We start from the raw sequence: 55705 nt of genomic DNA on the forward strand, positions 1-55705 counted from the left end.
CGAAATCGCTGCGGCATAATCAAACCCAGCTGACCGCACGGTGTCGAGAAACTCCACCACTCAGCGGGACGTCACCGCTCGTGATGCAGATGATCGGCAGATTGTCTCGTGGGAGACTCAACGGCTCGCATCACTTAGGTGCGTTCGTCGCAGCCACACGGCGATGTTAGAGCCCATCACCGGCGCCGTCTCCCATAAACCCGATCGGCTGCGGTATCTCAGCAGAGCCTCTACGTTCGTGTTGTGAGCACAGCTGAAACTGGCGATGGCCACACGACCGCACTTGATGCGTGGCCGGTAGGCAGCGCCCCTAAAGGTTCTCTTCCGTGTCGGGCTTGTTCGTTGACGCTGTGATCGTCGAGCTGGCGGTAACCGTCCAACTGAGCCCGTAATCCGTCGGTGGTGGGGGCTGACATGGGTGGGTGCAGGCTTGCTGGCAGCGGGTCTCCTTCCCGTCCTCGCGGTGTCACATCGTCGCCCTCAGCGCGGGTCGGTGAAGGCCGAGTAACAAACGAGGAGAGAGGTGGCGCCGCGCCGCCCCTCTCCTCGTTCGCTGGGTTAGTGCGAGGTAGTCGCGGTCATCTGTCCTGGTACTCAATGCAGTAGTCGGCGCCAAGCTCGTCTCGTAGAGACTGTGCTAGAGCCCGACCGCGAGCCTCCCACTGTTGCCGCTCGTGCGATGTGGCGAACGCGTACTTCGTCCGAGCGATGTCCTGGAAGTCCTCGTTCCAGGATCGCAACCCCTCAACAAGTTCATCCGACAGCGGAAGCGACGCAGGGTCCACATCGGTTGGTGCCTCACCTGGTGTTCTTTCCCAGAGCGGGTGGGCGAAGTACTCGGCAGCGAGCCGCAACGTTCGAGTCACTTGTCCAGCTCTCCTTCGCCTAGTAATTCGCCATCGTCACAGCACATTCGTGCCGGGGCACTGCGAGGAGCTCGGAAAAGCGGTGATAATCCGTTGTGCTGTCGTTCCGAGGGCTGTGCGAGGCGTGGAGATGTAGGTGAGGTTGCCGTTCCGGTACAGGTAGACCTCGCGGGAGTAGCAGTAGGTCTGGCGCCCGCTGTCGTAGCTCACCTTGTCGGGGTCGTAGAGGTTCCACGAGATGGACCACGAAGCCATATCACGCCAGTTGATGCCAGTCGGTGCTGCCATCGTCTCCCAGTCCGTGATGTGGTTCTTCAGGATGTGTCGATAGCCGTAGCCCTCGGTGCCGCAACGAATTGCGGCCACACTTCCGGTCATCTGCGGTTGGGCACGGAGCCGTGTGTACTCCTTGACCAGCTTGCTTTCTCCGTCGAAGAGCCCACACGGAGCCCAGTTGGATGCCGGAGGGCTATTCGGCGGGACTGCTAGAGGCAGTACCTGACCATCCTGCGACGGTGCTGCCAATGCTGCCTCCTCTTCTGGAGAGAGACGCTCGGCGCTGAAGGTCCACACGTCGCCGTTCTCATCTACAGGGAGCGTCACGACGGGCGGAGGTGTTTCAGCGACGGCAGCGCCCTGAGGCGTGTCTGCGCTGTCATCTGCGACGTCTGCCGCCACTGCGGCAGGTGCGGCCAGGAACGATGCGGTTAGCGCGAAGGCTCCGATCACGATCGCGAGTGAGCGGGTACGGGATATCGAGCGAGCGACGGTTTGCATTGAAGCATCCTTCGAAGAGTTCGGTGTCCGGTTTCGTTCCATGAAACGGCGACAGGAGAGATCGATCAAGCGTTGTGAGAGAGACCTCATTGATCAGAGGCGCCGGTGGTGGACGATCTACGGGGTCGTTGACAGCATCACTTCATCCACCGCGACACCATCCGCGACTCGATCGCACAGTCCTCATCAACCCGCTGACACGCCGCTCGCAGCATGGCCAGATTGTCGCCAGCGCACAAGCACAGTCCGGCCTGCGGTAGCAGGTGGCCGGTTCCCTAATGCTGCAACACGTAGAAAGTGTCGCGTGGCTTTTCAGGGGCCGGAGGAGGTGCGCGAAGCCGTGGACATGTTCAACGCAGAGATGGTCCGTCTTTCACTTGATCCGTCATACCTGGAAGGACATCAGGCGAGTCACTCGAACGGCAGGCGCTCGCACGGACGGCTGCGCTGACGACGCGTACGGCGAGATGTCCACTCTCCTCGGAAACGCCAGTCGAGGTCATCGATCTCAGCGACGCGCTCCCGGATGGCGGCATCGACTAGTGCTTCCGTGAGTGGTTGTGGCCCCACTCCGAGGGCTCTGTGGATGGCCGTGAACGTCATGCGGCAAGGCTACGGGTCGTTTTGGCGCCGTCGTGCGCGACTACGGGTGTAACTCCACAGGAGTTCTCGATTGCTGACAAGGATGGCTTCGAACGACTCGCTTCCCCCGAGATATCGAGTCCATGGCCAGTCGCTTCTCCTACCACCGTCGTGCCTCAATGACTCCTCTGCGAAGGGCGCGTGCGGACCGCCCCTTCCAGCGACGCTCGCCAACGTATTCGCCCTCTGCTGAGGGATAGCCCTGGCCGTTCGCGCGCAGTTGGCGTTGGACGAGACCGATCCGATACTCCTGGCCGTGAGAGGCGGCAGCAAAGTCGGCGTCTAGACGGATGTAGTCGTTGAAAAAGGGGCGCAGGTCCGCCAGCAGGAGATGGCTCATTGGGTTGAGCCATCGCTGCTCCTGCCATCTCGGCATGGCATTGACCTAGTCTTTGTCCAGCACCCGAAATGCGTGGAGGAGATGGCCGGCGGGCGTCGGATCTCCAGTGCCCATATGTGGGCGTCCTTCAACCTCCGTGGCGAGTCGCAGAAAGAGCGTCTAACTACCGCGCGCTGCGGCGACGGTCGCAATGGCCGACAGCATGAAAAATGCAGGGATCAACCGCCTGATGGGCAGCCAGCTGCGTGAGTCGGCCTAGCGGGGGTGGTACGAGTGTCGATTCATTCGAGTACCCGTGTACAGGGCCTACAGATGAAACCCCTGGCGGTTCCCAGGGGTTTTGTCGTATTCGATGTGATGGCCGGCGCGGCGCGGGGAGGGCTGTGTCGGTCAATGTGTCGCAGGGTCATCGCATTGGCCGGTCACAGACCCGCCGAGGTGCACTTTTGAGACGGCGGGCAGTAGCCCTCGGAGCCTGGCAGTCTTCCGGGCGGCATGACGAGCCAGGTTCGCGTGTTTCTACAGCCGGGTGACTCGGGACTCGACGATCGCGTCTACGCGTCGGATCCAGTCGCCGCCGTTCGAGTGACACCACGCGACGGCATCACTCGCCCACAGCAGCGGATGCTCGTGCGGCGCGACATGTCGATACTGCTCCTCAACGAGTGCGCCAAGGGGCAGTGGTCGCGCCTCCTTGCGGAAGGTCACTCATCCACCGTAAGCGGGGCAACGGACCGACTCCGGAAGGATCGTGGAGTGCACGCCGTGATGCGTAGTCGACGGCGGCTCGTCGGGACGAAGTGGCGCCCGGGGCCCCTCCAGAGCCCCGGGCGCAGGTCGGGCGCGAGACGAGGACCTAGCTCGCGGCCGAGGTGTCGAGCAGGCCCGCCCTGCTCCCCACCAGCGCTGGATCGCACCCGACGTGATGATCATGCCGCCCGTGGCAGCAGGCGGATGTCGGTCGGATCCTGGTCGCCGGCGACGAAAACAGCCGGTCTGCCGCTGAAAGAGCCGCCCGATCCCGATGTGCGAGAGGTCGCTGCGTGCCGATTTTGCCCACTCGATTTCATCCGATCGGATGAAGCGCGAGGATGCCGCCGGCGACGGAGGCGCCACCAGCGACAGCGAAAGCGCCCCGGCATCCGAGGATGCGGGGCGCTTCACGATCCGGGGGAGACCGTCGACCTGCTGACTCCGACGCTACGGGGCCTCGGCTGGTCCGTCGAGTCGGCACTTCGGGGGACAAGACCCCCCGGGCGGGGCGGCGGCGGGGTCAGCGACGGTGGAACGGGCAGCCTCGGCCGGAACCCTCCGCGCGGACCCGGCCGCCGGAATCCTCGGCGCGGACCCGGCCGCCGGAACCCTCGGCGCGGACCCGGCCGCCGGACGCGGGCTTGGTCGGGAGGCGGCGCAGGTCCACCTCGAGCCCTTCTCCGAGGATGGTGACTTCCGGGTGGCTGAGCGCCGTGACCGCGGTGGCGAGACCGGCGATGGCGAGCTTCTCGCCCGGGCACCGGTGGCCCGTCGCGACATCCGCGCCGCCGTGGGGGATGAAGGCGGGCAGAGCCTCGTAGTCATCGACGCCGACGAATCGCTCGGGATCGAACGCGGTCGCGCGTTCCCACGAGCTCTCGTCGAGGTTGGTGCCGAGGATGTCGAGCACGACACGGCCGCCGGCTGCGACGCGCTGCCCGTCGAGCTCGATGTCGGCGATGGCGCGCCCCGGCAGCACGGGGACGAAAGGTGCGGTGCGCCGGATCTCCTGCGCGAAGGCGACGGCGAGGGGTCCGCCATCGAGCGTGCCGCGCTCCGACGCCTCTGCCGCGATGCGCCCACGCCACTCCGGGCGGTCGTGCAGCTCCTTCGCGGCGAACGCGACGAAGCGTGCGACCGCGATCATCGGGCGCATGCTGTTCTGCAGCTCGATGCCGGCGAGGCGGGCGGACAGCAGCACCCCGGCGCGATCGCGATGCCAGGCCCATTCGTGCAAGGCCGTCCCCGGTTCCGGACCGAGATCGCCGTCACGCACCGCCTCGATGAGGTGCTGGGCGTGGCGGTCCGACCACCGGCGGTTCAGCCAGGCGAGCGCGTACTCCGGCGAGTAGGGCACGCCGAAGCCGTCCACGATCTGGGCCAGACGCGCCGCCCAGCGAGTCTTGGCGTCCGGCGTTCCGGGCAGGCCGGCCCACTGCATGATGGCCCGCCCGAACGCGCCGACCGCTGCGTCGTAGGCGGATCGCGTGCCTCCCGCGAGCCATTCGTCGAGCTCGCTCTGCCACTGCGCGGCGAGGAGCGGGCGCAGCCGCTCGACCTGCTCGTCTTCGTAGGCGACGTCGAGGAACGTGGCCTTGCGGTGCCGGTGGTCGTCGCCGTCGAGACTGTGCACCGAGCCGTGTCCGAAAAGCGTCTCCTGCACGATTCCCGGCATCGCACCGTGGCGGCGCACCCGGTCCTCGTCGTAGAAGACCTCGACGCCTTCGGCTCCGCGTACGAGGATGGTCGGGTCTCCGAGCAGGCCCATCGGCGCCGAACGCGCGCCGGCGCGGACGCGCCTCCAGATGCGTTCCCCGAAGCCGTATCCGCGCAGCAACAGCTGGGGCGAGTCGTCGGTCAGCGTGCGGGCAGCGGCGGTGAGCGACGACGTCATGCGACAACGCTCGCACGTCGCCACGGGCGCGCGCAGGGGGAGGCGGATGCGGATGACGTGTGCTAGCCGGCAGCTCCGCCAGGGGCGCTGCGAAGCGGCCCGACCGTGGCCCGTAAGGGTGTCCGATACCTCCCACTCGAGCCTGTCGCAAGTGCCTCGACGGATCGATCGACGGCACGCATCGTGTAGGCATGTCCAACGCATTCAACGACGACCTCGCCCGCCCCGCCGCTGCCGAGGATGCCGGCATCCAGCCGTTGCGCGACGGCGATGCGACCAGCGTGGCCGACCCCGACCTCGACCCGGCCCAGCGCGAATGGGATCGCACCGACGCCGTCGATGAGGCACTCGACGCCGGCGTCGATCCGGCAGAGATCGACATCGCGACCGCGACGAGCGACGACCCCGCGCACATCCCCTCGGACGACGACCAGATCCCCGCCGAGGACCTGCCGACGGACTCCGCGCAGCCCGAGACCCAGGGAGACGACCCCCTCATCGCCGAGCTCGGCGAGGACGGCGAGGGCGACATCAGCGACGAGGGCATGTGACCGCTGGTATCGAGTCGTATGCCCCGATCGGAGACGGCCGCACTGTCGCGCTGATCGGACTCGACGGAAGCGTCGACTGGCTGCCACTGCCCGACCTCACCTCGACCCCCGTCTTCGCGCGGCTGCTCGATCGCGACGCGGGCGGATGCCTGGAGCTGGCGCCCACCGACGAGTTCGAGACGACGCGCCGCTACATCCCCGACACGAACGTCCTCGAGACGACCTTCACCACGGCGGACGGATCGGTGAAGGTGACCGATGCGATGGTGTCGGGAGTCGCCGGACGGATGCCGTGGGCTGAGCTCGCGCGCCGCATCGACGGACTCGAGGGCACCGTGCCGATGGCGTGGCGCATCCACCCGGGGACGTCGCTCAACACGGCCGCCCCGTGGATCGAACGGACTCAGCACGGCGACATCATCCGCAGCGGCAAGACGGCGCTCGTCGTCGTCGGCTTCGAGCACGGACCGAACGAACCCGACCCCGACGGCACGAGCGGCCCGCGGCTGACCGGATCGTTCACCACTGCGCCGGGATCGCGTCACCTCATCGCGCTGGCCGCCACCCACGACGAGCCTCTGCATCTTCCCGACCCGCGCAACGTCGACGTCGGCATCGACCGCACGATCGAGAACTGGCGGCACTGGTCGGAGGTGTTCTCCTACGAGGGTCCCTGGGAGGAGCGCATCCAGCGCAGCGCCCTCGCCCTCAAGCTCCTGATCTTCAGCCCGACCGGCGCGATCGCCGCCGCAGCGACGACGTCGCTGCCGGAGAACCCCGAGGGCGGGAAGAACTGGGATTACCGCTACGCCTGGGTGCGCGATCTCGCGTACACGGCTCACGCCCTCGTCCGTTTCGGCCTGCGGGAAGAGACGCACGCGGCGCTGTCATGGATGCTGCGGACGATCCGTGAGCACGGCCCCGAGCTTCACGTCATGTACACGCTCGATGGCGAGCTCGTGCCCGACGCGCGTGAGTACCCCGTGCCCGGCTGGCAGGGCATCGGACCCGTCGTCACCGGCAACCCGGCGCGCGAACAGCTGCAGCTCGGTGTCTACGGCGACCTCATGGCGATCTGCCGCACCTACGTCGACGCCGGGAACGTCCTCGACATCGGAACCGCGCGTCTGCTCGCAGGCATGGCCGACCGGACGTGCGATCTGTGGCGCAACCCCGATTCGGGGATGTGGGAGCTGCCCGAGCAGCGGCACTACACGTCGTCGAAGATGGGCTGCTGGAAGGCCCTCGACGACGCCGTCGCGCTCGCCGAGAGCGGCGCGATACCGGGCAGTTCCGATCGGTGGAAGGCCGAGCGCGAGCGCATCCGGCTCTGGATCGACGAGAACTGCTGGTCGGAGGAGCGCTCGGCGTTCGTCTTCTACGCGGGAAGCGACGAGCTCGACGCGTCCGTGCTGCTGCACGCGCCCACCGGCTTCGACCGCGGCGAGCGGATGTCGACCACGATCGACGCTCTGACCGCCGAGCTGGGCGCCGGCCCGCTGATGTACCGCTACAGCGGTGTCTCCGATGAGGAGAAGACCTTCGTCGCCTGCGCGTTCTGGCGCGCCGAGGCGCTCGCCTGCGTCGGGCGGCACGACGAGGCGCTCGACCTCGTCGACCAGCTGGTCGCCCACGCGAACGACGTCGGCATCTACGCCGAGATGATCGACGCGACCGACGGCACCGCCTGGGGCAACACTCCGCAGGCGCTCAGCCACCTCGCGTTCCTCGCGACGGTGCTGACCATCCGCGACGTCGTCCCCGAGGAGGCCCTCCGTGGCAGGTGAGGTCGGAGTCTTCCGCGACACCGGAGCGGTGCTCGTGGAGAGCATCTGGTGGGATGAGCGCACCGACGAGGTCGTGTGGGTCGACATCAGCGCGGGCCTGCTGCACCGCGGGCCACTCGACGGGGCCGCCGACGGCAGCGACGACCGCGTCGTCGAGCTGCCGCCGCCGCTGTCTGCCGTGCAGCCCGCTCCGGGCGGCGGGTACGTCGCGGCATTGAAGGACCGGGTCGTGCTGCTCGACGCCGACGGCCGCATCGAGCGCGAGCTCGCGACGCTCCGCCACCGTCATGACGGGATGCGCCTGAACGAAGGCAAGGTCGACCCGTTCGGCCGCTTCATCGTCGGGGCTATGGAGCTGACGAGCGACGATCCGGACGCGACCGTGTGGTCGGTGGGCCTCGACGGCGAGGTCCGGGTGCTCGGCGGTGGGTACGGCGTCGTGAACGGCATGGAATGGTCCGGCGACGGTCGCATCATGTACATCACCGACACCGCCACCTCGACGGTGTACCGCGCCTCGTACGGCCCCGCGGGAGAGCTCGGCGAGCTCGAACCGTTCCTCGTCGGCCGCTCGAGCGACGGCCTCGTCCTCGCCTCCGACGGCTCGTTCTTCAACGGTATGTACGGCGAGGGGGCGGTCGTCCGCTGGGATGCCGACGGCGACATCACCGACGAGTTCGCGACGCCGGTCCCGAACATCACGTCCGTGGCCTTCGTCGGCCCCGACCTCGACATCCTGCTCGTCGGATCGGCGAGAGAGAACCTCACGGAGGAACAGCTGCAGCGGCATCCGCTGTCGGGCGGCATCCTCCGGCTCGAGCCGGGATCCACCGGCCGCGGCATCCACACGTTCGGGTCCCCGTCGATCCCCTGATCGAAGGACCCGTCCGACGACCACCCCCAGGAAGACCGATGGAAGGAGACACCATGTCCCGCGACCAATACACCTTCGTCAACCCCGCCGAGCTCTACTCGGCCATCGAGCCCGAGAAGCAGCACATGGACGAGCCCGGCCTCGACGCCGACCTCACGCCCAAGGCAGATCTCGGCGAGGAGAGCTACCGCGGCTCCGGTCGCCTCACCGGCCGGAAGGCGCTCATCACCGGTGGCGACTCCGGTATCGGCGCGGCCACCGCGATCGCCTTCGCCCGGGAGGGCGCCGACGTCGCGATCTCGTACCTGCCCGAGGAGGAGGAGGACGCGCAGCGCATCGCCGGCATCCTCAAGGATGCGGGTGTGACCGTGGCCCAGCTGCCGGGCGACCTGCGCGACCCGGAGTACTGCCGTTCGCTCGTCGCCGACGCCGTGTCGGCCCTCGGCGGCATCGACATCCTCGTCAACAACGGCGGGAAGCAGATCTTCCAGGAGTCCCTGGCCGACGTGACCGACGAGCAATTCGACGACACCTTCAAGACGAACGTCTACGCGATGTTCTGGATCACCAAGGCCGCGCTGCCCCACCTTCCGGCCGGTGCCTCGATCATCAACACGACCTCGATCCAGGCGTACTCGCCGTCGGAGACCCTCGTGGATTACGCCTCGACGAAGGCGACGATCAACACCTTCACGAAGGCTCTCGCGCAGCAGCTCGCACCGCAGGGCATCCGCGTGAACGCCGTGGCACCCGGCCCGATCTGGACGCCGCTGCAGCCCAGCGACGGCCAGCCGCAGGAGAAGATCGACAGCTTCGGCGAGGAGACCCCGCTCGGACGCATGGGACAGCCCGCCGAGCTCGCTCCGGCCTACGTCTTCCTGGCGTCGGCCGAGTCGAGCTACGTGGCGGGGGAGACCCTCAACGTCAACGGTGGCATGCCCACGCCGTGACGCGTGACGCGTGACAGCGAAAGCGCCGGCGGTCTCGATCGTCGGCGCTTTCGTCGGGGGTACTGGTTGTGCACAACTGAGTTGTGTACAGTCGAACCATGGAACCGACGCAGCACATGGTGTGCTTCTCGCTGTACGCGGCGTCCCGCGCGACGACGAAGGCGTACGCGGCTCTGCTCGAGCCGCACGGCCTGACGTATCCGCAGTACCTCGTGCTCGTCCTGCTCTGGAACCGGGACGAGCGGAGCGTCCGCGACCTCGGCGAAGCCCTCGACCTCGACTCCGGCACCCTGTCGCCGCTGCTTCGGCGGATGACCCGAGACGGTCTCGTCGAGCGAACTCGTGACAGTGCCGACGAGCGACTGGTGACCGTCTCGCTCACTGCCCGCGGCCGCGAGCTGCGATCGGAGCTCGCGCACGTTCCCGCCTGCATCGCAGAGGGGATGGGCGTCACCGTCGACGGTGCGCGCCAGCTGATCACCGCTCTCACCGACCTCGCCGACGGGATGCGCGACACCGCCGCCGACGTGCGCGCGGCCTCCCGCGTCCCCGGGACCACCCCTGAGAAGACCACCCCCGAGAAGAAGGAGGAGCACGCATGAGCGCTCTCTACACCGCTGAAGCACTCTCGACCGGCGCCGGCCGCAACGGCCACGTCCGCAGCACGGACGGCCGCGTCGACCTCGACATGGCCATTCCGAAGGAGATGGGCGGGTCGGGCAACGGCTCGAACCCCGAGCAGCTGTTCGCGGCCGGATACGCCGCCTGCTTCCACTCCGCGCTCCAGATGGTGGCGCGGTCGAAGAAGGTCGACGTGACCGACTCCGCCGTCGGCGGCCAGGTGCAGATCCACCCGACGGAGGCCGGCGGCTTCTCGCTCTCGGTCGTGCTCGAGGTCGTGCTGCCCGGCGTCGAGCGCGAGGTCGCGCAGGAGCTCGCCGACGCCGCGCACCAGGTGTGCCCCTACTCGAACGCCACGCGCGGCAACATCCCCGTCGAGATCACGGTCTCGGAGGACTGAACCGTCGTCCCCGCGTCGTGTGCTCAGATGCGCACGACGCGGGGACGGTGGCGCACCTCCCGGTGCAGCCGCTCCATCTTCGCGTCGAGCTCGGATGCCGTCTGCGCGGCGTCCTTGAGCTCCACCAGCAGCTCAGCCGGAACGTTCGCGGCGTACTTGTAATAGATCTTGTGCTCGAGGCTCGCCCAGAAATCCATCGCGATGGTGCGGAACTGCACCTCGACGGGAACGGTGATGCGTCCCGTCGACAGGAAGACGGGCACCTCGACGATCGCGTGCAGGCTCTTGTACCCGTTGGGCTTGGGCTCGGCGATGTAGTCCTTGACGGTACGCACCTCGATGTCGTCCTGAGCCGTCAGCAGGTCGAACAGGCGGTAGGCGTCCTGCGTGAAGCTGCACGTGACCCGAACGCCGGCGATATCGGTGATGTGCTCGCGTATCGAGGGGAAATCGGGTTCCACGCCCTTTCGGACGACCTTCTCCACGATGCCGTCGGGTGACTTCAGCCGGCTCGACAGGTGCTCGATCGGGTTGTAGTCGTGCAGCTGCTGGAACTCGTCTCGCAGGATCTGCAGCTTCGTCTCGATCTCCTGCATCCCGAAGCGGTACTCGAGCAGGAAGTGCTGGAACTCGTCGCGCAGGCTGCGCAGCTCGTGCGGTGAGAAGTTCTGCAGACCGTCGGTGATCGAGAGCGGGGGCACGGAGCTGCCGGGCGTCATGGAATCGACGGTACCGAGGCGGCATCGGCGCGGGCTGTGAGGATCGACGGTCGTTCGCCGGAGGCGCAACCCCCGAACCGGTGCGTGTCGGAGCCCGGCGCTACCATGAACCGTCCGATCGACTCGCTCAGGGAGACCCATGCTCGGCAAGCTCCTGGTCCGCTATCTGCGCACCTATCGATGGCTGCTTCTGGGCGTGCTGGTCTTCCAGTTCGGCTCGGCGATGGCCTCGCTCTACCTGCCTCGCCTCAACGCCGACATCATCGACAACGGCGTCGCGCGCGGTGACACCGCCTACATCTGGTCACGCGGCGCGATCATGCTGATGATCGCGCTCGGGCAGATCATCGCCTCGGTCATCGCGACGCTGTGCGCGGCCCGCGCGGCGATGGCGGCGGGCCGCGACATCCGACGCGACGTCTTCGAGAAGGTGAGCGGGTTCTCCGAGCGGGAGGTCTCGCGCTTCGGACCGGGCACACTCATCACCCGCAACACGAACGACGTGCAGCAGGTGCAGATGCTCGCCATGATGGGCGCGACGATGCTGGTCACCGCGCCGATGCTCGCCATCGGCGGCGTCATCATGGCGCTCCAGCAGGATGTCGGTCTGAGCTGGCTCATCGGCGTCGCCGTGCCCCTGCTGCTCGTCGTGGCCGGCCTCATCATCGGCCGCATGGTGCCGCTGTTCCGTCAGTTCCAGACACGGCTCGACAACGTCAACCGCATCATGCGGGAGCAGCTCACGGGCGTCCGCGTCGTTCGGGCCTTCGTGCGCGAGCGCATCGAAGAGCAGCGGTTCCGTGGCGCGAACACCGACATCATGATCGTCGGCCGCAAGGTGGGCTCGCTCTTCGTGCTCATGTTCCCCCTGGCCATGCTCGTGCTGAACGTCACGGTCGTCGGCGTCATCTGGTTCGGCGGCATCCAGGTCGATCAGGGCAACGTGCAGATCGGCACGCTCTTCGCCTTCATGCAGTACGTCGGTCAGATCCTCATGGGCGTGCTCATGGCGACGTTCATGACGATCATGATCCCGCGGGCCGCCGTCTCGGCCGACCGCATCGGCGAGGTGCTCTCCTCGCACGACGCCCTCGAGCGCCCTGCCTCGCCGGTGCGCGAGTTCCCCGAGCCCGGAGCGGTCGTCTTCGACGACGTTTCGTTCACCTACCCGGGTGCTGATTCGCCGGTGCTCGAAGGCATCTCGTTCCGCGCCGAGCCCGGTGAAACCGTCGCGGTGGTGGGCTCGACGGGGTCGGGCAAGACGACGCTGGTCTCGCTCATCCCTCGGCTGTTCGACGTGACGGGCGGATCGGTCGAGGTCGCGGGCGTCGATGTGCGGCGAGCCGACCTCGATCTGCTCTGGAGCGGCATCGGATACGTGCCGCAGCGTGCCTTCCTCTTCACCGGCACGGTCGCGTCGAACCTGCGATTCGGGCGCGAGGACGCGACCGACGACGAACTGTGGAAGGCGCTCGAGATCGCGCAGGGACGTGACTTCGTCGAAGAGATGGAGGGCGGCCTCGACGCCCGCATCGCGCAGGGGGGCACCAACGTGTCGGGCGGCCAGCGGCAGCGGCTCGCCATCGCGCGCGCGATCGTGCGGCGGCCCGACGTCCTCGTCTTCGACGACTCGTTCTCGGCGCTCGACCTCACCACCGACGCTCGTCTGCGCGAGGCGCTGTGGCGTGAGCTTCCCGAGGTCACCAAGATCGTCGTGGCGCAGCGGATCTCGACGGTGACGGGCGCCGACCGCATCCTCGTGCTCGACGACGGCCGCATGGCGGGCCTGGGCACCCACGCAGAACTGCTCGCCGACAACGAGACGTATCGCGAGATCGTCGAATCGCAGCTGGGAGTGGATGCATGAGCACCGCCGACAACCTCACCGAAGACGAGCGGCGCGAGCTCGAGCTGGCCGAACAGGCCCGGCAGACCTCGGGCGATTGGGACAGCGTCGCCCCCGGCAAGGCGGCCAAGTTCGGTCCGAGCTTCCTGCGGATGGTCGGGCTGCTGCGCCCGTACGCGGCGGTGTTCGCACTGATGACGGTGCTCGGTGCGATCGGGGTTCTGCTGGCCGTTCTCGCCCCGCGGGTCCTCGGCGACGCGACCAACCTGATCTTCGAGGGCGTCGTCTCGGCGAACCTCGGTTCGCAGTTCCCTTCGGGCACGAGCCAGGAGGATGTCGTCGCCGCGCTCAACGCGGCCGGGCAGACCGACGTCGCGAACATCGTCGGCGCGATGCAGAACTTCCAGGTCGGGGCGGGCGTCGACTTCGACCGGCTGAAATGGGTCGTCGTCACCGTGCTCGCGATCTACGTCGGCTCGGCGCTGCTGACCTGGCTGCAGGGCTTCGTGATCAACATCATCATGGTGCGCACGATGTGGCGCCTGCGCGAGTCGGTCGAGGCGAAGATCAACCGCTTGCCGCTGTCGTACTTCGACCGCGTCCAGCGCGGCGAGCTCATCTCGCGCGTGACGAACGACATCGATAACATCACCCAGACGATGCAGCAGTCGCTCTCGACGGCGCTCACCAGCGTGCTGACGGTGGTCGGCGTGCTGTTCATGATGTTCTCCATCTCGTGGCAGCTCGCTCTCGTCGCTCTGGTGTCGCTGCCGCTCATGGCAGTGATCTTCGGGGTCATCGGTCCGCGGTCGCAGAAGGCGTTCGCGGTGCAGTGGCGCAGGGTCGGCCGGTTGAACGCCCGTGTCGAGGAGTCGTTCTCGGGGCACGCGCTCGTGCGCGTCTACGGACGCGAGCGGGATGCGCGCGAGAAGTTCGAGGCCGAGAACGACGAACTGTTCGAAGCGGCGTTCAAGGCGCAGTTCCTGTCGGGCCTGATCATGCCGGGCATGACCTTCATCGGAAACCTCACGTACGTCGGCATCGCCGTGCTCGGCGGACTGATGGTCGCGTCCGGTCAGCTTCGACTCGGCGACGTGCAGGCGTTCATCCAGTACTCGCAGCAGTTCACCCAGCCGTTGTCGGAGCTCGGCGGAATGGCGGCGGTCGTGCAGTCGGGGACGGCGTCGGCCGAGCGCGTGTTCGAGCTCCTCGACGAGGACGAGCAGGACCCGGATGCCCCCGAGGTCGAGGCGGCCCGCACCGGGCGCGGCGTGATCGAGTTCGAGCACGTGCGCTTCGCCTACTCGCCCGACAAACCGCTCATCCGCGACCTGACCTTCCGGGTCGAGCCGGGGCAGACCGTCGCCATCGTCGGTCCGACGGGAGCGGGCAAGACGACACTCGTGAACCTGCTGATGCGCTTCTACGAGCTCGACGGCGGCCGCATCCTGCTCGACGGCCAGGACATCTCCGAGCTCTCGCGCGACGACGTGCGCTCACGCACCGGCATGGTGCTGCAGGACCCGTGGCTGTTCGCCGGCACCATCCGCGAGAACATCCGCTACGGACGCGAGGACGCGACCGACGACGAGATCGTGCAGGCGGCGATCGCGACGCGAGTCGACCGCTTCGTGCACTCGCTGCCGGACGGGTACGACACCGTCCTCGACGAGGATGCGGCGAACGTGTCCGCCGGCGAGAAGCAGCTCATCACGATCGCGCGCGCCTTCGTCGCCCAGCCCGCGGTGCTCATCCTCGACGAGGCGACGAGCTCGGTCGACACGCGCACCGAGCTGCTGCTGCAGCAGGCGATGTCGGCCCTGCGCGAAGGCCGCACCTCGTTCGTCATCGCGCACCGGCTGTCGACGATCCGCGACGCCGATCTGATCCTGGTCATGGAGCACGGCGACATCGTCGAGAAGGGCTCGCACGACGAGCTCATCGCGGCGCAGGGTGCGTACTGGCGTCTGTACCGGTCGCAGTTCGAGCAGGCCCCGTCGGATGCCGTCGCCGAGGGCGGCGTGCCGGACGCGCTCGACGAGGAGGGCGCAGACCGGTCGATCTCAGCCGATCGGTAGTCTGATCGAGGCGCGTTCGCGCCCGACGCGAGAGAAGGCAGAGTTGAGCGGTTCGACGCCTCCGGGCTGGTACGACGACGGCCACGGCGCGCTGCGGTGGTGGGACGGTGCGCAGTGGACCGAGCACACCCACAGCCCGGCCGAGCCGGCGCAGCCGGTCGCGACCGAGGCGTCCGTCTCCGCGCCAGGGTCGCCTTCCGCGCCCGCGTCACCGCCCGCGCCCGCGCGCCGATCGAAGCTCTGGATCGTCTTCGTCGCCCTCGGCGTCGTCCTCGTCGGCCTGATCGTGCTGGCGGCAGTGTTCATCCCGCGCTTCATCGTCGGCATCCTCGATCCGACCGCTGACCGCCCGACCGCCGGCACGGCCCAGAGCGCGGACCTCCGCGCCGCCGAAGACGTCGTGGACGCCTACGACGACGCGTGGGACGAGAAGGACTGCGCCGCCTATCAGGCCATCCTCACCCCCGAGTTCCTCACGAGCGGCGGACTCTCGGACTGCGCCGACTTCGCGCAGGCGGCCGACGAGTTCAACAACTCCGTCGAGGACTACGAGATCACCTTCATCTCCACGAGCCGGGAGGGCGACACCATCTACATCGAGACGGTCGAGACCTTCACCCAGACGGCGGATGCCGCCGGTGTCCCGCTCGAGAACCCGGTTCCGGCGACCTTCTCGGCGCTGTACACGCTGGTGTCGGACGGCTCCGGTTGGCTCATCGACGATTACGTCGAGCAGTGATGGTCGAGCGGGGCGCGCGCCGCAGCGCGCGGTTCTACGTGGCATGCGCGGGCGTCGGGCTCGCGGCGGGACTCCTCTCGGGGCTCTTCGGTGTGGGTGGCGGGACGGTCATCGTGCCGCTCCTCGTGCTGCTCCTCGGCTTCGATCAGCGTCTGGCCGCGGGAACCTCGCTCGCCGCGATCGTCCCGACGGCTTCGGTCGGGGTCATCTCGTATGCGCTGACCGGTTCCGTGGCCTGGATCCCGGCGATCATCCTCGCCGCCGGCGCGGTCATCGGGGCGCAGATCGGCAGCTGGCTGCTCGCAAAGATCCCGCAGAACGCCCTGCGCTGGGGGTTCGTGGCCTTCCTCGTCGTCGTCATCGTGACGCTCTTCATCGTCGTGCCCTCGCGTGACGCGGTGCTCGAGCTGAGCTGGCCCGTCGGCATCGGGCTCGCCGGGCTCGGACTGTTCACGGGCATCATGGCCGGCCTGCTCGGCGTGGGCGGGGGCGTGATCGTCGTGCCGGCGCTGATGTTCCTCTTCGGCACGAGCGACCTGGTCGCCAAGGGCACCTCGCTCCTGATGATGATCCCGACGGCGATCTCGGGCACCGTGGGCAACGCCCGACGGCGCAACGTCGACCTGGTGGCGGCCGTGGTCGTCGGGCTGGCCGCGTGCGCCACGACCGCCGTGGGCGCGTTGATCGCGACGCTGCTGAACCCGCTCACCTCGAACATGCTGTTCGCCGCATTCCTGACGTTCATCGCGTCGCAGATGGCGCTGCGAGCCGTCAAGGCGCACCGGACTGCGCGCGCGGCGAAGCGCGCTGCGCTGCCGTCGGAGGGCCGACGGTAGAATCGGACGGTGTCCGTGAACCCCGCTCTGGTCGAACGCGCCTTCCCGCCGACCGCCCCGTACCTCGTGGGTCGAGAGAAGGTGCGCGAATTCGCCCGCGCCGTCTTCGCCACTGATCCGCAGCACACCGACCCCGAGGCGGCCCGCGCCCTGGGGTACGCCGACGTCGTCGCGCCGCCGACCTTCGCCATGGTGATCCAGGACCTCACGCTGCAGCAGCTGCTGGGCGAGCCCGACTCGGGCATCGCCCTCGAGCGGACGGTTCACGCCGAGCAGCGTTTCCGCTACACCCGCCCGATCGTCGCGGGCGATGAGCTCACGGCGCAGCTCTCGGTCACCGGCATCCGCGCGTTCGGCGCCGGCGCGATGGTCACCAGCGAAGCGCAGATCCTCGATGCATCCGGTGACCACGTCGTGACCGCCGTCTCGGTGCTGCTGATCGGGGGCGAGGACGCATGAACGATCTCACTGTCGGAACGGTCGTCGCCGAGCGCACCGTCGAACTCTCGCGCGAGTCGCTCGTGCGGTACGCGGGCGCCTCGGGCGACTTCAACCCGATCCATTACCGCGACGACGTCGCGACCCGCGTCGGCCTTCCGGGCGTGCTCGCCCACGGGATGCTGACGATGGGGCTCGCGGTCGAGACGATCGTCGAGTGGCTCGGCGACAGCGGCCGCATCATCGAGTACGGCGTGCGGTTCACCCGCCCGGTCGTGGTCGACGCCGAGACCGGCGCGACGCTCACCGTGGTCGCGAAGGTCGGAGCCGTCGATGAGGATGCTGCGCGCATCGACCTGACCGTGAGCCACGGAGAGACCGTCGTGCTCGGCAAGGCGCAGGTGCGCGTGCGCACCGGCGAGTGACCGTGGCCGAGATCGAGCCGCGGCCTCTCGCGGAGCTGACGACGCTGCGCGCGGGCGCCGTCCCGGAGCGCATGATCGAGGCGTACTCCGCCGATGAACTGGTCGCGGCGATGCGCGAGCTGTGGGCGGCGGGCGAGCCCTGGCTCGTCGTCGGCGGCGGATCGAACCTCCTCGTGGGCGACGAGCCGTTCGACGGCACCGTCGTCGCCGTGCGCACGAGCGGCATCGAGGAGCTGGCCTCGCCGCACCCCGGACACACGCGGCTGAAGGTGCAGGCGGGACACTCCTGGGACGACCTCGTCGAGTACGCCGTCGCCGCGGGCCTCGGCGGGATCGCGGCGATGTCGGGCATCCCCGGCACGGCCGGCGCCGCCCCTGTCCAGAACATCGGCGCCTACGGTCAGGAGGTCGTGCAGACCCTCGTCGAGGTGGAGCTGCTCGACGAATCGACCGGCGATGTCAGCGTCGTGCCGGCATCCGATCTCGGACTCGGGTTCCGCACGTCCGTGCTCAAGCATCACCATGGATCGGTGGCCGTCCGTTCGGCCGTCATCCTCTCGATCACGCTCGAACTCGCGCAGGTCGGGCACGGCGAGTTCGTGATCCAGGGCCCGCAGCTGCGGGGCGCGCTCGGACTCGATCCTGCCGCCGCGGTCTCGCTGCGCTGGGTGCGCGAGACCGTCCTGGCCGTGCGAGCGAGTAAGGGGATGGTGCTCGACGACGCCGACCCCGACACGTGGAGCGCCGGATCGTTCTTCCAGAACGCGGTCGTGACCGCCGCCTTCGCGCGGACGCTGCCGGACGCGTGCCCGCGCTGGCCGGTCGCGCCCGACCCGGTGGCCGATCGGGTGATCCCGCTCAGCGAGTACTACGGCGTCTCGCCGACGGGCGAGGCCGCCGAGCCCGACGTCAAGGTCAGTGCTGCCTGGCTCATCGAGCATGCCGGCATCGGCAAGGGATTCGCATTGCCGGGGTCGCGTGCCGGCCTGTCGACCAAGCACGCGCTCGCTCTCACCAACCGCGGCGGTGCGACGGCCGACGAGCTCGCCGCGCTCGCGCGGTTCATCCAGCAGCGCGTGCAGTCGGAGTTCGGTCTCATCCTCCAGCCCGAGCCGGTCCTGGTCGGCGTCGAGCTCTGACCCCGCCCTCCTTCTCCACCGGTGAGGAATCCCGCCCGGAGGAGAAGGGGCGAGCTCGTCAGGAGAACAGGCGCTGGAGGCGCTGGATGCCCTCGAGGAGCTGCTCGTCGCCGAGGGCGTACGACAGGCGCAGGTATCCCGACGGACCGAAGGCCTCGCCGGGGACGACGGCGACCTCGGCCTGGTCGAGGATCAGGTCGGCGAGCTCGAGCGTCGTGTTCGCCTGCGTGCCGCCCCAGGCGCGTCCCAACAGGCCGGTGACGTCGGGGTAGACGTAGAACGCGCCGAGCGGGTTCGGTACCTCGACGCCGGGGATCTTCGCCAGTTCGCTGACGATGAGCCGGCGGCGACGGTCGAACGCGAGGCGCATCTGCTCGGCTTCGTCTTGCGGGCCGGTGAGCGCTGCGAGGGCGGCACGCTGCGCGACGTTGTTGACGTTCGAGCTCAGGTGCGACTGCAGGTTGGCGGCCAGCTTCATGGCGTCGGCCGGGCCGACCATCCAGCCCACGCGCCACCCGGTCATGGCGTAGGTCTTGGCGACGCCGTTGACGAGGATCGTCTGCCCGGCGAGCTCCGGGACGGCCTCGACGATCGAGACGGCGCGGATGCCCTCGTAGACGAGGTTCTGGTAGATCTCGTCGGTGATCACCCAGATGCCGTGCTCGAGCGCCCACTCGCCGATGGCCGCCGTCTCCTCGGGCGTGTACACCGCACCGGTCGGGTTGGACGGCGAGACGAACACGAGCACGGTGGTGCGTTCGGTGCGGGCCGCTTCGAGCTGCTCGACGGTGACCTTGTACTCCTGGTCGGCGCCGGCGAAGACCTCGACCGGGATGCCGTCGGCAAGGGCGATCGCCTCGGGGTAGGTGGTCCAGTACGGTGCGGGCAGCAGCACCTCGTCGCCCGGGTTCACGACGGTCTGGAAGGCCTGGTAGACCGCCTGCTTGCCGCCGTTGGTCACGATCACCTGTGACGGTTGCACCTCGAGGCCCGAGTCGCGGAACGTCTTGGCGGCGATCGCCTCGCGAAGCACCGGGAGACCGGCCGCCGGGGTGTAGCGGTAGTTGGCGGGGTCGGCCAGGGCGTGCTGCGCGGCATCGACGATGAACTGCGGCGTCGCGAAGTCGGGCTCACCCGCGGCATACGAGATCACAGGCCGACCGGAGGCCTGGAGGGCCTTCGCCTTCGCGTCGACCTTGAGGGTCGCCGACTCGGCGATGGCGGAGAGCTTGCGGGACAGCGGTGCGCGTTCGGTCACCCTTCGAGAGTAGCGCCGGGGTCCACCGATCGGTGGACGAGGATCGACCGGATGACCTCTGCCGGCGCGACGGCGGGAGCGGCAACCTGGAAGCATGACCACGAGAGCGAGCGCACCGACCGTCGTGCGCGGCCTGACCAAGAGGTACGGCGGCCTCACCGCCGTCGATGACGTGAGCTTCGACGTGCCCGCGGGCGGGGTGTTCGCCTTCCTCGGGACGAACGGGGCCGGGAAGTCGACCACGATCGGCGCGCTCACCACGGTGATCGAACCGGATGCCGGTTCTCTCGAGGTCGCCGGTCGCGACGTGCGGACGGACGGCGACGCGGTACGCCGGGCGATCGGCGTGGTCTTCCAGGACTCGCTGCTCGATGCCGCGCTCACCGTGCGCGAGAACCTCTTCGTGCGGGCTCGGCCATACCTCGGCTCCGCGGCGGCTATCCGCGACCGCATCGCGCGGCTCACCGACGTCATCGACCTCGGCGAGTTCATCGACCGACGCTACGGCCGCCTGTCGGGCGGACAGCGTCGCCGGGCCGACATCGCCCGAGCGCTGCTGCACGACCCCGAGATCGTCTTCCTCGACGAGCCGACCACGGGCCTCGATCCCGCGAGTCGGCAGATGGTGTGGCGGACGATCCACGATCTGCGCGAGCGCGCCGGCCTGACGGTGTTCCTCACCACCCACTACCTCGAAGAGACGGAGGAGGCCGACCAGGTGTGCATCATCGACCGCGGCCGCATCGTGGCGGACGGCACTCCGGCGCAGCTGCGGGCGCGCTACAGCTCCAGCATCCTGTCGCTCGTCGCCGCCGTCGGCGAGGAGCGGATCACCGTCGCGGATGCCGCGGAGGCGCGTCGCATCCTCGCCGAGCGGGGCGACGCGGTGCTCGACTTCGAGTTCCGCCACGGCCGCATGGACGACGTGTTCCTGGCTCTGACCGGGCACGCCGGCACGGGGGAGGGATCGCGATGAGAACCCTCCAGGCGTATGTCGGGCGCAACCTCCGGCTGTTCTATCGCGACCCGCTCGGGGTCTTCTTCTCGCTCACCGGGGCGCTCGTCGTGTTCCTGCTGTACGCGCTGTTCCTCGGCCAGATGCAGGTTGACGCGCTCGCGGCCACGCCGGGGTTCGACGCCGACGCGGCGCGCGACTTCGTGGACTCGTGGATGTTCGCCGGCGTCGTCGCGGTGGCGGCGGTCACGACACCGCTCGGGGCGCTGTCGACGTTCGTGGAGGATGCCGCCAGCGGTCGCTTCCGCGACTTCCTCGTCTCGCCGGTGCGCCGGGCGCAGCTCGTGCTGGGCTACCTCGGTTCGGCGTTCATCATCGGCCTGCTCACGACCCTGATCGTGCTCGCCGTGGCGCTGGCCTACCTCGGTGTGACGGGCGGGACGCTGCCCGATGCCGGGCAGATCTCCCGCATCGTGCTGTGGACCGCCCTGTCGGTGGCCGCGTACACGGCCCTGTGGGCGTTCGTCGTCTCGTTCCTGCGCACGAGCGGTTCGTACTCGGGGCTCTCGACGCTCGTGGGAACCCTGACGGGCTTCGTCGCGGGTGCGTACATCCCGGTGGGGTCGTTCCCCGACGCCGTGCGGGATGCCGTCGGGCTGCTGCCGTTCGCCCAGTCGGCCATGCTCGTCCGACGCGAGTTCGCCGTCGACCCGCTCGATCGCCTCGCGAGCGGAGCGCCGGGAGCGGTCGACGAGCTCAGCCGCGTCTACGGCCTCGACCTGCAGGTCGGCGGCGCTCTCGTGCCCGTCTGGGTCGCCGCCGTCGTCCTGGTCGTGGTGGCCGTCGCGTTCACCGTGCTCGCGGCCACGCGCATCCGCTCCCGCATCCGCTGAGGGCAGGATGGTGTCGTGATCAGTCGCAGATGGGTGGACGTCGCGGTGGGGGCGGTCGTCGCGCTCGGCATTGCCATCCTCGTCGCCGGAGGCTCGGCGGAACGGCTGCCCTGGGCGGTCGCGGGGCTGGTGCTGCTGCTGGCGGCTTACCTCATCGCCCGGCCCTCCGCCGGAGCCGAGGATCCGCGGCGGTTCGCGGTCTTCCTCGTGGTCGCGACGCTCGCGATCGCCGTGATGACCTTCGGTGAGGTCTCTCTCGCGACGATGCAGGTGATCGTGTATCCGCTGGTGTGGATCTTCGCGCCGCTTCGCCGCGACGGCATCGTGGGGTCGGTCGTCGTCGGCGCGGGGATGTTCCTCGGGTACGCGGCCGGCTTCGCGTTCGAGCCGGATGCGGTCCTCGAGGCGAGCGCGGTGGCGACGGTGTCGGTGGCGTTCTCGATCGCGATGGGGTGGTGGATCACGGCGATCGCCGAGTACGGGCAGGAGCGCGGGAGACTGCTGGCCGAACTGTCGGAAGCGCACCAGCAGGTCGAGGCGCTCAGCCGCGACAAGGGCGCCGCCGACGAGCGGGAACATCTGGCGCGCGAGATCCACGACACCCTCGCGCAGACGCTCGCCGGGATCGTCATGCTCGCCGAGCAGGCCGGACGGCGCTCGCGCGCGGGCGACACCGACGGTGCGGCGGCAGCCGTCGAGCGGCTGGAGGTGGCCGCCCGCGATGCTCTCGACGAGGCCCGGGCCATCGTCGCGCGGACGGCGGCCGTTCCGGGCGACCCCGTTCTCGGGGCGGCGGTCGAGCGGCTCGCGGACCGCTTCCGTGCCGACACCGGCCTGGCGATCTCGGTCGTCGACACGGCCTCCGGGACGGTGCCGGACGTCGGTGCAGGACCCGCGCCCGACGAGGGCGTCGACCGTGAGACGCAGGTGGTGGCGCTGCGTTGCCTGCAGGAGGCGCTGTCGAACGTGCGCAAGCACGCTGCGGCCGCACGTGTCTCGGTGTCGCTCTCGCGTGACGACGACGGCGCGCTGCGACTGGCCGTCGAAGACGACGGTCGCGGGTTCGACGCATCGTCGACGCGCACCGGCTACGGCCTCGACGGGATGCGTGAGCGTGTGGCGCTCGCCGGCGGAACACTGGAGGTGACCGCCATCGCGGGGGCGGGAACCACGCTCGTCGTCCGGCTGCCTGCGCCGGCCGCTCGCGAGGCTGCCCGGGCGGCGATGGTGCGCGCATGATCCGTCTGCTGATCGCCGACGATCACCCGATCGTCCGGTCGGGTCTGGTGGGGCTGCTCGCCGACGAGCCCGGCTTCGAGGTCGTCGCCGAAGCCGCCGACGGCGACGAGGCCGTGCGCCTGGCCGCCGAGACCCAGCCCGACGTCATCCTGATGGACCTGCGGATGCCCGTGGTCGACGGCGTCGCGGCAACCGCGCGCATCGTGAACGCGCGCGCCGGGGCGGAGCGCACCGGCGGCGCGGGACCGCGCGTGCTGATCCTCACCACCTACGAGAGCGACGACCAGATCCTCGCGGCGATCGAGGCAGGAGCCAGCGGCTACCTGCTGAAAGCGGCTCCGCGCGAGGAGATCGTGGCCGGCATCCGGTCGGTCGCCGCCGGGCAGTCGGCGCTCTCGCCGGCCGTCGCGGTGCGGCTGGTGGAACGGATGCGGCAGCCGGAGGCGCCGGCATCCGCGCTCACTCCGCGCGAGACCGGCGTGCTGCGTCTCGTCGCGGCCGGGCTCGGCAACAAGCAGATCGCCGCGCAGCTCGGGATCGGCGAGTCGACCGTCAAGACGCACCTGCTGCGCGTCTACGACAAGCTCGGCGTCGACAGCCGCACGCGCGCCGTGACGCTCGCCCTGGAGCGCGGTCTCCTTCCCTGATCAGGGGGACAGGCGCAGGGCCGTCCAGATGGCGGCGCGGTCGGCGAAGGCCGACAGGTCGCGTCCGAGCAGGCGCTGAGCGAGGGCGATGCGGGTGCGGACGGTGTGCCGGTGCACGCCGAGCACGCGCGCCGTCGCCTCATGGGCGCCGTCGTTGTCGAGCCACGCGACGAGCGTCGCCTCGAGGGCGGTGCCGTGACGCGCGTCGTGGCTGCGCAACGGGGTCAGCTCGGCACCGGCGCGGGCGCGTGCGGATGCCGTCGCGAGATCGTCGAGCAGGTCTCCGGGCGCCTCGGCGACATCCGTCACCGAACCCGGTCGACCGCGGTCCCGCGCGAGCCGCGCCCGGTCTCTCCCCGTCGGCACGTCGTCATCGGCTGCGGCCGCGGCGGTGCCGAGCCGCCACGACAGGCGCGCGGCGATGTCGACGAGCATGGGCCGGTCGGCGGCGGCGACGAGGAGGAACACGCCGTCGTCGTCGCGGCCGTAGAACAGTCGTCCCGCCGCGGCGTGGTGGTCGAGCACCTCGCGGGCACCGGTCGGGGCGAGGGCGTCGGCGACGGCGACGACATACGGGGCGGCGGGGAAACCGCCCCACGCGTCGGTGGCCACCTGGCGCGCCAGCTCCGGATGCCCGCTCGCGATGAGGTCGACGAGCGCGGCCCGCAGCCGGCTCCATGCGCCCGCGGTCATCCGGCGCTGCTCGAGGGCGAGGCCGGTGGTCGCGACGACGGCGTTGACGACAGCCCGGGCGTCCTGGTCGAGCTCCGCGCCGGCGGTCGCCAGCACGCCCCGCTGCCCGCCCGAACCGAGCGTCTGCAGCGTGACGGGGCGGCCGACGAGCCGCAGCGCGGCACCGGTTCCGCCGCCGCGCCGGAGCAGTGCCGCGGCCTCGGCGTCGACGGCTGAGCGCAGCTCATCGTCCGCCGAGAACCCGGCCGCGGCGTGCGCGTGGGTGAGCGTGCCCGAAGCGTCGTACAGGCCGACCCACGCGCCGAGCTGGCGTGCGAGCTCGGCGAGCGTCGCGTCGAACCCGTCAGGGCGCAACGCCGCGATCGCGAGTGCCCGCTGCGCATCGAGGGCCCAGCTGCGACGCGCGTACGCCTGCGCGGCGATCGCCTCGGCGGCGGCCCGGGCGACGGCGATGAACGGCGTCCGATAGGGCACCTCGAACAAGGGCATGCCCGCGGCTTCGCACGCGAGCCGCAGCGAGTCGGGGATGCCGTCGCGCACGACCTCGGTGCCGAACCCGAGCCCGCGAACGCCGCGCGCCCGGAGCCGGTGCACGTACGCGTGCGCGTCGGCGTCGGACTCCGCGTCGTTTTCGGCGTCGGCGTCGGCATTCGCAGTGAACTGGGTGCCCGTCGTGAGGAGCACGACGTCTTCGGAGAGGAAGGGAGTCGGATCGGCGAGGTCGGAGCTGTGCACCCAGCGCACGGGGGCATCGAGGCTCGCGTCGTCGATGGGTGTGGCGAGGCGCAGGTCGAGCTCCCGTCGTGCCAGCAGAGCACGGACGGTCGGTGACGGAGGAGTGGCGGCGGGCATCGGCATCCTGTACGGCGCGTCGAAAACAGGTCGGCTCACTGTACATCCCGGCGAATGCGGGGTGCACGACGCGAGTCCTACTGTCGCGGGATGAGCACCTCGACCTCGACGCCGACCATCCCCCTCGGCGGCCCGACCCTCCCGCAGGAGCGCCGCCTCGTCACCTCGATCCCCGGACCTCGTTCGGAGGAGCTGCTGGCACGCAAGGCCGCCGCGGTTCCGGCGGGCGTCGGTCACACCGCTCCGATCCACGCGGTCGCCGCGGGCGGGGGAGTCGTCGTCGATGCCGACGGGAACTCCCTCATCGACCTGGGCTCGGGCATCGCGGTGACGTCGGTCGGTAACGCTCACCCCGCGGTCGTGGCCGCCGTGCAGGCGCAGGTGGCGCAGTTCACCCACACCTGCTTCATGATCTCGCCCTACGAGTCGTACGTCGCGGTCGCGGAGGCCCTGAACCGGTTGACCCCCGGCGACCACGAGAAGAAGACGGCGCTGTTCAACTCGGGCGCCGAAGCGGTGGAGAACGCCGTGAAGATCGCCCGCAAGGCGACCGGCCGCCAGGCTGTCGTCGCGTTCGACCACGGCTATCACGGCCGCACCAACCTCACGATGGCGCTGACGGCGAAGTCGATGCCCTACAAGAGCGGGTTCGGGCCCTTCGCCCCCGAGGTCTACCGGGCGCCGCTGTCGTACCCGTTCCGCGACGGCCTGTCGGGACCGGATGCCGCAGCGCGGTCCATCTCGCAGATCGAGAAGCAGATCGGCGCCGACAACCTCGCCGCCGTGATCATCGAGCCCATTCAGGGCGAGGGCGGGTTCATCGTCCCCGCCGACGGCTTCCTGCCGGCGATCGCCGACTGGTGCCGGGAGAACGGCGTCGTCTTCATCGCCGACGAGGTGCAGACCGGTTTCGCGCGCACCGGTGCGATGTTCGCGAGCGAGCACTTCGGCATCGTCCCCGACCTCATCACCACGGCCAAGGGCATCGCGGCGGGCCTTCCGCTCGCGGCCGTCACCGGTCGCGCCGACATCATGGACGCGTCGCACCCCGGCGGGCTCGGCGGCACGTACGGTGGCAACCCCATCGCGTGCGCGGCAGCCCTCGCCTCGATCGACGCGTTCGAGAACGACGGCCTGATCGAGCGCGCGCAGCAGATCGGAGTGCGCCTCACCGCTCGCCTGAACGCCCTGCGCGAGAGCGACCCGCGCGTGGGCGACGTGCGCGGCCTCGGCGCGATGATCGCCGCCGAGTTCGTCGATCCGGCGACGGGCGCCCCCGACGCCGCGCTCACGGCAGCCGTCGCGAAGGCCTGCATCGCCGAGGGAGTCATCGTCCTGACGTGCGGCACCTACGGCAACGTCATCCGCTTCCTGCCGCCCCTGTCGATCGGCGACGAGCTGCTCGACGAGGGGCTCGACGTCGTCGCGGCCGCGCTCGGGCGGGCCTGAGCCCATCCCCGCGCACCCGCGCCCCGGTTTTCAGAACGAAGGAGTCGGAAATGACTGAGATCACCCGCGACGTCGCGATCGTCGGAGCCGGCGCTGCCGGCCTGACCGCCGCGAACGACCTGAAGAAGGCCGGCCTGTCGGTGGTCGTGCTCGAAGCGCGCGAGCGCGTGGGCGGTCGCCTGTGGACCGACGAGATCGACGGGGCCGTGCTCGAGCTCGGCGGGCAGTGGGTCTCACCCGACCAGCACGCTCTCATCGAGACGCTCGCCGACCTCGGCCTCGAGACCTATTCGCGCTACCGCGAGGGCGAGAGCGTGTACGTCGGGTCCGACGGTGAGGCGCGACGGTTCACGGGGGAGATGTTCCCGGTGGCGCCCGAGACCGAGCGGATCATCGACGAGATCACCGCACGTCTCGACGCGATGGTCGCCGAGATCGACCCCGACCGCCCCTGGGCGCACGAGAGGGCGGCCGAGTGGGACCGCATCTCGTGGGACGGGTGGCTGCGACAGCAGACGGACGACGACGAGGCGATCCGCAATCTCGCCTTCGCCACCGGGTCGGCGATGCTGACCAAGCCGACGCACTCGTTCTCGCTGCTGCAGTCGCTGCTGATGGCGGCCTCGGCGGGTTCGTACTCGCACCTCGTCGACGCCGACTTCATCCTCGACAAGCGCGTGGTGGGCGGTCTGCAGCAGGTGCCGCTGCGTCTGGCCGAGCGTCTGGGCGAAGACGTGCTGCTTGGTCAGCCGGTGCGCACGATCGAGTACTCCGACGCCGGAGCCGTCGTCCACACCGAACAGGTCACCGTTCGCGCGCGTCACGTCGTGCTGGCCGTGGCGCCCGTTCTCTACAACCGCATCTCGTTCGTTCCGCCGCTGCCGCGTCTCAAGCACCAGATGCACCAGCACTTCTCGATGGGGTTCGTCATCAAGGTGCACGCCGTCTACGACCGGCCGTTCTGGCGTGAACAGGGGCTGTCGGGCACGGCGTTCAGCCCGTACCAGCTCGTGCACGAGGCGTACGACAACACCAACCACCGCGACGAGCGCGGCACCCTCGTCGGTTTCGTGTCCGACCGCAACGCCGACGATCTGTTCCGCCTCTCCGCCGACGAGCGTCGGGAGCGCATCCTCGAGTCCCTCGCGCGCTACTACGGCCCCGAGGCGAAGAACCCGGTCGTCTACTACGAGAGCGACTGGGGAAGCGAGGAATGGACGCGCGGGGCGTACGCCGCGAGCTTCGACCTCGGCGGCCTCACCCGCTACGGCGCCGAGCAGCTCGAGCTCGTCGGTCCGTTGCACGTCGCCTGCAGCGATCTCGCCGGTCTCGGCTACCAGCACGTCGACGGGGCGATCCGCATGGGTCACCGCGTCGCCGACGAGATCCTCGAAGCGGACCGGGCATGAGCGCGCCGGGGCCTGCGGCCCGCGTCGTCGTCGGGTACACCGCGACCAAAGCGGGGCGGGATGCCGTGGCCTTCGCCAGTCGGCTCGCGACGGCATCCGGCGCCGCCCTGCACCTCGTGCTCGTGCTCCCCGCCCAGAAACCCGGGGTCGTCCCGCCCGATGCCGGATACGAACGGCTGCTGCGCGAGCAGGCCGCCGGATGGCTGCGCGAGGGGGCGGCCGAGGTTCCCGAGCACGTCACGCACCGGGCGCACGTCCGGTACGGCGAGTCGGTGGCCGCCGGGCTCGTCGACGCCGCTGACGAGCTGGGCGCCGCGCTCATCGTCGTCGGCGCCGCCGACGGCGGGAACCGTGGTCGCCACCGCCTCGGCACCACGACGACCGAGCTCGTACACTCCTCCGACGTGCCGGTCGCGCTGGTGCCCCGCGGGGCGCGCCGCGTACCGGCCGACACGGGCATCACCCGTCTGACCGCCGCGGTGGGCGAGCGCGAGGGCACCGAGCTGCTCGTGGAGGAGACGATCCGGCTCGCCGCGGCAACCGCGGCACCGGTGCGGCTCCTCTCACTCGTCGCCCTCGACCTGCCCGCGGGCCTCGACACCGGAGCCGTTCGCACCGTCGGTCAGAACCACGCGCAGGACGTCCTCGACGAGGTGCGGGCGGCACTCCCGTCAGACGCCGAGGTGTCAGCGGTCGTCGCCGCCGGCGACGGCATCGAGGATGCCGCATCCCACCTCGAGTGGGAGGCCGGCGAGATCGTCCTCGTCGGCTCGAGCCGCCTGGCACAGCCGCGACGGCTCTTCCTCGGCTCGACGGCGGCTCGGATGCTGCGCGTCGTGACGGCCCCCATGATCGTGGTGCCCCGCACCCGCAGTGAGCGTGAAGGAGCGAGCGCATGACCCGAGCAGAGCAGAAGGGGGCGCCGACGGGCGACCCCGTCACGGGCGGTATCTCCCGCAAGGGACTGAGCGTGGGGACGGTGGGCCTGGTGGGCGCCGTCGTCATCGGCATCTCGTCGATCGCGCCGGCCTACACCTTCACGGCGGCCGTCGGTCCGACGGCATCCGAAGTGGGACTGCAGGTGCCGGCGATCGTGCTCGTCGGCTTCATCCCGATGCTGCTGGTGGCCTTCGGCTATCGCGAGCTCAACAACCGCATGCCCGACTCGGGCACGAGCTTCACCTGGGCCACGCGGGCGTTCGGCCCGTGGGTGGGCTGGATGGCCGGGTGGGGCCTGGTCGCGGCGACCATCCTCGTGCTGTCGAACCTCGCGGGCGTCGCCGTCGACTTCCTGTTCCTGCTCATCGCCCAGATGACCGGTCAGGAGAGCATCGCCGATCTGGCCGCCGTCACGTGGATCAACGTTCTCGTGTGCGTGCTGTTCGTCGCGGCGGCGACGTTCGTGTCGTACCGCGACCTGCAGACGACGCAGAAGCTGCAGTACGGACTCGTCGCCTTCCAGGTCGTCGTGCTCGTGCTCTTCGCCGGGGCGGCGATCGTCGAGACGATGTCGGGCAACGCGTTCGACGCGACACCCTTCGACTGGTCGTGGTTCAACCCGTTCGCCGTGCCCTCGTTCAGCGCGTTCGCGGCGGGTCTGTCGCTGTCGATCTTCATCTTCTGGGGGTGGGATGTCACCCTCACGATGAACGAGGAGGCGAAGGATCCCGAGCGCACGCCCGGGCGGGCGGCGACGATCACGGTCGTCTTGATCGTCGCGATCTACCTGCTGCTCGCGATCGCGATGATCATGTTCGCGGGTGTCGGCACGGGCGATCTGGGCCTCGGCAACGAGGACATCCAGGAGAACGTCTTCTTCCACCTGTCGGGTCCGGTCCTGGGGCCGCTGGCCTTCCTCGTCTCGCTCGCGGTGCTGACGAGCTCGGCCTCGTCGCTGCAGTCGACGATCGTGGGCCCCGCCCGCACCCTGCTCGCGATGGGCCATTACGGGGCACTGCCCGCGCAGTTCGCGAAGGTCAGCCCGCGCTTCTTCACCCCGGGCTACGCGACCGTCGTGTCGGCCGTCGCCGCCTCGGCCTTCTACGTCGTGATGCGCATCGTCAGCGAGAACATCCTGTGGGACACGATCCTCGCCCTCGGCATGATGATCTGCTTCTACTACGGGCTGACGGCATTTGCGTGCGTCTGGTACTTCCGGCGTCAATGGTTCGACTCGGTGCGGAACGTCTTCTTCACGTTCCTCTTCCCACTCGTCGGCGGTGTGATCCTGGCGGTCCTCTTCGTCACGACCCTCATCGACACGACGGACCCCGACTACGGAAGCGGTTCGCAGATCGGCGGCGTCGGCCTGGTGTTCATCCTCGGCGTGGGAGTCATCCTGCTCGGGGTGGTCGTGATGGTCTGGCAGGCCGTGAAGCGTCCCGCATTCTTCCGGGGTGAGACGTTGACGAAGGATGCGCCGGTCAGCCGGCGCGCGAGAGGAGTGGCGCGGTGACGCACGAGGACGAGACGCGGCTGCTGGCGGGGATCGAGCGGGGGCTCTTCATCGGCGGCGAATGGGTGGATGCCGAAGGCGGCGCCACCTTCGCCGTCACCGACCCTTCGACGGGACGCACGCTCATCGAGATCGCGGATGCCTCGCCGGCCGACGGCATCCGCGCCCTCGACGCCGCCGTCGCCGCGCAGGAGGAGTGGGCGGCGACGGCCCCCCGTACGCGGAGCGACATCCTCCGCCGGGCGTTCGACATCGTGCAGGAGCGCAAGGAGGACCTGGCGCTGCTGATGACCCTCGAGATGGGCAAGCCCCTGGCCGAGGCCCGGGGCGAGGTCGTCTACGGGGGCGAGTTCCTGCGGTGGTTCAGCGAGGAGGCGGTGCGCATCTCGGGCCGGTACGGCCTGAACCCGGAGGGCACGGGGCGCATGGTCGTCTCGCAGCGGCCCGTCGGTCCGTCGTTCTTCATCACGCCGTGGAACTTCCCGCTGGCGATGGCGACTCGCAAGATCGCGCCGGCGCTCGCCGCCGGGTGCACGGTCGTGGTCAAGCCGGCTGCACTGACGCCGCTCACGACGACGCTGTTCGTGCAGATCCTGCAGGAGGCGGGGCTTCCGGCGGGCGTCGTCAACGTCGTCAACGCGACGCGCTCGAGCGAGGTGGCCGCCCCGATCATCGCCGACCCGCGGCTGCGGAAGCTCTCGTTCACCGGATCGACACCGGTCGGGCGCAAGCTGATCGAGCAGGCCGCCGAGGGGGTGCTGCGGGTATCGATGGAGCTCGGCGGCAATGCGCCCTTCGTCGTGTTCGACGACGCCGACCTCGACAAGGCGGTCGACGGCGCGATGCTCGCGAAGTTCCGCAACATCGGGCAGGCGTGCACCGCGGCGAACCGCTTCATCGTGCACGAGTCGGTCGCCGACGAGTTCGCCGACCGGCTGACCGAGCGCGTGTCGGCGATGCGGATCGGCCGCGGCACCGAGGAGGGCGTGCAGATCGGGCCGCTCATCGACGAGAAGGCGGTGGCGAAGACCGGTGAGCTGGTCGCGGATGCCGTGGCACGCGGGGCGACGCTCCGCACCGGCGGGTCGGCGATCGAGGGGGAGGGCACGTTCTTCGAGCCCACCGTGGTCACCGAGGTCGTCGCCGGCAGCGACATCCTGCGCGAGGAGATCTTCGGGCCGGTGCTCGCGATCGCCACCTTCGCGGATGAGGACGAGGCGGTGCGCCTGGCCAACGACACCGAGTACGGTCTCGTGTCGTACGTCTTCACGCAAGACCTCGCGCGCGGCCACCGGATGATCGACCGGCTCGAGACCGGCATGATGGGCCTCAACGTCGGGGTCGTCTCGAACGCGGCGGCGCCCTTCGGCGGCGTCAAGCAGTCGGGGATCGGGCGTGAGGGCGGGCTCGAGGGCATCCACGAGTACCTCTCGACGAAGTACACCCTGATCCCGGCCGACTGATCGGCCGGCACGAGCATCAGAACCCGAGAGCAGACGAAGGAGTACCGATGAGCACGTATGCCGTGACCAACCCCGCCACCGGCGAGACGTTGGCGACGTACGATCCCGCGACCGACGAGGACGTCGAGAACGCCCTGGCCGCCGCCGACGAGGCGTACCGGACGTGGTCACGGGTCGTGGCGCCGGCTGAGCGGGCCGAGCGCCTGCGGCGCGTCGCGGAGCTGCACCGCGAACGCCGTGACGAACTCGCCGCGATCATCGTGCGAGAGATGGGCAAGCCGCTCGCCGCGGCCGAGGGCGAGGTCGACTTCGCCGCCGACATCACCGCCTACTACGCCGATCACATCGACGAGATCACGGGCGACACCCCGGTCCCGATCGAGGGGGAGGGCACCGCGGTCATCCGGCGGAGCCCCCTCGGCGTGCTGCTCGGGATCATGCCGTGGAACTTCCCCTACTACCAGGTGGCCCGTTTCGCGGCGCCGAACATCGCAGTCGGGAACACCGTGCTCCTCAAGCACGCGCCGCAGTGTCCCGAGTCCGCTGCCGCGATCGACGCGATCTACCGCGACGCCGGATTCCCTGCGGGCGTGTACACGAACCTGTACCTCAGCAACGAGCAGGCGGCCGACATCATCGCCGACCGTCGCGTGCAGGGCGTGTCGGTGACCGGGTCGGAGCGTGCCGGATCGGCGGTCGCCGAGGTCGCGGGGCGCAACCTGAAGAAGGTCGCGCTCGAGCTCGGCGGGTCGGATCCCTTCATCCTGCTGTCGACGGACGATCTGGACGCCGCCGTGACGGCAGCCGCTGAGGCGCGCCTCGACAACGTCGGCCAGTCATGCAACGGAGCGAAGCGGTTCATCGTCGTCGACGGGCTCTACGACGCGTTTGTGGAGAAGTTCGCCGCGGCGCTCGCGAGTGCGAAGGTTGGCGACCCGTTCGCCGATGACACGGTGCTCGGTCCGCTGTCGTCGCTCACGGCGGCTGAGCGTCTCGCCGAGCAGGTCGACCGCGCGGTGGCGCAGGGCGCGACGCTCGTGACCGGTGGCACCCGCGACGGCGCCTTCTACCCGGGGACGGTGCTCACCGATGTGACCCCCGACATGGATGCCTACCGCGAGGAGTTCTTCGGACCGGTCGGTGTCGTCTACCGCGTGGCCGACGAAGCCGAGGCGGTCGAGCTCGCCAACGACACGCCCTTCGGACTCGGCTCGTACGTCTTCACGACCGACCCGGAGCAGGCGGCGCGCGTGGCGGAGCGGATCGACGCGGGCATGGTCTACATCAATCTCGTGCTGGCGGACGAGGCGGGGCTGCCGTTCGGCGGCGTCAAGCGCAGCGGCACGTCGCGTGAGCTCGGTCTGCTGGCCGCCGACGAGTTCGTCAACAAGAAGCTCATCCGTACGGGCGCCTGAGGCGGCGGCCCCGTAGGCCGGAGCCGCTGAGGCGCTTTCGCACCTCGGCGGCGCCGGGATGTCGCCCGCGGCTTCGTGCACGTCGCGCGGCTTTGTGCGCGTCCGCGCGCGGCTTTGTGCGCGTCCGCGCGCCTGGGTCGGTCAGAAGGGTGGTGGGGCGTCGGGTGGCCCGCCCGTTTTTGCGCCCGGTGGTGGTGGGTTCAGGGTGTCGATGGTGAAGCACACCGCCGGTATCGGGACGTCTTCGCGGTAGACCCTGCCTAGGGGTGAGGTCCATTCGAGGACTCCGCCGCCGATCTGCCGGACTTCCCATTTGGTGAATTGCTTCATGGAGTGGTGTCGTTGGCAGAGGTGGGCGAGGTTGAAGATGTGGGTGTGGCCGCCTGTGGCGTAGTCGATGGTGTGGTCGATCTCGCACCGGATCGCGGCTCTGCGGCATCCGGGGAATCGGCAGTGCTGGTCTCGGGCGGTGAGGAGTTTCTTCATCGACGCGGCCGGCCGGTAGGTGTCGACCTCGACCGGGGTGCGGGTGACGGGGTCGATGAAGAGCCGGTCCCACTCGGACACCTGCCCCGCGAGCTGCCGCACCGTATCCGCGTCGATCAGCGCGGCCCCCACCGCCTCGGCGGGGTTGCTCGTCCTTGCCCATCAGCGTCTCGGCGGTGACGGCGACCTGCACCCGCCCGCGGATCGCACCGAGCCCGCCGGCCCGGTCGGTCCCGTAGGTGGGGTCGACGACGGGCGCCCCGCCGAGGACGAGGTCGCTGAGGATGTCGGCGCGCAGCTGGTCCATCGTCCGCACATCGGGCGCCTCGCCCGGGGCCGCAGCATCCGCGGCCGCTCCCGCGCTAACCCGTGCGTCCTTGACCGCTTGGCCCATCTGGGTGAGCCGGTCGAGCATTCCCACCGCGATCACCGTCGGGACCGTCGCGATCACATCCGACATCCCGTCGGAACCGTGCAGCATCCGCACGCACCGGCTCGCCGCGGCCTCGCGGTGCCGCTGTGTGAACGACCACTCATGCAGTTTCTCCGCCAAAGCCCGCAACGGCTCCCGCACCCGGGTGGCGATGTCGCGCTCGCATACCGCGATCGCCGCAGCCTCGAACTCCGCCCGCACCTCCGCGGGCACACCGGCCCCGGCTTTCACGACGACGTCGACGTGATCGCGGGTGATCCGGCGCGACTCCCACGCCGCGAACACGGCAGGGTAGTCATCCACGATCGTCAACGCGTGATCGATATCCGCCTGCAGTCGGCGGTCGCTGCACCGGGCCATGCCCGCAGCCTCTGCCGCCACCGACCGCAGCTCCATGTCCGATGCCATCCCACGCACCCCATCACGGCGCGCCTCACGCAGAGCCGACCGACCCAACTCGGCCAGCACCCGAACAGTGCGAACCTCCGCGACGTGCGAGGCCCGCAGCGCGTCGGCAAAATCGGCGAAGACAGCGGCGTAGGGCGAGTCGGATGACGGGTCGCCCGTCACCTCGGCTGCACCCGCCACACCGCTCGTCTTCATGTTCCCATTCTGCCAACGACCTCCGACATCACCATCGGATCTCCATCCAGCAGCCGACAACTCGCCGCCGAAGCGGGCAGGGGAGGAAGCGACGTGTGCGCGGTGTCGGCGTTCGCGACCGCCGCGGTCATGACGTACACTGAGAGGAGCAGTCGAAATCTGCATTCTTTCGCCATGCCCGAGCGTCGAAGACCTGACGGAGGCGAAGGAATGCGGGTGTAGACCCCGGGATCCTCGGATCTCTAGGGCGGTAGCTCAATTGGCAGAGCAGCGGTCTCCAAAACCGCAGGTTGCAGGTTCGATTCCTGTCCGCCCTGCGCGTCGGCGTCAGCCGGCACACGGAAGGTATCAGGTGGGTTCGATGGTCCAAGAGGGTGGCGAAGTCGTCGCCGCAGGTGGCGCGCCCCGCGAGAAGAAGCCCAACGTCTTCGCGCGGATCATCATCTTCATCCGCCAGGTGTTCGCTGAGCTCCGGAAGGTCGTCACCCCGACCCGCCAGGAGCTCGTGAAGTTCACGGCAGTGGTCCTCGGATTCGTCGTCGTCATGATGGCGCTCGTCTACGGCCTCGACGTCCTGTTCGTCTGGATCACGACCGTCGTCTTCGGCGTCCCGCGCTGATCGACGGGCCCAGCCCGCACGACCCGCGAATGCCTGCCGCGCAGGCATCCCGACAACCGATGGAAGAGAACGCAGTGTCAGAACGCATCCCCGACGACGTCGATTGGGCCACGGCCGCCGAGCAGTCCAGCGAGGACGACGAAGCCCAAGAGGGCAACGTGCTCGAGAGCCAGGAGCGCGCCTCCGACTCCGCCGAGCACGCGGCCGTCCACGTGGTCGACGACGAGGCCGAGCAGGACGACACCGACCTCGACGGCATCGAGATCGACGACCCCGAGGCTGACGCAGTCGTCAACGACGCGCTCGAGATCGACGAGGCCGCCGAAGCCGAGGCTGCCGCCGAGGTCCTGGCCGACTCGCTGGAGGAGGAGCGCGCCGAGCAGGCCGCCGAGGCCGCCGACGAGGTCGAGCCGTACGACGGTCCCGAGCCCGACGTCGAGGTCTCGGACGAGACCGTCGACTACCTCTCCGAGTTCGAGGCCGCCGCCGGCATCGAGATCACGGTCGGCGAGGACGAGGACCCCTACGAGGCGTTCCGCACCGAACTGCGCATGCTGCCCGGCAAGTGGTACGTCATCCACTCCTACGCCGGTTTCGAGCGCAAGGTGAAGGCCAACATCGAGCAGCGCAAGTCGACGCTCGAGGTCGAAGAGGACATCTACCAGGTCGAGGTCCCCATGGAGGACGTCGTCGAGATCAAGAACGGTCAGCGCAAGATGGTCACGCGCGTCCGGATCCCCGGCTACGTGCTCGTGCGCATGGAACTGACCGAAGACACCTGGTCGGTCGTCCGCCACACGCCCGGCGTCACGGGCTTCGTGGGCAACGCCCACAACCCCACGCCGCTCCGCTTCGACGAAGCCTTCAACATGCTGAAGTCGCTCGTCGAGGTCAAGGAGGCCGCTCCGGCCAAGGCTGGTGCCGCCAAGGGCGTCGCCGCGCCAACCCGCAGCGTCGTCACCGAGGTCGACTTCGAAATCGGCGAGACCATCACGATCAAGGAGGGCTCGTTCGCTGGCCTTCCCGGTTCGATCAGCGAGATCAAGCCCGAGAGCGGCAAGCTCACGGTGCTCGTGTCGCTCTTCGAGCGTGAGACGCCGGTCGAGCTCTCGTTCGATCAGGTCACCAAGCAGTAACGCGACCCACTTCGCAGAGCGCCCCCTCGGCTCGCCGGGCGGGGCGCTCCGCCGTTCCGCGGCCGTGAGGACCGGGACGCGACGTCCTGGGATGCGGTAGGCTTGGGGAGTTTGCGGGCGCTTGCGCGTCCGCTGGACACAACCGCCGCTCGGAGATGCCGGGCGTGCGGGAGAGGGATGCCGCCGGCATCCACTCGACGAAAGGAAAACGAATGGCACCGAAGAAGAAGGTGACCGGCCTGATCAAGCTCCAGATCAAGGCTGGAGCCGCCAACCCGGCGCCGCCGATCGGCCCCGCGCTCGGTCAGCATGGCGTCAACATCATGGAGTTCTGCAAGGCGTACAACGCGGCGACCGAGTCGCAGCGCGGCAACGTCATCCCCGTTGAGATCACCGTCTACGAGGACCGCAGCTTCACGTTCATCCTGAAGACCCCGCCCGCCGCGGAGCTCATCAAGAAGGCCGCCGGTGTCGCGAAGGGCTCTTCGACGCCCCACACGACCAAGGTCGCGAAGCTCACGAAGGACCAGGTCCGCGAGATCGCCGAGGCCAAGATGCCCGACCTGAACGCCAACGACATCGAGGCCGCCTCGCTGATCATCGCCGGCACCGCCCGTTCCATGGGCATCACGGTCGAGAGCTGAGGGGGAGAACACAATGGCTAAGTCCAAGGTTTACGAAGCAGCCGCGGCGAAGATCGACCGCGACAAGTTCTACAGCTCCACCGAGGCCGTCGCGCTCGCGAAGGACACCGGGTCGAAGAAGTTCGACTCGACCGTCGAGGTCGCGCTGAAGCTCGCCGTCGACCCGCGCAAGGCGGACCAGATGGTGCGCGGCACGGTCATCCTGCCCCACGGCACGGGTAAGACCGCTCGGGTCATCGTCTTCGCGACGGGCCCGGCCGCCGAGGCCGCCATCGCCGCGGGCGCTGATGAGGTCGGCGGCGCCGAGCTCATCGAGAAGGTCGCGGGCGGCTGGACGTCGTTCGACTCCGCCGTCTCGACCCCCGAGCTCATGGGCCAGGTCGGTCGTCTGGGTAAGGTGCTGGGTCCCCGTGGCCTCATGCCCAACCCCAAGACCGGCACCGTGACCCCCAACCCGGCCAAGGCCGTCGAGGAGATCAAGGGCGGAAAGATCGAGTTCCGTGTCGACAAGCACGCCAACGTGCACTTCGTGGTCGGCAAGGCATCGTTCTCGGCCGAGCAGCTCGAAGAGAACTTCAACGCCGCGGTCGAGGAGATCGTCCGTCTGAAGCCCTCGAGCGCGAAGGGTCGTTACATCCAGAAGGGCGCCGTGTCGACCACGTTCGGCCCCGGCATCCCGCTGGACGTCAACGCACTCGCCTGATCGCACTCCGAACGAACGGGGTCTCGCCTACGGGTGGGGCCCCGTTCGTCGTCTCGGGATGCTTCATCCCCTCCGGCGACGGCAGGGGGCCGTGCGTCCCCCGCGGGGGCGCGGTAGCGTCGGCTCATGCGGCGCGCGCTGACCGACCTCCTCGGGATCGACCTCCCCATCGTGCTCGGACCCTTCGGCGGGCTCTCCTCGATCGAGCTCACCGCCGTCGTGGCCGACGGCGGCGGACTCGGTTCTTTCGGCCTGTACGGCTACGACGGCACACGCATCGGCGAGACCGCCGCGCAGCTTCGCGAACGCACGTCCCGGCCCTACGCGTTCAATCTGTGGCTGCCCCTGGGCGACGAGGTCACCCCGGATCGCGTCGACGCCACCGCGGCTCGGAATGCCCTCGCGCCGCTGTACGCCGCTGCGGGTGCCGCTGTGCCCGACCTTCCGGAGCGGTTCCTTCCGCCCCTCGACGAGCAGCTCGCGGCGGTCTGGGATGCGGCTCCGGCAGTGCTCAGCGTGGTCTTCGGGGTGCCGGCACCGGATGTCGTCGCCGAGGCGCACCGCCGCGGCATCCGCGTCATCGGAACGGCCACGTCGGTCGCCGAGGCGGTCGCCCTCGAGGCGGGTGGAGTGGACGCCGTCGTCGCCAGCGGCGCCGAGGCGGCGGGGCATCGCGTGTCGTTCCTGGCCGCTGCGGAGAGCTCGCTCGTCGGCACGTTGGCCCTCGTCCCGCAGGTAGCCGATGCCGTGCGCGTGCCGGTGATCGCGGCCGGCGGGATCGCCGACCGTCGCGGGGTGGCGGCGGCTTTCGCCCTCGGTGCCTCGGGCGTGCAAGTGGGCACCGCTTTCCTCCGCACGCGTCAGTCGGCCGCGTCGGCGGGGCACCGCGCAGCCATCGCGACGGCGCGCGACACCTCCACCGTGCTCACCCGCGCCATGAGCGGTCGGCTCGCGCGCGGCATCCCGAACCGGGCGGTCCGCGAGATCGAGGCCGCGGCGGCGATCGCGCCGTTCCCGGCGCAGAACTGGCTCACGGGAGTCTTCCGGGCAGCCGCGGGAGGAGACCCCGAGCTGTCGTCGCTGTGGGCGGGTCAAGCGGCAGCCCTGGCGAAGAGTGACGATGCGGATGCCGTGCTGCGCGAGCTCGCCCTCGGAGTGCCGCGCTCCTGAGGACGATGCGTTGCGGCGGCACACGCTCCGCAGGGCGGTGCGACGCCGCGCCGTCGCGGCAGCGCAGATGAAGCGAGGGGAGCTCCATCGGCGCGGACAGCGGATGTCAGGCGGTGTCGCGCACCTCGAACGCGGTCGCCCCGGAGCGCTGTGCCTCGGTCGTGCGGGATGCGTCGACCCGGGCTCCGGGCGGACCCGACGCCATCCACGCGAGGACGGCGTCGACGGCCTCATCCGCGCCTTCCACAACGGCTTCGACGGAGTCGTCGGTCCTGTTCCTCACCCAGCCGGTGACGCCGTACCGCTCGGCCTCGAGCCGGAGGCTGTAGCGGTACCCGACGCCCTGGACTCGCCCGACGACGACCACGTGAACGCTGCGCATGACCTCATCCTGCCCCACGGGGGCTTACCCGAGCCGGCCCCACTCACGGCCACACCAGGCTGAGGGCGATTGCGAACATGACGAGCGCGACGAGCGCGTCGAGCACGCGCCAGGCGCGCGGGGTGGCCAGGACGCGGCCGAGGAGCCTCGCTCCGAAGCCCAGCGAGAAGAACCAGACCACGCTGGCCACGACCGCACCGACGGCGAACCAGCCGCGCTCCGCGCCGTGAGTGGCGGCGATGCTGCCCAGCAGGAAGACGGTGTCGAGGTACACGTGCGGATTGAGCCACGTGAGAGCCAGACAGGTGAGTGCGACGGCCGCCCGCCGCCCGGGGCCGGGACGCGCCGAGGCGGTGCCGGCGTCGAGGGCGCCGCCGTCTCCGCGCCAGGCCCGACGCGCCGCGAGCGCCCCGTAAACGACCAGGAAGGCCGCACCCGCCCAGCGGACGACGGGCACGAGCCAGGGCACGCTCTGCAGGACGAGTCCGAGCCCGGAGACCCCGGCGATGATGAGCACCGCATCGGAAGCGGCGCAGATCGAGGCGACGAGAAGCACGTGCTCGCGACGGATGCCCTGGCGCAGCACGAACAGGTTCTGCGCCCCGATGGCGACGATGAGGGACAATCCGAGGCCGAAGCCGGCGAGCGAGGCGGAGATCACCATTCGACGGTAAGAGCGGGCCGTACTACAGTCCAGTTCATGGATCTTCACCTCCTGAAGCAGCGCTGAAGATGCGGGTCCCCATCGAACTCGTCGAGACGCTCGCCGTCGCCCTCGAAGAGGGGAGTCTGGATGCCGCGGCACGGCGTCTGCACGTCACCCCGTCTGCCGTGAGCCAGCGCATCCGGGCGCTCGAGCGCATCGCGGGGCAGGTGCTGCTCGTCCGCTCGAAGCCGGTCAGGGCGACCGAGGCCGCCCACCGGTTCGTGCGCTACGCCCGCCAGCTCGCGCTGCTCGAACGCGACGCCTGGGAGGGCCTCGACGACGAGGGGGTGACGAGCGTGCCCCTCGCCGTGAACGCCGACTCGCTCGCCACGTGGTTCCTGCCGCCGCTCGCGCGTGTGGCGGCGACCCGGAATGTCGTCTTCGATCTCCACCGCGACGACCAGGACTTCACCGCCGGCCTGCTCGAGAGCGGGACGGTGATGGGGGCGGTGACGTCGCGCCGGACGCCGGTCGCCGGCTGCCGCGTGTCGGCGCTGGGCGCGCTGCGCTACGAGGCCGTGGCACAACCGGCGTTCGCCGCGCGGTGGTTCGCGGGGGGTATCGACGCCGGGCACCTCGCGGCAGCGCCCGTCGTGGACTTCGACCGTCGAGACGAACTGCAGACCCGTTGGTTGCGGCACACGGGCGTCGACCCCGCGGCCCCGCCGCGCCATCGCGTCCCCGCCTCGCAGGACTTCGCGACGGCGGTGCTTCTCGGTCTCGGCTGGGCCCTGCTGCCGACACTGCAGTCGGGCCCCCACGTGGAACGCGGCGAGCTCGTCCGGCTCGGGGGAGAGGACATCGTCGTGCCGCTCTTCTGGCAGCAGTGGAACCTCGCCTCTCCCGTCCTCGACGACGTGGCCGAGCACATCGTGGCCGAGGCGCGGCGCGTGCTCGAGCCCGTCGCCTGAGCCCGGCTCGCCCGAGCTCGGGGCGCCGAGAGCGCACGCTCGTCGCGACAGTGTCGCCACGACGGTGCGCGGTGAGCGCGAGGGTGCGCGCTCGGTGAGATCCCGGTGGGGCGGGCGGGTGCTCAGCCCTCGGCGACGGTCAGGACGACCTTGCCGCGGGAGTGACCGCGCTCGACCTCGGTATGCGCCGCGGCGGCGTCGGCGAGGTCGTGCACGCCGTCGACGAAGACCTGTATGGCCCCGGAATCCAGCAGGCGGCCGAGCGTCGCGAGCACGCTGCCGTCGGGGACGACCTTGTAGCCGGTCGCACGCACCCCCGCCGCCGCGGCCGCGTCGGCGTAGCCCGGCCAGCCGCCCGTGGGAACCATCACGTAGAGCCCGCCGCGCCGCAGCACCTCGAGGGAACGCGAGCCGGTGTCATCGTGCACGTTCCCGACCAGGTCGATGACGACATCCATCTCTCCGACGACATCCTCGAACCGGGTCGTGGCGTAGTCGATCGCCACGGATGCGCCGAGCTCGCGCAGCCACGGGAGGTTCCGCTCGGACCCGGTCGTCGTGACCTGCGCGCCGAAATAGGCCGCGAGCTGCACCGCGAAGTGGCCCACTCCGCCGGATCCCGCGTGGATCAGCATCCGCTGACCCTCGTGCGCGTGAGCCGTCTCGACGACCAGGCCCCACGCCGTCAGCGCGGCGAGAGGCACCCCGGCTGCTTCGACGTGCGACAGGCTGGCGGGCTTGCGGGCGACCGACAGCGACGGGACCACCGCGTACTCGGCGTAGCTGCCGCCCGAGCGCGGAAAGGGGAGCATTCCGAACACCTCGGTGCCCGGTTGCAGCTCGTGCGTCTCGTAGGGGCTCGTGACGACGACACCGCTGAAGTCGAAACCTAGCGTGCTCGGCCACCGGTCGATGAGGCCGGCCACGCCGCGCCCGGCTCGTGTCTTGGCGTCGATCGGATTCACGCCCGCCGCGACGATGCGCACGAGCACCTCGCTCAGCGCGGGCGAGGGAACCGGGACCTCGACGACGCGCAGTGAGTCCGGCGCGCCGGGCTCATCGAAGACGACGGCTCGCATCGTCTCGGGCGGCGGCTCGACCGGCGAGGCCGGCTGGGAGGCGGATGCTGTGCGCAGCGGCCGGAATCTCATCCGTCGCTCCTTCCTCGCGCTGCCGGCGTCGGCAGCCGTGATGCTCGGTCGACACCAGTCAAGCGTGACATTGTCTCGACCGTGTTACGGAGCGGTCACCGAGGGGAGAAGCTCGTCGGGCGAACCGGATGCCGCCGATCAGTCGGGCGCGTCGTATGCCGACAGGGCGTGCAGCAGCCGCGTCAGTTCGCGGATGTCGTCGACGTTCCACGACTCGAGCGCCGCGAGCAGGGAGTTCTCGCGCGGCGCACGGACGGCGGCGAGCCGCTGCATGCCGTCGGGCGTGGCCGAGAGCAGGCTCGACCGGCCGTCGGCGGGGTCGGGGGTGCGCTGCACGAGGCGCAGGTCCTCGAGCTCGCGCACCGCTCGGCTGACCTGACCCTTGTCGGAGTGCAGCGCCTCGGCGAGGGCGGAGAGGGTGATCTGCCCGCGGCGCGCGATGGTCGTGAACACCTTGTATGCGCCCGGAAGCAGCCCCGGGCTCAGCCGGTCGGCATTCTCGGCGAAGAGGCGGCGAACGTGGGTGAACAGCTCGCTGAACTCGAGCTCGAGCGCTCGGACAGCGGCCGCCCGGTCGTCGTCCGGCGACTCGGAGGCCGGGCCGGCGGTCCCGGGGGAAGCGGTCCCCCGGGACTCGTCGGACACTCGTGCAGCGGACATCCCGATCACCCTATCGAGCCGAGCGGCGCGTCTCGGCGGCGGCCGGGTCGTCTCCGTCTGCAGTGTCGGTGCGCACGGTGCCCGTTGCGGTGAGCGCGTTCATGCCCTCGGGAACCGACACGGTCGCGAGGTCTGCCTCGCCCGCCTGCAGGCGCTCGGTGGTGGTCATGGTCGTCAGCGGCTTGTTCGGCAGGAACACGATCGCGATGAGGCTCAGGACGGCGAAAGGCACGGCGATCAGGAACGAGTGCGAGATGCCGGTGGCGTAGATGTCCTCGAAGACGATGCGCAGCGCCTCGGGCATCGCCGAGACCTGGGGGAGTGTGCCGGACTGCAACTGGGCGGCCCACGTCGGCGCCTGGTCGCCCAGCGACGCGAGTGCTGCCCGGAGGTCGTCCTTCCGTTCCGTCACGAGGGCCGTGACCTGCGAGGCCAGGGCTGCACCCATGACGGAGACTCCGATGGTGCCGCCGAGGCTCCGGAAGAACGTCACTCCCGAGCTCGCGACGCCGATCTCGGTCGGGCTCGTCGTGTTCTGCACGACCAGCACCAGGTTCTGCATCGTCATTCCGACGCCGGCGCCGAGCATGGCCATGTAGAGCGAGACGAGCGTGAAGTCGGTGTCGTAGTGGATCGTCGACAGCATGGTCGACCCGCCGATGAGGAGCACTGCTCCGACGATGAGGAACGGCTTCCAGCGGCCCGTGCGGGTGATCAGGGCACCCACGCCGATGGACGCGACCAGCAGACCGCCGATCATGGGGATCGTCATGATGCCAGCCTCGGTCGGCGTCGCGCCGCGCGCCAGCTGCATGTACTGGCTGAGGAACACCGACGCGCCGAACATCGCGATTCCCGTCGCGATCGACGCGATCACCGAGAGGGTGAAGGTGAGGTTGCGGAAGAGGGTCAGCGGCACGAGGGGCTCGCGCACCTTCAGCTCGGTCACGACGAACAGGATCGCCGCGATCACGGCGCCGCCCACCATGAGCAGCGTCTCGACGCTCATCCACTCGAACGAGTCGCCGGCGAGCGTGACCCAGATCAGCAGCAGCGACACCGACGTCGACAGCAGGACGATGCCGAGGTAGTCGATGCTCGTCTGCTTGCGCGCACGCGGCACGATGTGCAGCGTCCGCTGCACGATCAGCAGCGCGGCGACGGCGACGGGAAGCGCGACGAAGAAGTTCCAGCGCCAGCCCCAGGCGTCGGTGATGACGCCGCCGAGCAGCGGACCACCGATCGTGGCGACGGCCATCACGGCGCCGAACAGGCCCATGTACCGGCCGCGCTCGCGGGGGCTGATGATGTCGGCCATGAGCACCTGGCTGAGGGCGGCGAGACCGCCCGCACCGATGCCCTGGACCGCGCGGAAGGCGATGAGCATCTCGGGGCTCGTCGAGAACCCCGCCGCGGCGGTGGCCAGCACGAAGATGAGGATCGCGAGCTGATACAGCACCTTGCGGTTGGTGAGGTCGGCGAGCTTTCCCCAGATGGGGGTCGAGATCGCGGTCGTCAGCAGCGTCGCGGTGACGACCCACGTGAAGGCCGTCTGGGTGCCGTCGAGGTCGTGGATGATGACCGGCAGCGACGTCGAGACGACCGTCGAGGCGAGCATCGACACGAACATGCCGAGCAGAAGGCCCGAGAGGGCCTCGAGCACGCCGCGACGCGACATGCTCTTCCCCTCGTGGTGGGTGGTTGCGGGAGCGGACATGGGTCCTCCTGGAGATCGGACGGACGCGGCTGCGCTGGCGCGGGATCGTCGGTGTGTCGGGTTCTTCGATAGCCGGTGACGGCGTAACTGGTTGACTAATGTCAACCGTTGAGATCGGTCAACTATATGATCAATCGTTGAGCTACGTCAACTATTCCCGGAGTCCGTTCCATCCCGTCAGGATGGAGGCATGTTCAGCGTGGAGTTGCTCGCCGATGGCGAGACCGAGGCTGCGATGCGCGGTGACTGGCAGCGGCTCATCGAGGCGGATCTGCCGAGTGCCGGCCGGCATCCGTCAGAGTCCAACCGCCCGCACGTGACCGTCGCCGTGCGCGACGAGCTGGCGGAGGATGCCGCCGACCGACTCGCCATGCTCGGAGAGGTGCTGCCGGTGGCGTGCCGGGTCGGGGGAGTGGTGGTCTTCCCCGCCCGCGACCGCTTCGTCCTGGCCCGCCCCGTGATCGTCACGGCCGATCTGCTGCATTTCCACGCGCGCACCGTCGGCGTCCTCGGCCCACCGCCGGAGGACTACGCGGTCACCGCGATCGACCGCTGGACCCCGCACATCACGCTCGCCCGACGGATGACCGCCGAGCAGGTGGGTCGAGCGCTCGAGGTGGTCGGCGCAGCATCCGTCGAGGGTCGGTTCACCGGCCTGCGGCTGTGGGACGCCCAGCAGAAGGTCATCACCGAGCTGCGCTGATCCGTTCGGCGGGGCAGGCCGGTCGGCGGCGCAGACCGGGAGGCCGGCCGCCCGCTCGCCGGGGTCGGTCAGTCGGCGAGGGCCAGCGCGCGGAAGGGCTCGCGCGGCGGGGTCGCCGGGATGCGCGGCGCCTCGGCGGCGCGACGCTGCATCGTGCGGCGGTACAGCTCGTCGATCAGCTCCGTCGCGAGGTTCACGAGCAGGCGGATCTCGCGCTCGTCGCGCTCCACCCAAGCGCAGCGCGGCTCGTCGTCGATGGGCACGAATCCGTCGTGCTGCTCCCAGACCACGAGCGTGCGCTCGGCACCGAGGACGTGCTGCTGCCACCACACCTGCCGCAGATAGGTGCGGGGGATCGATCGCCAGCTCTTGTTCGTGGTCTTGATCTCGGCGAGGGTCACGCGTCCCTCGGCGTCGACCATCACCCCGTCGGGGGTGGCGAGATGCCGCTTCTCGACCACGGCATGGAAGAGGGCCGACGAGGGCTGGATGCCGTGCGTGGCGGCGACCCAGGCGGCGATCTCCGGCTCGCGACGTCGGCCGTGATCGGTGTAGGCGTTGCCCGAGAAGCCCGATCCCATGAGCTTGGAGTCGGCCGCGCGGGCGATCGCCTTCGGGCTGGTCAGTGTTGCGACATCCGTTGCCGTGATGCCCCGCGAGCGCGCCCGGATCCAGGCCACCCGGTCGCGGGAGTCCGCGACGATGCGGGCAGCGAGTTCGGGAGACACGTCATCGACCCTAACCCGGGCCGCCCCCGCGCCGGCCTTTGCCCCCGGCGTGCCCCGCGCCCCCCGCGGGCGTCGAGTGCACGGCATCCCGCCCAGTGCGCGGCATCGCTGCGCAGATGTTCCGTTCACTCGGCGCCAAGCCGTGCACGCGGCGGCTCTCCGTCAGCGGGGAGCCTGGATGCCGAAGGCGCGGAGGCGCGCGGCGAGGGCGGCGGGGGACGCGACGTGATGGGCCTCCCAGCGCACGAGGCGGCGTCCGGTCGTGCCCCGGATCCAGTCTTCGCGACGCTTCTCCTCGAGGACGACCTGCTCTGCGGAGCGGGCCGCCCGCAGGTCTGTATCGAGATACTTGCCGGCGCCGTCGCACTCGCCCCACGCCTCGGCGTCGTCGAGGCCGAAGTCGACGCGGTACGAGCCCTCGCCGCGCGGGCCGGCGATCGGCACCTGCAAGCGGACCGAGCGGAAGCCGAGCTGGTGCAACCGGAACCGGCTGACGCTCTCCAGCGTCGACTCCGCTCGGCCGTCGGCGAAGTCGGCCACCCACCGGGCCCGCCGGATCCCACGCGCCGCCCCGGCCCCGGCGATCCGGGTGGCCATCGCATTCCGCCAGTCGGCCGGGCGGGCGCCCGTGCGGTCGCACCAGATCCGCTCCGCCCGGTCGGCCATGACGATCGCCGCTTCAGGGGTCATCGTGCGCGCGACGTCGAAGACCGTCCGTGCGAGGGAGGTGCAGCGGATGCCGTTCACCTCGACGACGTCGTGCGCATCAAGAGGCGTGCAGTGTCGGAAGACGTCCGAGCCGCTGGAGATCCGGGCGCCGGGCGCCGTCGTCAGATGCACGCGGGTCGGTCGGACGCGATACAGGTCGAGTCCGTGCAGCACCCCCGCGGACTCGTGCGAGACGACCGCGCGACCTCGCACGTCGTGCGCCACCGCCATCACGTGGAGCAGGTGCGCGTCCTCGGCGTAGAGCTCGTCGAACGCGGCACGGTCGACGTACCACCCGCGCCGCACGTGCACGCGAGCGCCGTCGCGGACAGAACGATCGATCGAGCGTTCGCTTTCTCCCGCCTCCAGCAGGTCGCGTCGCCGGTGGAGCAAAGCCCGCGCCTCGTCGGGTCGTCGTCGTCTGCGCATCCCGCCCAGCGTCCCCCCGCGCGATGCCCACCCGCCCTGTCTCTGCCCGCTCCGTGAGCATCCAGCTGTCCGCCCCATCTGTGCAGGAGCCCGCGGTCAGTGCCGAACGAACGTCTACGCGGCGAATGCACGGGATTGCGGCGTCGCGGTGCCGTGCATTGAGCGGGATGCCGTGCACTCGGCGCGGGTGGGGGGGGATTTGGGGGTGGGGGTGATGGGGGGTATGGTGGGGGTAAGCCAAAGACCGCTGGTCATCGGTGTGCGCGTGAGCGCACTCGTGATCGAAGCTCTGCACAGCAGGGGCCCGCGCAGGTGACACTGAACTTCTCCTTCGGGAACCGAGCTCCGTGCCTCTGCGCCGGAGCTTTTGTCATGTCCGGAGCTGGTCGAGGCCGGCGCTCCGCCACCGCGGTGCGTCAGGCACACATCAAGGAGTGACCATGGTGCAGAAGGACGCATCGGTCGCCGAGCTCACGAAGTCATTCGAGGACTCGACTGCCGTTCTGCTGACCGAGTACCGCGGTCTGACGGTGGCCCAGCTCAAGCAGCTGCGCAACAGCATCCGTCAGGACGCGAACTACGCCGTGGTGAAGAACACGCTGACCAAGATCGCCGCGAACAACGCGGGGATCACGGCGCTCGACGAGGACCTCAAGGGTCCCTCGGCCGTGGCGTTCGTGCACGGCGACTTCGTCGCCACCGCCAAGGCTCTGCGTGACTTCGCCAAGGCGAACCCGCTCCTCGTCATCAAGGGCGGCATCTTCGAGGGCAACGCCCTCACCGCCGACGAGGTCGACAAGTACGCCTCGCTCGAGAGCCGCGAGGTTCTGCTGGCCAAGGCCGCGGGCATGATGAAGGCGACGATGGGCAAGGCTGCGGCCACCATCGACGCGCTTCGCGAAAAGCTGGAGACCGCCGACGCCGCGTGAGCGACAGGCGAGCTCTTACACCAACCCCATCTATCTAGGAGATACATCATGGCGAAGCTTTCCACCGAGGAGCTGCTTGAGCAGTTCGCCGGCCTGACCCTCGTCGAGCTCAGCGACTTCGTGAAGGCGTTCGAGGAGAAGTTCGACGTCACCGCTGCTGCCCCCGTCGCCGTTGCCGGCGCTGCTGGTGGCGCTGGTGCCGCTGAGGCCGAGGAGGAGAAGGACTCGTTCGACGTCATCCTCGAGGCTGCCGGCGACAAGAAGATCCAGGTCATCAAGACGGTCCGCGAGCTCACCTCGCTGGGCCTCGGCGAGGCCAAGGCTGTCGTCGACGGTGCTCCCAAGGCCGTCCTCGAGGGCGCGAACAAGGAGACCGCCGAGAAGGCGAAGGCCGCGCTCGAAGAGGCCGGCGCGACGGTCACCCTCAAGTAATTCCCCGCTCTCACTCGAGAGCAGCACGACGGCCCCGGATGCTGCATCCGGGGCCGTCGTCGTGCGTGCGGGCTTCAGTCCGGACGAGAGAGGGACGAGTCTCGCGCAGCGACGGAGCTGTGTCCGGGTGCTCCCGCCGTCGTGCCTCGCACGACCATCCGCGGCTTGACGCGAAGCGTCACGGTCTCGGCGTCGGGGTCGTCGAGGTGGCGGAGGAGGAGATCGACGGCGGCGCGGCCCTGGTCGTGAGGAACCTGACGCAGGGTCGTCAGCGCGAACATCTCCGCGTTGACGTGATCGTCGATGCCCACGACGCTGAGCGACGACGGGACGAGGATGCCCAGGCGCCGGGCCGCGATGATCGCCCCGATCGCCACTTCGTCGCAGGCGGCGACGATGCCCGTGGGGCGCTCGGACGCGTCGCTCAGCAGGTCGACGGCGGCCGCGTAGCCGGCGGGCATCGAGAGCTCGGCGGGCGCGCGGAAGATGTGGTCGGCGAGGCCGGCCCGGCGCATCTCCGACTCGTACCCGGCGTAGCGCTCGGACTCCACATGCGGCCAGCGCGTGGAGTCGGTGCCGCCGAGGAAGGCGATCCGGCGGTGACCGAGCTCGACGAGGTGGGCGGTCGCGAGAGAGGTGGCGTGGGCGTCGTCGAGTGTGACGACGCTGGTGTCGCCCTCGGTGCCGATCACGCTGACGACGGGCTTCCCGAGAGCGAGGAGCATGTCGAGCTCGCTCTCGGCCGGTTCGAGGCCGACGGCGATGACGCCGTCGAAGCGTCGGCGCGCCAGGAAGTCCTCGAACACGCGCCGCCGCGTCTCGGTGCCCGGCCGCACGTCGTACAGGGTGAGGTCCAGGCCGTGCTCCAGCAGCCCGGCCTGAATGCCCTCGAGCACCTCGCCGAAGAACCATCGGCTGACGTGCGGCATCACGACCCCGATGGTCTGCGTCCGTCCGGTCGCGAGACTCATCGCCGACGAGTGGGCGACGTACGAGAGCTCCTGTGCCGCCGCGGCGACACGCCTACGCGTCTCCTCCGACACGTAACCGCGTCCCGTCAGGGCACGACTCGCCGTCGCCTTCGACACCCCTGCTCGGGTGGCGACGTCGGCGATGGTGCTCATGGGACCTCCTCGTCCGTTCGGGGAGTCCTGCCGGGGGGCTCTCCTCCGAGAGCGTAGCGGTTTCGCCGTTCACGAGGAACCGGTTCCAGAGCGTTTCGATGTGAGCGCTCCCATGGGAAGAGCGTTGCGCGAGGTCTTCGCTCGTTGATGGTTGCCATTCCGTGATATTCCGCGGGTTGTGCCCGGCTCTGAGGCACAGTAGGTTGTCCTGGAATCGGTTCCCCAATGGATGCGGACAAGGCTCCTCTGGGCGGACGATGATCCCGATAGAGGAGAAAGACATGGCATTGTCACAGCGATACCGTCTTCTTGCCCCGGTCGCCCTGATGGGCGCGGCAGCACTGGTGCTGGCTGGGTGCGCGGAAGGCGGCACCGAAGGCGACGGCGGCGGCGAGGCGAAGACGACCGTCCGCATCTCGGGCGGCATCACCGGTGGTGAGGCCGACGCGCTGAACGAATCGTTCGCGCAGTTCACCGAAGACACCGGCATCACCGTCGAGTACACCGGCGACAAGTCGTTCGAGGGCAACATCGTCACGAAGGTGACCGGTGGCGACGCCCCCGACATCGCCGTCGTTCCGCAGCCCGGTCTGCTCAAGACCCTCGTCGAGACGGGCAAGGTGCTGCCGGCACCCGAGGCCGTCGAGACGGCGGTCGACGAGAACTGGTCGCCCGACTGGAAGCAGTACGGCACCTTCGACGACACCTTCTACGCGGCGCCCATGCTCGCGAACCTGAAGGGCTACGTCTGGTACTCGCCGAAGCAGTTCGCCGAGTGGGGCGTCGAGGTCCCCACCACGTGGGACGAGATGATCGCCCTCACCGACAAGATCGTCCAGACCACCGGCGGGCCCGCCTGGTGTGCCGGCTTCGCGTCCGACGCGGCGTCGGGCTGGCCGGGCACCGACTGGATCGAGGACCTCGTCCTCCGCCAGGCCGGACCCGAGGTCTACGACCAGTGGGTCGCCGGCGACGTGAAGTTCACCGACCCGGAGATCAAGTCGGCGTTCGACGCCGTCGGCACGATCCTGCTCAACCCCGAGTACGTCAACGCGGGCTACGGCGACGTGAAGAGCATCAACGCGACCGCGTTCGGTGACGTGGCAGCGGCCGTCGCGAGCGGCGACTGCGCCCTGACCCACCAGGCCTCGTTCCTGTCGGCGAACTTCCTCGACGTGCAGACCGCCGAGGGCGAGACCCCCGAGGTCGCTCCCGACGGCGACGTCTACGCGTTCCTGACCCCGGGCTACACCGCGGGCGAGCTGCAGGTCGAGGGTGGCGGCGAGTTCGTCGCGGCCTTCTCCGACGACGAGTCGACGCAGAAGGTGCTCGAGTTCATGGCTTCGCCCGAGTTCGCCGACGCACGCGTCGAGCTCGGCGGTGTGATCTCGGCCAACAAGAACGCCGACCCCTCGCTCGCCTCGAGCGAGTTCCTCCAGGAAGCGATGACGACGCTGCAGGACGAGACGACCGTCTTCCGCTTCGACGCGTCCGACCTGATGCCGTCCACGGTCGGCTCGGGCTCGTTCTGGAAGGGCATGGTCGACTGGATCGACGGCAAGGACACCGAGACCGTCCTGTCCGACATCCAGGCCGGTTACGAGAACTGATCGTCCTGTGACGATCATGTGAGCCGAGCGGGGTCGGGCTGCACAAGCCCGGCCCCGCTTCTCCCGTCCGTACCGCCCGGGTACGCCGCTGTACTCAGAAGGGGATCCCTATGTCGCAGACGACCGTCGACAGGCCCGTCGACACCGAACTTCCCGCCACCACCCACGCCACCGACCCGAAGGGACGATCGATCACCCGGATCGTCGTCGCCACCGGGTTCGCGCTGATCGTCGCCATCCTGCTGCTGCTGATCTTCACCGGATCCAGCGAGGAATCGTCACGCATCACGATCGGCTTCTCGCTCAACAGCTTCTTCCTCTGGCTGGGCGGGATGAGTCCGCTCGTCCAGATCCCCGTCATCCTCGCCGTGTTCGGGCTCGTCGTGGGCATCATCCTCGTGCTCATCGAGTACGCCCCGAGGTCGGGCCGCGGGTACTTCATCATGCGGCTCGTCGCGTGCCTGGTCATCCCGGTGCTCGCGTTCCTGTTGCTGCGTCCCTACGCCAACGCCGTCCTCTATGTCGTCGCGATCGCACTGCTCGTCGGTGCGCTGCTCTTCTTCGCCGACTTCCGGTCGCGTCAGGGCGCGGGATACCTGTTCCAGCTCGTCCTCTTCATGGCTCCGGCCAGCATCATGCTGGCGATCGGGCTCATCTACCCGGCGATCGCGACGATCTTCAAGTCGTTCTTCGACAAGTCGGGCGAGCAGTTCGTGGGCCTCGAGAACTACTTCTGGGTCTTCACCAACCCGACCGGCACGGCGTCGGTGGTCAACACGATCCTCTGGGCGCTCCTGGCACCCACGATCTCGGTCGTCATCGGACTGGCGTACGCCGTGTTCATCGACCGTGCCCGCGGCGAGAAGGTCCTGAAGGTGCTCGTGTTCATGCCGGTCGCGATCTCGTTCGTCGGCGCCGGCATCATCTGGAAGTTCATGTACGACGCGCGACAGGGGGAGCAGGTCGGCCTCCTCAACGCGATCGTCACGGCGTTCGGCGGCGACCCGGTGCAGTGGCTGGCGATCAAGCCCGTCATCAACACCCTGATGCTCCTGGTGGTCTTCATCTGGACGCAGACCGGCTTCGCGATGGTGATCCTCTCGGCCGCGATCAAGGCGGTACCGACCGAACAGCTCGAGGCGGCACAGCTCGACGGCACCAACGCGTGGCAGCGGTTCCGCAACGTCACCGTCCCCGGCATCCGCTCGTCGCTCATCGTGGTGCTCACCACGATCACGATCGCGTCGCTGAAGGTGTACGACATCGTCGCGGTCATGACCGGCGGCCGCGATGAGACGACGGTCCTCGGCTTCGAGATGGTCAACCAGCAGCAGCGGTTCCAGAGCTACGGGCACTCGTCCGCACTCGCCGTCGTGCTGTTCCTGTTCGTCCTGCCCCTGATCATCTACAACGCCCGATCGATGGCCAAGCAGAGGGAGATCCGCTGATGACCGTTGCAGCACCGGCCGCGCCGGCCGACACCCGCACCAAGCGCCAGGTGGCGCGTGACACCCGCCGCAACGAGGCGATCGCCCACAAGAAGCTGACGTCGAAGGGCGCGACCATCGCGGCCGTCATCATCGCCGTCTTCTGGACGATCCCGACGTTCGGTCTGTTCGTGACCTCCTTCCGGCCCGGTGCCGACACGCAGTCCACCGGGTGGTGGACCGTCTTCACCAACCCCGAGTTCACGCTCGACAACTACGCGGAGGCGCTGACGGCGGGCGGGACGTCCACGACGCTCGCCTCGGCCTTCGTGAACTCGCTCGCGATCACCATCCCGGCAACCGTGTTCCCGATCGTCATGGCGGCCCTCGCCGCCTACGCGTTCGCGTGGATCGACTTCAAGGGCCGCAGCGCGCTGTTCGTCTTCGTGTTCGCGCTGCAGATCGTCCCGCTCCAGATGGCGCTCGTGCCGCTGCTCAGCCTCTTCTCCGAGGGGCTCACCCTGGGCGACGTGCCGATCTTCCCCGGGTTCGGTCTGAACGAGGTGCAGTACAGCTTCGCCCGCGTGTGGATCGCGCACGCGATCTTCGCGCTGCCGCTGGCGACGTTCATGCTGCACAACTTCATCGCCGAGATCCCGGGAGAGATCATCGAGGCGGCTCGGGTGGACGGTGCCGGCCACGGCCAGGTGTTCTTCCGCATCATCATCCCGCTCGCCGCTCCCGCGATCGCGTCGTTCGCGATCTTCCAGTTCCTCTGGGTCTGGAACGATCTGCTCGTGGCGACGATCTTCGCCTCGCCGGGAGCGCTGCCGATCACGCAGGCGTTGAACTCGTTGTCGGGCACCTGGGGCAACCGCTGGTTCCTGCAGTCCGCGGGAACCTTCATCTCGATCATCGTTCCGCTGATCGTGTTCTTCGCGCTGCAGCGGTTCTTCGTCCGCGGCCTCCTGGCGGGGGCGACGAAGGGCTGATCCCGGAGACCGGACACCGCTGGGGTGCGGGGGCTGTCAGCCCTCGCACCCCAGCGTCGTCTGAAGGGAGCGCATGAGGTCGATCTCGGCGCCCTGGGTCTGGATGATGCCGCCGGCGACCTGAATGGCGCGCGGGTCGCTGCCGAGATCGACGAGAGCCTGCGCCATCGGGATGGCTCCCTGGTGGTGGCGGATCATGAGGTCGAGGAACGTGCAATCCGCTGCGACACCCGTCTCGGCGTCGAGCTGCTCGAGCTCTTCGGGCGTGGCCATGCCCATTTCGGCACGCAACTCCTCATCGCTGAGCTGCTCGGCCGCAGAACCGTGGTCGTGGGCCGGGTGCCCGACCATCCACTGCATCAGGGGAGCGGACGACGCCTGCGGCAGCCCCCACTGCACGAGCCAGTCGTAGAACTCGCCGCGCTGGCCGGCCTGCGCGGTCGCGATGTCGAATGCGAGGGTGCGGACGCCCTCATCCTCGGTCTTGCGGTAGATCGTCATGGCCATCTCGACGGCCTGGGTGTGGTGCACCTGCATGTCGCGAGCGAAACCGGCCTCGGGGGAGGAGTCGCCGGGAACCGCCGGTGACGTGCCGAACGCCGAGAAGCGGCCGACGGCGAAGGCGGCGCCCGCGACGGCGAGAACGATGAGCACCACCGCCCACCAGCGAAAACCGGGAGACGGCGCTGCGCCGCCGACCGGTTCCGCCTCGACCGGGGCGCCGTCGGTCACGCCTTGCCGGGCCCGTCGATCGCGCCCGAGCAGATCGCGTTGGGCTCCGGGACGTTCTGGCTGCGCCAGTACTCCGTGAAGAACTCCTGGATGCGCTCGTCGTCGGCCGAGTCGACCTTCAGCTGCGCGTTCCAGGCGCTGACAGCGATCGGGGTGTCCATGTCGGGGTACGGGGTGAGGAGCGCGTACGTGCTCGGCATGTAGCCCTCGAGGGTCTCGATGTCCGCCTCGTCGACCTGTGCGGGGTCGTACGTGATCCAGACGGCACCGTGCTCCATCGAGTGGACCGCGTTCTCATTGGCCTGCGGCTCGGTGTACACGCCGCAGTTGAGCCAGTAGGGGTTGTGCTCGCCGCCGGCCGGAGGCGTCTGCGGGTACTCCACCGTGCCCTCGACGTGGGTCGTGATGTTCTCGAAGGTCTCGACGCCGGCGATCTCGCGTCCGGTGCTGTTGCCGGCCTCGTACGTCACGGGCCGGGGCGCGAACACCACGGATGCGACGATCAAGCCGATCACGGCGACGGCGGCGGTCGATCCGACGACCCACCACACCAGCTTGCTGCGGCGGCGCTTGGCGAGCTGCTTCTGGTACTCGGCGAGCTTGGCCTGCTTCTGCTGCTCGCGCTGCTGCTTGACGGTGAGGTTGATCTGGGCCTGGGCGGCAGGATTGCCGCTCGTTCGCTTGTCGGCGGACGGAGTCATTGCTGTGACCTCGGTTCGGGGGCAAGGGGGGTCGGGCACGCATGCGGCGCAGGGCCAGCCTATGCGGATGAATGGTGAATCGGCTGAGAAGCGCGTACATCGATGAACCGGTACCGGGATACGATTGCAGGTCGCTCATAACGCTGCTGCCACGAAACGAAGAAGACGTGCCCGAAACCTCCTCCCATCCTTCCTCCTCCGCCACCGGCGCCATCCGCACGCTGGGTTCGAACCCGGCCACCGCGCCGATCATGCTGCACCCCGGTGACGCGATCCCGACGTCGCGTCGGGTGATCTACATCATCTTGCTGGGCGCTCTGACGGCGCTCGGACCCTTCACCATCGATCTCTACCTCCCCGCGTTCCCCGCGCTCGAGGCCGATTTCCAGACGACGGCCGCGGCGATCCAGCTGACGCTGACCGGCACGATGGTCGGCTTCGCCCTCGGCCAGCTCGTCGTCGGGCC

The 55705-nt window shown here is 69.4% G+C and carries 54 protein-coding genes and 1 tRNA gene (1 of these 55 cut by a window edge); 38 read left to right on the forward strand and 17 right to left on the reverse strand.

What is annotated here, in order from left to right:
• Positions 1-902 precede the first annotated feature (902 nt).
• From ACPYN5_RS03960 to ACPYN5_RS03970, 3 genes are all read right to left on the reverse strand, one after another.
• On the reverse strand, positions 903-1643 hold the full coding sequence (locus ACPYN5_RS03960) for a hypothetical protein (protein ID WP_424447690.1): 741 nt from the start codon (positions 1641-1643) through the stop codon (positions 903-905).
• A gap of 1501 nt (positions 1644-3144) precedes the next feature.
• A complete protein-coding gene (locus ACPYN5_RS03965) occupies positions 3145-3333 on the reverse strand; it encodes a hypothetical protein (protein WP_424447691.1) in 189 nt (62 codons plus the stop codon).
• 565 nt (positions 3334-3898) lie between these two features.
• A complete protein-coding gene (locus tag ACPYN5_RS03970) occupies positions 3899-5272 on the reverse strand; it encodes a cytochrome P450 (RefSeq protein WP_424447692.1) in 1374 nt (457 codons plus the stop codon).
• A 191-nt stretch (positions 5273-5463) separates the two neighbouring features.
• On the opposite strand from ACPYN5_RS03970, the gene ACPYN5_RS03975 reads away from it, so the two are divergent.
• The 6 genes from ACPYN5_RS03975 (at position 5464) to ACPYN5_RS04000 (ending at position 10455) form a co-directional block, all read left to right on the forward strand.
• Positions 5464-5823 (forward strand): sugar ABC transporter ATPase, encoded by a 360-nt coding sequence (locus ACPYN5_RS03975; RefSeq protein WP_424447693.1) that lies wholly within the window; start codon positions 5464-5466, stop codon positions 5821-5823.
• On the forward strand, positions 5820-7610 hold the full coding sequence (locus tag ACPYN5_RS03980; protein WP_424447694.1) for a glycoside hydrolase family 15 protein: 1791 nt from the start codon (positions 5820-5822) through the stop codon (positions 7608-7610). The genes ACPYN5_RS03975 and ACPYN5_RS03980 overlap by 4 nt, the downstream gene beginning before the upstream one ends.
• Positions 7600-8484, forward strand: a complete 885-nt coding sequence (locus ACPYN5_RS03985) for an SMP-30/gluconolactonase/LRE family protein (protein WP_424447695.1) — start codon at positions 7600-7602, stop codon at positions 8482-8484. The genes ACPYN5_RS03980 and ACPYN5_RS03985 overlap by 11 nt, the downstream gene beginning before the upstream one ends.
• 53 nt (positions 8485-8537) lie before the next feature.
• Entirely contained in the window at positions 8538-9434 is an 897-nt protein-coding gene (locus ACPYN5_RS03990) for an SDR family oxidoreductase (RefSeq protein WP_424447696.1), read from the forward strand.
• A gap of 98 nt (positions 9435-9532) precedes the next feature.
• Positions 9533-10036, forward strand: a complete 504-nt coding sequence (locus ACPYN5_RS03995; protein ID WP_424447697.1) for a MarR family winged helix-turn-helix transcriptional regulator — start codon at positions 9533-9535, stop codon at positions 10034-10036.
• Positions 10033-10455 (forward strand): organic hydroperoxide resistance protein, encoded by a 423-nt coding sequence (locus ACPYN5_RS04000; protein ID WP_424447698.1) that lies wholly within the window; start codon positions 10033-10035, stop codon positions 10453-10455. The genes ACPYN5_RS03995 and ACPYN5_RS04000 overlap by 4 nt, the downstream gene beginning before the upstream one ends.
• Before the next feature lie 23 nt (positions 10456-10478).
• On the opposite strand, the gene ACPYN5_RS04005 is transcribed toward ACPYN5_RS04000, so the two are convergent.
• On the reverse strand, positions 10479-11174 hold the full coding sequence (locus ACPYN5_RS04005) for a GTP pyrophosphokinase (protein ID WP_424447699.1): 696 nt from the start codon (positions 11172-11174) through the stop codon (positions 10479-10481).
• 139 nt (positions 11175-11313) lie between these two features.
• On the opposite strand from ACPYN5_RS04005, the gene ACPYN5_RS04010 reads away from it, so the two are divergent.
• The 7 genes from ACPYN5_RS04010 to ACPYN5_RS04040 are packed head-to-tail and all read left to right on the forward strand — an operon-like array spanning position 11314 to position 18675.
• Entirely contained in the window at positions 11314-13041 is a 1728-nt protein-coding gene (locus ACPYN5_RS04010) for an ABC transporter ATP-binding protein (protein ID WP_424447700.1), read from the forward strand.
• On the forward strand, positions 13038-15098 hold the full coding sequence (locus ACPYN5_RS04015) for an ABC transporter ATP-binding protein (RefSeq protein WP_424447701.1): 2061 nt from the start codon (positions 13038-13040) through the stop codon (positions 15096-15098). Before ACPYN5_RS04010 ends, ACPYN5_RS04015 begins: the two co-directional genes overlap by 4 nt.
• Positions 15099-15141: 43 nt before the next feature.
• Positions 15142-15837: a DUF2510 domain-containing protein gene (locus tag ACPYN5_RS04020; RefSeq protein ID WP_424447702.1), complete on the forward strand. Its 696-nt coding sequence runs from the start codon at positions 15142-15144 to the stop codon at positions 15835-15837.
• The gene (locus ACPYN5_RS04025; RefSeq protein ID WP_424448237.1) at positions 15837-16673 is read left to right on the forward strand and encodes a sulfite exporter TauE/SafE family protein; all 837 of its coding nucleotides are present in this window, start codon (positions 15837-15839) and stop codon (positions 16671-16673) included. The genes ACPYN5_RS04020 and ACPYN5_RS04025 overlap by 1 nt, the downstream gene beginning before the upstream one ends.
• A gap of 9 nt (positions 16674-16682) precedes the next feature.
• Entirely contained in the window at positions 16683-17132 is a 450-nt protein-coding gene (locus ACPYN5_RS04030; RefSeq protein ID WP_424447703.1) for an FAS1-like dehydratase domain-containing protein, read from the forward strand.
• On the forward strand, positions 17129-17536 hold the full coding sequence (locus ACPYN5_RS04035) for a MaoC family dehydratase (RefSeq protein WP_424447704.1): 408 nt from the start codon (positions 17129-17131) through the stop codon (positions 17534-17536). The genes ACPYN5_RS04030 and ACPYN5_RS04035 overlap by 4 nt, the downstream gene beginning before the upstream one ends.
• 2 nt (positions 17537-17538) lie before the next feature.
• Entirely contained in the window at positions 17539-18675 is a 1137-nt protein-coding gene (locus ACPYN5_RS04040; RefSeq protein WP_424447705.1) for a UDP-N-acetylmuramate dehydrogenase, read from the forward strand.
• 58 nt (positions 18676-18733) lie between these two features.
• Here the strand turns inward: ACPYN5_RS04040 and ACPYN5_RS04045 are convergent, their stop codons facing one another.
• Positions 18734-19933 carry a pyridoxal phosphate-dependent aminotransferase gene (locus ACPYN5_RS04045; protein WP_424447706.1) on the reverse strand — a complete coding sequence of 400 codons (1200 nt, stop codon included), beginning with the start codon at positions 19931-19933 and terminating at the stop codon, positions 18734-18736.
• 94 nt (positions 19934-20027) lie between these two features.
• Here ACPYN5_RS04045 and ACPYN5_RS04050 point away from each other — a divergent pair, with 94 nt between their 5' ends.
• The 4 genes from ACPYN5_RS04050 to ACPYN5_RS04065 are packed head-to-tail and all read left to right on the forward strand — an operon-like array spanning position 20028 to position 23667.
• Complete coding sequence (locus tag ACPYN5_RS04050; RefSeq protein ID WP_424447707.1) at positions 20028-20909, forward strand: ABC transporter ATP-binding protein; 882 nt, start codon at positions 20028-20030, stop codon at positions 20907-20909.
• Positions 20906-21781: an ABC transporter permease gene (locus tag ACPYN5_RS04055; RefSeq protein ID WP_424447708.1), complete on the forward strand. Its 876-nt coding sequence runs from the start codon at positions 20906-20908 to the stop codon at positions 21779-21781. The genes ACPYN5_RS04050 and ACPYN5_RS04055 overlap by 4 nt, the downstream gene beginning before the upstream one ends.
• A gap of 15 nt (positions 21782-21796) precedes the next feature.
• Positions 21797-23020, forward strand: a complete 1224-nt coding sequence (locus tag ACPYN5_RS04060; protein ID WP_424447709.1) for a sensor histidine kinase — start codon at positions 21797-21799, stop codon at positions 23018-23020.
• Positions 23017-23667 (forward strand): response regulator, encoded by a 651-nt coding sequence (locus ACPYN5_RS04065; RefSeq protein WP_424447710.1) that lies wholly within the window; start codon positions 23017-23019, stop codon positions 23665-23667. The genes ACPYN5_RS04060 and ACPYN5_RS04065 overlap by 4 nt, the downstream gene beginning before the upstream one ends.
• Here ACPYN5_RS04065 and ACPYN5_RS04070 read toward each other — a convergent pair whose 3' ends face one another.
• Positions 23668-25212, reverse strand: a complete 1545-nt coding sequence (locus tag ACPYN5_RS04070) for a PucR family transcriptional regulator (protein ID WP_424447711.1) — start codon at positions 25210-25212, stop codon at positions 23668-23670.
• Positions 25213-25302: 90 nt separating this feature from the next.
• Between ACPYN5_RS04070 and gabT the strand changes: the two genes are divergently transcribed.
• The 6 genes from gabT to ACPYN5_RS04100 are packed head-to-tail and all read left to right on the forward strand — an operon-like array spanning position 25303 to position 33403.
• The gene (gene gabT / locus ACPYN5_RS04075; protein WP_424447712.1) at positions 25303-26661 is read left to right on the forward strand and encodes a 4-aminobutyrate--2-oxoglutarate transaminase; all 1359 of its coding nucleotides are present in this window, start codon (positions 25303-25305) and stop codon (positions 26659-26661) included.
• 50 nt (positions 26662-26711) lie between these two features.
• A complete protein-coding gene (locus ACPYN5_RS04080; RefSeq protein WP_424447713.1) occupies positions 26712-28070 on the forward strand; it encodes a flavin monoamine oxidase family protein in 1359 nt (452 codons plus the stop codon).
• Positions 28067-28969, forward strand: coding sequence for a universal stress protein (locus ACPYN5_RS04085; protein WP_424447714.1), 903 nt, complete (start codon positions 28067-28069; stop codon positions 28967-28969). The genes ACPYN5_RS04080 and ACPYN5_RS04085 overlap by 4 nt, the downstream gene beginning before the upstream one ends.
• Entirely contained in the window at positions 28966-30525 is a 1560-nt protein-coding gene (locus ACPYN5_RS04090; RefSeq protein ID WP_424447715.1) for an APC family permease, read from the forward strand. Before ACPYN5_RS04085 ends, ACPYN5_RS04090 begins: the two co-directional genes overlap by 4 nt.
• Entirely contained in the window at positions 30522-31988 is a 1467-nt protein-coding gene (locus ACPYN5_RS04095; RefSeq protein ID WP_424447716.1) for an NAD-dependent succinate-semialdehyde dehydrogenase, read from the forward strand. Before ACPYN5_RS04090 ends, ACPYN5_RS04095 begins: the two co-directional genes overlap by 4 nt.
• A gap of 47 nt (positions 31989-32035) precedes the next feature.
• Positions 32036-33403, forward strand: a complete 1368-nt coding sequence (locus ACPYN5_RS04100; protein WP_424447717.1) for an NAD-dependent succinate-semialdehyde dehydrogenase — start codon at positions 32036-32038, stop codon at positions 33401-33403.
• Between the two features lie 141 nt (positions 33404-33544).
• On the opposite strand, the gene ACPYN5_RS04105 is transcribed toward ACPYN5_RS04100, so the two are convergent.
• On the reverse strand, positions 33545-33991 hold the full coding sequence (locus ACPYN5_RS04105; protein WP_424447718.1) for an HNH endonuclease signature motif containing protein: 447 nt from the start codon (positions 33989-33991) through the stop codon (positions 33545-33547).
• Positions 33992-34034: 43 nt separating this feature from the next.
• On the opposite strand from ACPYN5_RS04105, the gene ACPYN5_RS04110 reads away from it, so the two are divergent.
• The 7 genes from ACPYN5_RS04110 (at position 34035) to ACPYN5_RS04140 (ending at position 39197) form a co-directional block, all read left to right on the forward strand.
• Positions 34035-34877, forward strand: a complete 843-nt coding sequence (locus ACPYN5_RS04110; protein ID WP_424447719.1) for a hypothetical protein — start codon at positions 34035-34037, stop codon at positions 34875-34877.
• 292 nt (positions 34878-35169) lie between these two features.
• Positions 35170-35242: transfer RNA gene (locus ACPYN5_RS04115), tRNA-Trp, on the forward strand.
• Positions 35243-35286: 44 nt separating this feature from the next.
• Positions 35287-35544 carry a preprotein translocase subunit SecE gene (secE, locus tag ACPYN5_RS04120; RefSeq protein WP_210007226.1) on the forward strand — a complete coding sequence of 86 codons (258 nt, stop codon included), beginning with the start codon at positions 35287-35289 and terminating at the stop codon, positions 35542-35544.
• A 74-nt stretch (positions 35545-35618) separates the two neighbouring features.
• Positions 35619-36680 carry a transcription termination/antitermination protein NusG gene (nusG, locus tag ACPYN5_RS04125; protein WP_424447720.1) on the forward strand — a complete coding sequence of 354 codons (1062 nt, stop codon included), beginning with the start codon at positions 35619-35621 and terminating at the stop codon, positions 36678-36680.
• Between the two features lie 212 nt (positions 36681-36892).
• The gene (gene rplK, locus ACPYN5_RS04130) at positions 36893-37324 is read left to right on the forward strand and encodes a 50S ribosomal protein L11 (RefSeq protein ID WP_424447721.1); all 432 of its coding nucleotides are present in this window, start codon (positions 36893-36895) and stop codon (positions 37322-37324) included.
• Positions 37325-37337: 13 nt separating this feature from the next.
• On the forward strand, positions 37338-38027 hold the full coding sequence (gene rplA / locus ACPYN5_RS04135; RefSeq protein WP_424447722.1) for a 50S ribosomal protein L1: 690 nt from the start codon (positions 37338-37340) through the stop codon (positions 38025-38027).
• A gap of 126 nt (positions 38028-38153) precedes the next feature.
• Positions 38154-39197, forward strand: a complete 1044-nt coding sequence (locus ACPYN5_RS04140) for an NAD(P)H-dependent flavin oxidoreductase (protein ID WP_424447723.1) — start codon at positions 38154-38156, stop codon at positions 39195-39197.
• Between the two features lie 106 nt (positions 39198-39303).
• On the opposite strand, the gene ACPYN5_RS04145 is transcribed toward ACPYN5_RS04140, so the two are convergent.
• Together ACPYN5_RS04145 and ACPYN5_RS04150 are read right to left on the reverse strand one after the other, a co-directional pair.
• Positions 39304-39579 (reverse strand): acylphosphatase, encoded by a 276-nt coding sequence (locus ACPYN5_RS04145; protein WP_424447724.1) that lies wholly within the window; start codon positions 39577-39579, stop codon positions 39304-39306.
• Positions 39580-39622: 43 nt separating this feature from the next.
• Positions 39623-40243 carry a LysE/ArgO family amino acid transporter gene (locus ACPYN5_RS04150; RefSeq protein ID WP_424447725.1) on the reverse strand — a complete coding sequence of 207 codons (621 nt, stop codon included), beginning with the start codon at positions 40241-40243 and terminating at the stop codon, positions 39623-39625.
• A gap of 68 nt (positions 40244-40311) precedes the next feature.
• Here ACPYN5_RS04150 and ACPYN5_RS04155 point away from each other — a divergent pair, with 68 nt between their 5' ends.
• On the forward strand, positions 40312-41196 hold the full coding sequence (locus ACPYN5_RS04155; protein WP_424447726.1) for a LysR family transcriptional regulator ArgP: 885 nt from the start codon (positions 40312-40314) through the stop codon (positions 41194-41196).
• Between the two features lie 122 nt (positions 41197-41318).
• On the opposite strand, the gene ACPYN5_RS04160 is transcribed toward ACPYN5_RS04155, so the two are convergent.
• The 3 genes from ACPYN5_RS04160 to ACPYN5_RS04170 form a co-directional block, all read right to left on the reverse strand.
• Entirely contained in the window at positions 41319-42347 is a 1029-nt protein-coding gene (locus ACPYN5_RS04160; protein ID WP_424447727.1) for an NADP-dependent oxidoreductase, read from the reverse strand.
• Between the two features lie 138 nt (positions 42348-42485).
• Positions 42486-43007: a MarR family winged helix-turn-helix transcriptional regulator gene (locus tag ACPYN5_RS04165; RefSeq protein WP_424447728.1), complete on the reverse strand. Its 522-nt coding sequence runs from the start codon at positions 43005-43007 to the stop codon at positions 42486-42488.
• A gap of 10 nt (positions 43008-43017) precedes the next feature.
• Positions 43018-44724 (reverse strand): MDR family MFS transporter, encoded by a 1707-nt coding sequence (locus ACPYN5_RS04170; RefSeq protein ID WP_424447729.1) that lies wholly within the window; start codon positions 44722-44724, stop codon positions 43018-43020.
• 190 nt (positions 44725-44914) lie between these two features.
• Here ACPYN5_RS04170 and ACPYN5_RS04175 point away from each other — a divergent pair, with 190 nt between their 5' ends.
• Positions 44915-45427 carry a 2'-5' RNA ligase family protein gene (locus tag ACPYN5_RS04175; protein WP_424447730.1) on the forward strand — a complete coding sequence of 171 codons (513 nt, stop codon included), beginning with the start codon at positions 44915-44917 and terminating at the stop codon, positions 45425-45427.
• A 68-nt stretch (positions 45428-45495) separates the two neighbouring features.
• Here ACPYN5_RS04175 and ACPYN5_RS04180 read toward each other — a convergent pair whose 3' ends face one another.
• Together ACPYN5_RS04180 and ACPYN5_RS04185 are read right to left on the reverse strand one after the other, a co-directional pair.
• Positions 45496-46155, reverse strand: coding sequence for a YqaJ viral recombinase family protein (locus tag ACPYN5_RS04180; protein ID WP_424447731.1), 660 nt, complete (start codon positions 46153-46155; stop codon positions 45496-45498).
• A gap of 162 nt (positions 46156-46317) precedes the next feature.
• Entirely contained in the window at positions 46318-47292 is a 975-nt protein-coding gene (locus ACPYN5_RS04185) for a hypothetical protein (protein ID WP_424447732.1), read from the reverse strand.
• 440 nt (positions 47293-47732) lie between these two features.
• On the opposite strand from ACPYN5_RS04185, the gene rplJ reads away from it, so the two are divergent.
• Positions 47733-48221 (forward strand): 50S ribosomal protein L10, encoded by a 489-nt coding sequence (rplJ, locus tag ACPYN5_RS04190; protein WP_424447733.1) that lies wholly within the window; start codon positions 47733-47735, stop codon positions 48219-48221.
• Positions 48222-48269: 48 nt separating this feature from the next.
• The gene (gene rplL / locus ACPYN5_RS04195) at positions 48270-48653 is read left to right on the forward strand and encodes a 50S ribosomal protein L7/L12 (protein ID WP_094262145.1); all 384 of its coding nucleotides are present in this window, start codon (positions 48270-48272) and stop codon (positions 48651-48653) included.
• A gap of 74 nt (positions 48654-48727) precedes the next feature.
• On the opposite strand, the gene ACPYN5_RS04200 is transcribed toward rplL, so the two are convergent.
• Positions 48728-49777: a LacI family DNA-binding transcriptional regulator gene (locus tag ACPYN5_RS04200; protein WP_424447734.1), complete on the reverse strand. Its 1050-nt coding sequence runs from the start codon at positions 49775-49777 to the stop codon at positions 48728-48730.
• Positions 49778-50058: 281 nt separating this feature from the next.
• Between ACPYN5_RS04200 and ACPYN5_RS04205 the strand changes: the two genes are divergently transcribed.
• The 3 genes from ACPYN5_RS04205 (at position 50059) to ACPYN5_RS04215 (ending at position 53806) form a co-directional block, all read left to right on the forward strand.
• On the forward strand, positions 50059-51387 hold the full coding sequence (locus tag ACPYN5_RS04205; protein WP_424447735.1) for an ABC transporter substrate-binding protein: 1329 nt from the start codon (positions 50059-50061) through the stop codon (positions 51385-51387).
• A gap of 110 nt (positions 51388-51497) precedes the next feature.
• Positions 51498-52835, forward strand: a complete 1338-nt coding sequence (locus ACPYN5_RS04210; RefSeq protein ID WP_424447736.1) for a carbohydrate ABC transporter permease — start codon at positions 51498-51500, stop codon at positions 52833-52835.
• The gene (locus ACPYN5_RS04215; protein WP_424447737.1) at positions 52835-53806 is read left to right on the forward strand and encodes a carbohydrate ABC transporter permease; all 972 of its coding nucleotides are present in this window, start codon (positions 52835-52837) and stop codon (positions 53804-53806) included. Before ACPYN5_RS04210 ends, ACPYN5_RS04215 begins: the two co-directional genes overlap by 1 nt.
• 36 nt (positions 53807-53842) lie before the next feature.
• On the opposite strand, the gene ACPYN5_RS04220 is transcribed toward ACPYN5_RS04215, so the two are convergent.
• On the reverse strand, positions 53843-54538 hold the full coding sequence (locus tag ACPYN5_RS04220) for a DUF305 domain-containing protein (protein ID WP_424447738.1): 696 nt from the start codon (positions 54536-54538) through the stop codon (positions 53843-53845).
• Positions 54535-55239 carry a DUF3105 domain-containing protein gene (locus ACPYN5_RS04225; protein ID WP_424447739.1) on the reverse strand — a complete coding sequence of 235 codons (705 nt, stop codon included), beginning with the start codon at positions 55237-55239 and terminating at the stop codon, positions 54535-54537. Before ACPYN5_RS04225 ends, ACPYN5_RS04220 begins: the two co-directional genes overlap by 4 nt.
• Positions 55240-55490: 251 nt before the next feature.
• Here ACPYN5_RS04225 and ACPYN5_RS04230 point away from each other — a divergent pair, with 251 nt between their 5' ends.
• Positions 55491-55705, forward strand: partial view of a multidrug effflux MFS transporter gene (locus tag ACPYN5_RS04230; protein ID WP_424448238.1) — the start only. It continues 1015 nt past the right edge of the window; 215 of the gene's 1230 nt are visible here — the first part of the coding sequence; the start codon lies at positions 55491-55493; the stop codon falls past the right edge of the window.

The organism is Microbacterium arborescens, assembly GCF_049707515.1.
Lineage (GTDB): Bacteria > Actinomycetota > Actinomycetes > Actinomycetales > Microbacteriaceae > Microbacterium > Microbacterium arborescens_B.

Excerpts from the sequence above, each read along its gene's own strand:
- ACPYN5_RS03960 (WP_424447690.1), bottom strand. The coding sequence starts at position 1,643 with ATGCAAACCGTCGCTCGCTCGATATCCCGTACCCGCTCACTCGCGATC.
- ACPYN5_RS03970 (WP_424447692.1), bottom strand. The coding sequence starts at position 5,272 with ATGACGTCGTCGCTCACCGCCGCTGCCCGCACGCTGACCGACGACTCG.
- ACPYN5_RS03975 (WP_424447693.1), top strand. The coding sequence starts at position 5,464 with ATGTCCAACGCATTCAACGACGACCTCGCCCGCCCCGCCGCTGCCGAG.
- ACPYN5_RS03990 (WP_424447696.1), top strand. The coding sequence starts at position 8,538 with ATGTCCCGCGACCAATACACCTTCGTCAACCCCGCCGAGCTCTACTCG.
- ACPYN5_RS03995 (WP_424447697.1), top strand. The coding sequence starts at position 9,533 with ATGGAACCGACGCAGCACATGGTGTGCTTCTCGCTGTACGCGGCGTCC.
- ACPYN5_RS04000 (WP_424447698.1), top strand. The coding sequence starts at position 10,033 with ATGAGCGCTCTCTACACCGCTGAAGCACTCTCGACCGGCGCCGGCCGC.
- ACPYN5_RS04005 (WP_424447699.1), bottom strand. The coding sequence starts at position 11,174 with ATGACGCCCGGCAGCTCCGTGCCCCCGCTCTCGATCACCGACGGTCTG.
- ACPYN5_RS04010 (WP_424447700.1), top strand. The coding sequence starts at position 11,314 with ATGCTCGGCAAGCTCCTGGTCCGCTATCTGCGCACCTATCGATGGCTG.
- ACPYN5_RS04015 (WP_424447701.1), top strand. The coding sequence starts at position 13,038 with ATGAGCACCGCCGACAACCTCACCGAAGACGAGCGGCGCGAGCTCGAG.
- ACPYN5_RS04025 (WP_424448237.1), top strand. The coding sequence starts at position 15,837 with ATGGTCGAGCGGGGCGCGCGCCGCAGCGCGCGGTTCTACGTGGCATGC.
- ACPYN5_RS04035 (WP_424447704.1), top strand. The coding sequence starts at position 17,129 with ATGAACGATCTCACTGTCGGAACGGTCGTCGCCGAGCGCACCGTCGAA.
- ACPYN5_RS04050 (WP_424447707.1), top strand. The coding sequence starts at position 20,028 with ATGACCACGAGAGCGAGCGCACCGACCGTCGTGCGCGGCCTGACCAAG.
- ACPYN5_RS04055 (WP_424447708.1), top strand. The coding sequence starts at position 20,906 with ATGAGAACCCTCCAGGCGTATGTCGGGCGCAACCTCCGGCTGTTCTAT.
- ACPYN5_RS04065 (WP_424447710.1), top strand. The coding sequence starts at position 23,017 with ATGATCCGTCTGCTGATCGCCGACGATCACCCGATCGTCCGGTCGGGT.
- ACPYN5_RS04070 (WP_424447711.1), bottom strand. The coding sequence starts at position 25,212 with ATGCCCGCCGCCACTCCTCCGTCACCGACCGTCCGTGCTCTGCTGGCA.
- gabT (WP_424447712.1), top strand. The coding sequence starts at position 25,303 with ATGAGCACCTCGACCTCGACGCCGACCATCCCCCTCGGCGGCCCGACC.
- ACPYN5_RS04080 (WP_424447713.1), top strand. The coding sequence starts at position 26,712 with ATGACTGAGATCACCCGCGACGTCGCGATCGTCGGAGCCGGCGCTGCC.
- ACPYN5_RS04085 (WP_424447714.1), top strand. The coding sequence starts at position 28,067 with ATGAGCGCGCCGGGGCCTGCGGCCCGCGTCGTCGTCGGGTACACCGCG.
- ACPYN5_RS04090 (WP_424447715.1), top strand. The coding sequence starts at position 28,966 with ATGACCCGAGCAGAGCAGAAGGGGGCGCCGACGGGCGACCCCGTCACG.
- ACPYN5_RS04100 (WP_424447717.1), top strand. The coding sequence starts at position 32,036 with ATGAGCACGTATGCCGTGACCAACCCCGCCACCGGCGAGACGTTGGCG.
- secE (WP_210007226.1), top strand. The coding sequence starts at position 35,287 with ATGGTCCAAGAGGGTGGCGAAGTCGTCGCCGCAGGTGGCGCGCCCCGC.
- rplK (WP_424447721.1), top strand. The coding sequence starts at position 36,893 with ATGGCACCGAAGAAGAAGGTGACCGGCCTGATCAAGCTCCAGATCAAG.
- rplA (WP_424447722.1), top strand. The coding sequence starts at position 37,338 with ATGGCTAAGTCCAAGGTTTACGAAGCAGCCGCGGCGAAGATCGACCGC.
- ACPYN5_RS04140 (WP_424447723.1), top strand. The coding sequence starts at position 38,154 with ATGCGGCGCGCGCTGACCGACCTCCTCGGGATCGACCTCCCCATCGTG.
- ACPYN5_RS04145 (WP_424447724.1), bottom strand. The coding sequence starts at position 39,579 with ATGCGCAGCGTTCACGTGGTCGTCGTCGGGCGAGTCCAGGGCGTCGGG.
- ACPYN5_RS04150 (WP_424447725.1), bottom strand. The coding sequence starts at position 40,243 with ATGGTGATCTCCGCCTCGCTCGCCGGCTTCGGCCTCGGATTGTCCCTC.
- ACPYN5_RS04155 (WP_424447726.1), top strand. The coding sequence starts at position 40,312 with ATGCGGGTCCCCATCGAACTCGTCGAGACGCTCGCCGTCGCCCTCGAA.
- ACPYN5_RS04160 (WP_424447727.1), bottom strand. The coding sequence starts at position 42,347 with ATGAGATTCCGGCCGCTGCGCACAGCATCCGCCTCCCAGCCGGCCTCG.
- ACPYN5_RS04165 (WP_424447728.1), bottom strand. The coding sequence starts at position 43,007 with ATGTCCGCTGCACGAGTGTCCGACGAGTCCCGGGGGACCGCTTCCCCC.
- ACPYN5_RS04170 (WP_424447729.1), bottom strand. The coding sequence starts at position 44,724 with ATGTCCGCTCCCGCAACCACCCACCACGAGGGGAAGAGCATGTCGCGT.
- ACPYN5_RS04175 (WP_424447730.1), top strand. The coding sequence starts at position 44,915 with ATGTTCAGCGTGGAGTTGCTCGCCGATGGCGAGACCGAGGCTGCGATG.
- ACPYN5_RS04185 (WP_424447732.1), bottom strand. The coding sequence starts at position 47,292 with ATGCGCAGACGACGACGACCCGACGAGGCGCGGGCTTTGCTCCACCGG.
- rplJ (WP_424447733.1), top strand. The coding sequence starts at position 47,733 with ATGGTGCAGAAGGACGCATCGGTCGCCGAGCTCACGAAGTCATTCGAG.
- rplL (WP_094262145.1), top strand. The coding sequence starts at position 48,270 with ATGGCGAAGCTTTCCACCGAGGAGCTGCTTGAGCAGTTCGCCGGCCTG.
- ACPYN5_RS04200 (WP_424447734.1), bottom strand. The coding sequence starts at position 49,777 with ATGAGCACCATCGCCGACGTCGCCACCCGAGCAGGGGTGTCGAAGGCG.
- ACPYN5_RS04205 (WP_424447735.1), top strand. The coding sequence starts at position 50,059 with ATGGCATTGTCACAGCGATACCGTCTTCTTGCCCCGGTCGCCCTGATG.
- ACPYN5_RS04210 (WP_424447736.1), top strand. The coding sequence starts at position 51,498 with ATGTCGCAGACGACCGTCGACAGGCCCGTCGACACCGAACTTCCCGCC.
- ACPYN5_RS04215 (WP_424447737.1), top strand. The coding sequence starts at position 52,835 with ATGACCGTTGCAGCACCGGCCGCGCCGGCCGACACCCGCACCAAGCGC.
- ACPYN5_RS04225 (WP_424447739.1), bottom strand. The coding sequence starts at position 55,239 with ATGACTCCGTCCGCCGACAAGCGAACGAGCGGCAATCCTGCCGCCCAG.